This window comes from Paenibacillus sp. EKM10P (genome assembly GCF_011800655.1).
GTDB lineage: Bacteria > Bacillota > Bacilli > Paenibacillales > Paenibacillaceae > Paenibacillus > Paenibacillus polymyxa.
Window position 1 is genome coordinate 1 of the sequence record NZ_JAALET010000018.1, and the last position, 57,671, is coordinate 57,671.

The 57,671-nt window shown below is 44.3% G+C and carries 41 protein-coding genes, 6 pseudogenes and 1 riboswitch (1 of these 48 running past the window's edge); of the genes and pseudogenes, 16 read left to right on the forward strand and 31 right to left on the reverse strand.

Translation table 11 applies throughout. The features are described from left to right. From HFE01_RS24345 to HFE01_RS27795, 9 genes and pseudogenes are all read right to left on the reverse strand, one after another. Positions 1-4,784: non-ribosomal peptide synthetase (locus tag HFE01_RS24345; protein WP_167442874.1), on the reverse strand; the 4,784-nt coding region annotated here is incomplete at its 3' end. A 2,046-nt stretch (positions 4,785-6,830) separates the two neighbouring features. After that, complete coding sequence (locus HFE01_RS24350; protein ID WP_019687275.1) at positions 6,831-7,520, reverse strand: type 1 glutamine amidotransferase; 690 nt, start codon at positions 7,518-7,520, stop codon at positions 6,831-6,833. 186 nt (positions 7,521-7,706) lie between these two features. Beyond that, positions 7,707-8,474 (reverse strand): IclR family transcriptional regulator, encoded by a 768-nt coding sequence (locus HFE01_RS24355; protein ID WP_016818807.1) that lies wholly within the window; start codon positions 8,472-8,474, stop codon positions 7,707-7,709. A gap of 206 nt (positions 8,475-8,680) precedes the next feature. Further along, positions 8,681-10,531 carry an ABC transporter ATP-binding protein gene (locus HFE01_RS24360; RefSeq protein WP_019687274.1) on the reverse strand — a complete coding sequence of 617 codons (1,851 nt, stop codon included), beginning with the start codon at positions 10,529-10,531 and terminating at the stop codon, positions 8,681-8,683. Further along, a complete protein-coding gene (locus HFE01_RS24365; protein WP_090891471.1) occupies positions 10,518-12,287 on the reverse strand; it encodes an ABC transporter ATP-binding protein in 1,770 nt (589 codons plus the stop codon). The genes HFE01_RS24360 and HFE01_RS24365 overlap by 14 nt, the downstream gene beginning before the upstream one ends. Positions 12,288-12,366: 79 nt before the next feature. Then, positions 12,367-12,774, reverse strand: a complete 408-nt coding sequence (locus HFE01_RS24370) for a MarR family winged helix-turn-helix transcriptional regulator (protein ID WP_045245283.1) — start codon at positions 12,772-12,774, stop codon at positions 12,367-12,369. A 157-nt stretch (positions 12,775-12,931) separates the two neighbouring features. Further along, positions 12,932-13,147: pseudogene (locus HFE01_RS24375) on the reverse strand (nitronate monooxygenase); the annotation flags it as partial. Between the two features lie 167 nt (positions 13,148-13,314). Then, positions 13,315-14,985 carry an RICIN domain-containing protein gene (locus HFE01_RS24380; RefSeq protein ID WP_243208250.1) on the reverse strand — a complete coding sequence of 557 codons (1,671 nt, stop codon included), beginning with the start codon at positions 14,983-14,985 and terminating at the stop codon, positions 13,315-13,317. Positions 14,986-15,514: 529 nt separating this feature from the next. Then, a pseudogene (locus HFE01_RS27795) lies at positions 15,515-15,565 on the reverse strand (hypothetical protein); the annotation flags it as partial. Here HFE01_RS27795 and HFE01_RS24385 point away from each other — a divergent pair. After that, complete coding sequence (locus tag HFE01_RS24385; protein ID WP_250264500.1) at positions 15,558-16,280, forward strand: LysR family transcriptional regulator; 723 nt, start codon at positions 15,558-15,560, stop codon at positions 16,278-16,280. The pseudogene HFE01_RS27795 and the gene HFE01_RS24385 overlap by 8 nt on opposite strands. After that, entirely contained in the window at positions 16,237-16,413 is a 177-nt protein-coding gene (locus tag HFE01_RS27800) for a YczF family membrane protein (RefSeq protein ID WP_464621282.1), read from the forward strand. The genes HFE01_RS24385 and HFE01_RS27800 overlap by 44 nt, the downstream gene beginning before the upstream one ends. Positions 16,414-16,433: 20 nt before the next feature. Here the strand turns inward: HFE01_RS27800 and HFE01_RS24390 are convergent, their stop codons facing one another. From HFE01_RS24390 to HFE01_RS24400, 3 genes are read right to left on the reverse strand one after another with little or no spacing between them, the layout of a single operon-like run. Beyond that, positions 16,434-17,531, reverse strand: coding sequence for a GerAB/ArcD/ProY family transporter (locus HFE01_RS24390; RefSeq protein ID WP_016818800.1), 1,098 nt, complete (start codon positions 17,529-17,531; stop codon positions 16,434-16,436). Between the two features lie 20 nt (positions 17,532-17,551). After that, entirely contained in the window at positions 17,552-18,763 is a 1,212-nt protein-coding gene (locus HFE01_RS24395; protein WP_017426908.1) for a Ger(x)C family spore germination protein, read from the reverse strand. Positions 18,764-18,780: 17 nt separating this feature from the next. Beyond that, positions 18,781-20,277 (reverse strand): spore germination protein, encoded by a 1,497-nt coding sequence (locus HFE01_RS24400; protein WP_016818798.1) that lies wholly within the window; start codon positions 20,275-20,277, stop codon positions 18,781-18,783. Between the two features lie 360 nt (positions 20,278-20,637). Here HFE01_RS24400 and HFE01_RS24405 point away from each other — a divergent pair, with 360 nt between their 5' ends. Next, complete coding sequence (locus HFE01_RS24405) at positions 20,638-22,806, forward strand: amidase (RefSeq protein ID WP_167438735.1); 2,169 nt, start codon at positions 20,638-20,640, stop codon at positions 22,804-22,806. 163 nt (positions 22,807-22,969) lie between these two features. On the opposite strand, the pseudogene HFE01_RS27445 reads toward HFE01_RS24405, so the two are convergent. The 3 genes and pseudogenes from HFE01_RS27445 to HFE01_RS24415 form a co-directional block, all read right to left on the reverse strand. Beyond that, a pseudogene (locus tag HFE01_RS27445) lies at positions 22,970-23,098 on the reverse strand (DMT family transporter); the annotation flags it as partial. Positions 23,099-23,178: 80 nt separating this feature from the next. After that, positions 23,179-23,277, reverse strand: a riboswitch (guanidine-I (ykkC/yxkD leader). A gap of 8 nt (positions 23,278-23,285) precedes the next feature. Then, positions 23,286-23,807 carry a spermidine/spermine N(1)-acetyltransferase gene (gene paiA / locus HFE01_RS24410; RefSeq protein WP_107735195.1) on the reverse strand — a complete coding sequence of 174 codons (522 nt, stop codon included), beginning with the start codon at positions 23,805-23,807 and terminating at the stop codon, positions 23,286-23,288. 31 nt (positions 23,808-23,838) lie between these two features. Continuing rightward, positions 23,839-24,291, reverse strand: a complete 453-nt coding sequence (locus HFE01_RS24415; protein WP_017426905.1) for a MarR family winged helix-turn-helix transcriptional regulator — start codon at positions 24,289-24,291, stop codon at positions 23,839-23,841. Between the two features lie 114 nt (positions 24,292-24,405). Here HFE01_RS24415 and HFE01_RS24420 point away from each other — a divergent pair, with 114 nt between their 5' ends. Continuing rightward, entirely contained in the window at positions 24,406-25,050 is a 645-nt protein-coding gene (locus HFE01_RS24420) for a YczE/YyaS/YitT family protein (RefSeq protein WP_107735194.1), read from the forward strand. A gap of 211 nt (positions 25,051-25,261) precedes the next feature. Beyond that, entirely contained in the window at positions 25,262-26,149 is an 888-nt protein-coding gene (locus HFE01_RS24425) for a dihydrodipicolinate synthase family protein (RefSeq protein WP_017426903.1), read from the forward strand. An 89-nt stretch (positions 26,150-26,238) separates the two neighbouring features. On the opposite strand, the gene HFE01_RS24430 is transcribed toward HFE01_RS24425, so the two are convergent. Continuing rightward, complete coding sequence (locus HFE01_RS24430; RefSeq protein ID WP_107735193.1) at positions 26,239-29,886, reverse strand: glycosyl hydrolase 115 family protein; 3,648 nt, start codon at positions 29,884-29,886, stop codon at positions 26,239-26,241. A gap of 139 nt (positions 29,887-30,025) precedes the next feature. Here HFE01_RS24430 and HFE01_RS24435 point away from each other — a divergent pair, with 139 nt between their 5' ends. Further along, entirely contained in the window at positions 30,026-30,838 is an 813-nt protein-coding gene (locus tag HFE01_RS24435; protein ID WP_045245274.1) for an AraC family transcriptional regulator, read from the forward strand. Between the two features lie 98 nt (positions 30,839-30,936). Further along, positions 30,937-31,791 (forward strand): SDR family oxidoreductase, encoded by an 855-nt coding sequence (locus tag HFE01_RS24440; RefSeq protein ID WP_107735192.1) that lies wholly within the window; start codon positions 30,937-30,939, stop codon positions 31,789-31,791. Between the two features lie 304 nt (positions 31,792-32,095). Here HFE01_RS24440 and HFE01_RS24445 read toward each other — a convergent pair whose 3' ends face one another. Next, positions 32,096-32,749, reverse strand: coding sequence for a GntR family transcriptional regulator (locus HFE01_RS24445; RefSeq protein ID WP_103042417.1), 654 nt, complete (start codon positions 32,747-32,749; stop codon positions 32,096-32,098). Between the two features lie 159 nt (positions 32,750-32,908). On the opposite strand from HFE01_RS24445, the gene uxuA reads away from it, so the two are divergent. Together uxuA and HFE01_RS24455 are read left to right on the forward strand one after the other, a co-directional pair. Beyond that, the gene (uxuA, locus tag HFE01_RS24450) at positions 32,909-33,985 is read left to right on the forward strand and encodes a mannonate dehydratase (RefSeq protein WP_038978008.1); all 1,077 of its coding nucleotides are present in this window, start codon (positions 32,909-32,911) and stop codon (positions 33,983-33,985) included. Continuing rightward, on the forward strand, positions 33,986-35,593 hold the full coding sequence (locus HFE01_RS24455; protein ID WP_167438736.1) for a mannitol dehydrogenase family protein: 1,608 nt from the start codon (positions 33,986-33,988) through the stop codon (positions 35,591-35,593). 106 nt (positions 35,594-35,699) lie between these two features. Here HFE01_RS24455 and HFE01_RS24460 read toward each other — a convergent pair whose 3' ends face one another. Beyond that, the gene (locus HFE01_RS24460) at positions 35,700-36,461 is read right to left on the reverse strand and encodes an SDR family oxidoreductase (protein ID WP_016818786.1); all 762 of its coding nucleotides are present in this window, start codon (positions 36,459-36,461) and stop codon (positions 35,700-35,702) included. A gap of 306 nt (positions 36,462-36,767) precedes the next feature. On the opposite strand from HFE01_RS24460, the gene HFE01_RS24465 reads away from it, so the two are divergent. From HFE01_RS24465 to HFE01_RS24480, 4 genes are all read left to right on the forward strand, one after another. Continuing rightward, entirely contained in the window at positions 36,768-37,976 is a 1,209-nt protein-coding gene (locus HFE01_RS24465) for an MFS transporter (RefSeq protein ID WP_017426896.1), read from the forward strand. Between the two features lie 222 nt (positions 37,977-38,198). Next, entirely contained in the window at positions 38,199-39,467 is a 1,269-nt protein-coding gene (locus HFE01_RS24470) for an aspartate aminotransferase family protein (RefSeq protein ID WP_019687254.1), read from the forward strand. Between the two features lie 34 nt (positions 39,468-39,501). Next, entirely contained in the window at positions 39,502-40,551 is a 1,050-nt protein-coding gene (gutB1, locus tag HFE01_RS24475; RefSeq protein ID WP_019687253.1) for a 2-amino-2-deoxy-D-mannitol dehydrogenase GutB1, read from the forward strand. A gap of 30 nt (positions 40,552-40,581) precedes the next feature. Beyond that, entirely contained in the window at positions 40,582-41,310 is a 729-nt protein-coding gene (locus HFE01_RS24480; RefSeq protein WP_107735189.1) for an HAD family hydrolase, read from the forward strand. Between the two features lie 446 nt (positions 41,311-41,756). Here the strand turns inward: HFE01_RS24480 and HFE01_RS24485 are convergent, their stop codons facing one another. The 5 genes and pseudogenes from HFE01_RS24485 to HFE01_RS26990 form a co-directional block, all read right to left on the reverse strand. Next, positions 41,757-42,368: a DUF1349 domain-containing protein gene (locus tag HFE01_RS24485; RefSeq protein WP_016818781.1), complete on the reverse strand. Its 612-nt coding sequence runs from the start codon at positions 42,366-42,368 to the stop codon at positions 41,757-41,759. A gap of 37 nt (positions 42,369-42,405) precedes the next feature. After that, positions 42,406-42,960 carry a GNAT family N-acetyltransferase gene (locus tag HFE01_RS24490; RefSeq protein ID WP_107735188.1) on the reverse strand — a complete coding sequence of 185 codons (555 nt, stop codon included), beginning with the start codon at positions 42,958-42,960 and terminating at the stop codon, positions 42,406-42,408. A 137-nt stretch (positions 42,961-43,097) separates the two neighbouring features. Continuing rightward, positions 43,098-44,027 (reverse strand): D-alanine--D-alanine ligase, encoded by a 930-nt coding sequence (locus HFE01_RS24495; RefSeq protein ID WP_107735187.1) that lies wholly within the window; start codon positions 44,025-44,027, stop codon positions 43,098-43,100. A 36-nt stretch (positions 44,028-44,063) separates the two neighbouring features. Further along, positions 44,064-45,575: an aminotransferase-like domain-containing protein gene (locus tag HFE01_RS24500; RefSeq protein WP_107735186.1), complete on the reverse strand. Its 1,512-nt coding sequence runs from the start codon at positions 45,573-45,575 to the stop codon at positions 44,064-44,066. Positions 45,576-45,716: 141 nt separating this feature from the next. Then, positions 45,717-46,517, reverse strand: a pseudogene (locus HFE01_RS26990) (oxidoreductase); the annotation flags it as partial. Positions 46,518-46,685: 168 nt separating this feature from the next. On the opposite strand from HFE01_RS26990, the pseudogene HFE01_RS24515 reads away from it, so the two are divergent. After that, positions 46,686-47,344, forward strand: a pseudogene (locus HFE01_RS24515) (LysR family transcriptional regulator). A 129-nt stretch (positions 47,345-47,473) separates the two neighbouring features. Beyond that, positions 47,474-48,295: a helix-turn-helix domain-containing protein gene (locus HFE01_RS24520; RefSeq protein WP_167438737.1), complete on the forward strand. Its 822-nt coding sequence runs from the start codon at positions 47,474-47,476 to the stop codon at positions 48,293-48,295. 36 nt (positions 48,296-48,331) lie between these two features. On the opposite strand, the gene HFE01_RS24525 is transcribed toward HFE01_RS24520, so the two are convergent. From HFE01_RS24525 to HFE01_RS24530, 3 genes and pseudogenes are all read right to left on the reverse strand, one after another. After that, positions 48,332-49,336 carry an aldo/keto reductase gene (locus tag HFE01_RS24525; RefSeq protein WP_017426888.1) on the reverse strand — a complete coding sequence of 335 codons (1,005 nt, stop codon included), beginning with the start codon at positions 49,334-49,336 and terminating at the stop codon, positions 48,332-48,334. A 306-nt stretch (positions 49,337-49,642) separates the two neighbouring features. Beyond that, positions 49,643-49,755: pseudogene (locus HFE01_RS27450) on the reverse strand (LCP family protein); the annotation flags it as partial. Positions 49,756-49,770: 15 nt separating this feature from the next. Further along, positions 49,771-50,454 carry a response regulator transcription factor gene (locus HFE01_RS24530; RefSeq protein ID WP_025364861.1) on the reverse strand — a complete coding sequence of 228 codons (684 nt, stop codon included), beginning with the start codon at positions 50,452-50,454 and terminating at the stop codon, positions 49,771-49,773. A 273-nt stretch (positions 50,455-50,727) separates the two neighbouring features. On the opposite strand from HFE01_RS24530, the gene HFE01_RS24535 reads away from it, so the two are divergent. Beyond that, positions 50,728-50,907 carry a helix-turn-helix domain-containing protein gene (locus HFE01_RS24535; RefSeq protein ID WP_260403125.1) on the forward strand — a complete coding sequence of 60 codons (180 nt, stop codon included), beginning with the start codon at positions 50,728-50,730 and terminating at the stop codon, positions 50,905-50,907. A gap of 56 nt (positions 50,908-50,963) precedes the next feature. Here HFE01_RS24535 and HFE01_RS24540 read toward each other — a convergent pair whose 3' ends face one another. From HFE01_RS24540 to HFE01_RS24560, 5 genes are all read right to left on the reverse strand, one after another. After that, a complete protein-coding gene (locus HFE01_RS24540; RefSeq protein WP_167438738.1) occupies positions 50,964-52,445 on the reverse strand; it encodes a glycoside hydrolase family 5 protein in 1,482 nt (493 codons plus the stop codon). Positions 52,446-53,004: 559 nt separating this feature from the next. After that, positions 53,005-54,009: a LacI family DNA-binding transcriptional regulator gene (locus HFE01_RS24545; RefSeq protein ID WP_016818772.1), complete on the reverse strand. Its 1,005-nt coding sequence runs from the start codon at positions 54,007-54,009 to the stop codon at positions 53,005-53,007. A gap of 223 nt (positions 54,010-54,232) precedes the next feature. Continuing rightward, positions 54,233-55,297, reverse strand: coding sequence for a polysaccharide deacetylase family protein (locus HFE01_RS24550; RefSeq protein WP_167438739.1), 1,065 nt, complete (start codon positions 55,295-55,297; stop codon positions 54,233-54,235). A 274-nt stretch (positions 55,298-55,571) separates the two neighbouring features. Beyond that, positions 55,572-56,945: an MFS transporter gene (locus tag HFE01_RS24555; protein WP_167438740.1), complete on the reverse strand. Its 1,374-nt coding sequence runs from the start codon at positions 56,943-56,945 to the stop codon at positions 55,572-55,574. A gap of 340 nt (positions 56,946-57,285) precedes the next feature. Beyond that, a protein-coding gene (locus HFE01_RS24560) for a LysR family transcriptional regulator (RefSeq protein ID WP_016818769.1) crosses the window boundary here: on the reverse strand, positions 57,286-57,671 show its final stretch. 502 nt of this gene lie beyond the right edge of the window; 386 of the gene's 888 nt are visible here — the last part of the coding sequence; its start codon lies off the right edge, out of view — the gene reads right to left on this strand; the stop codon is at positions 57,286-57,288.

Sequence of the window (57,671 nt, forward strand, 5' to 3'; positions counted from 1 at the left end):
TACACTACCTGTAAAGGCTGCTCATTCCAGCCACTATAAAAATTCGTTCTGAATATTTGATGGCGACCCACCAGCTGGTTGAGGCTTTCGGCAAAAGCCTCCACTTGAAAGTGGCCTTGTAGATCAAATGTCGCCTGCTCAAAGTACGCCCCGGATTGCGGCTCCATGAAGCCGTGGAACAGGATGCCTTTTTGCATAGGGGTTAACGAATAAATGTTTTCCAGTTCTCCCGCAGCAGCCGTCTGCTCTACAATATGATCCAGTTCTACAGCCGTCAGTCCTTGGAAGGACAAGTCGCTTGGGGTCAGCTCCGGCAACTCTTTGGCCACACAGTGAGCCAACACCTCACGCAAGCTCTCCTGCAGCAGATCAGCCAGTTTTTTGATCGATTTTTTCATAAACATTTTATTGCTGTAGCTGATCGTCAGTTCCAGGGCACCGTCCGTGATCATGCCGTTGATATCCAGAGCATACCGCTTGGTCAACGTGTCACTCATGGAAGCTCCGACGGAATAAGGAGACATACGGAATGCATTCTGCTTCAAATCCTGATCGAATTGGCCGAGATAGTTAAAGCTGATTTCCGGCTCGGCCACAAAAGTGGCTTCTTCTGCCCTGTCAGCAAAATATCTCAAAATTCCGTATCCAATCCCTTTATGCGGCAAACGGCGTAGCCCTTCCTTGACGTTCTTGACACGCTGTCCCACATTCCGATCCTCGCCCATATCCAGGACCACTGGGAATTGGCTGGTAAACCAACCGACGGTGCGCGTAATATCCATATCCAGCAAAATGGCTTCCCGTCCATGACCCTCCAGATTCACAAGCACCTGACCGATGCCTGCCCACTCCTGAACGGCCGTACCCAAAGCTGTCAGCAGCAGGTCGTTTGCTTCTGTACTGTAGGCCCGATGGGCTTGTTTCAAAAATTGTTCCGTTTCTTCGACCGTCCACGCTACGGTCAGTGTCCGATCATCGCGAAGCTGTGGTTTGGCCTGAGACTTACGAGTGTAATCCTTAGGCAATGCCTGTTGAACAGCACCAGCTCGCTCCACCTGCTCCCAATATGGCCGTTCCTTCTCCAACGCAGTACTGTTCGCATAAGCTGAAAGCTGATCCGCCCAAAGGCGGAAGGAATCCGTTTTATTCGGTAAGCGGACAGACTCGCCCCGTAAAGCCTGCTCATAGCCGGATGCCAAATCCTCCAGCAAAATACGCCAAGACACGCCGTCGACCACCAAATGGTGGATCGCTACCAACAAATGGTCTCCATCGGTGCAACGGAACAGACCCAGCTTCACTAGCGGTCCTTCAGACAAGTTTATGTTGTGTTGAATTTCAGTTGCTTTCGTTTCAATCTTCGTGCTCAGGATGACTTCATCCGTCAAATCCCTAAAGTCCAGCACGTCCAGATGATACAGCTCGCCTTCCTGTATTCCGCGATTCCACGCTTGGTAGCCTTGCTCGGTCTTCCTGAACACCATCCGCAGTGCATCGTGGTGCTCCGTCAACTGGATTAGCGCTTGATGCAAAGCAGCTTCGTCAAAGCCCTGCTCCCGGTGCAGCATAACCGCCTGATTAAAATGATGCGCGTCCACTTGCTCCTGTTCAAAGAACCAATGATGGATCGGAAGCAATGCCGTTTCCCCGCTCACTTCTCCCTGATCTGCCATACGACTTGTCATAAGTGGTGCCAATGCTGCGATGGTTGGACACCGAAGCAGATCCTTCATATCCAGCTTGTAGCCTGCCTGGAACGCACGGGATACGATTTGAATCGCCTTGATCGAATCGCCGCCCAGGTCAAAGAAATTGTCCAAAATACCGACGGTTGGCACGCCCAAGATGGACTGCCAGATTGCAACGAGTGCCCGTTCTGGCGCGGTATGCGGCGCTTCATAATCCGCTCCGCTTTGCTGGCTGCCTTCCGGTGCTGGTAGGGACTTGCGGTCGATCTTACCGTTCGGTGTCAGCGGCATCTGCTCCAACTGAATGAAATACGACGGCACCATATAGCTCGGTAGCTCCTGCCCCAGCTCACTTCTCAGTTCACTAGCTTCCATGGCTTGATTGGCCACATAGTACGCTACCATTTGTTTTTGGCCCGTTGTTTCGTCCGTACGGGCCACGACGGTCGCTTCTCGTACCGACTCCACCTGCAAAAGCTGTGATTCGATCTCGCCCAGTTCGATCCGGTAGCCCCGGATTTTAACCTGGTGATCCATTCGTCCCAAATATTCAATATTGCCGTCCAGTGTCCATCTGGCCAAATCACCTGTACGATACATCCGTTCATAGCCCGCTTTGCCTCCAGCAAACGGATTTTCCACAAATTTCTCGGCCGTCAGATCTTCGCGATTCCAATACCCACGGGCCAACCCTTCCCCTGCTATACATAATTCTCCCGGTATACCGACTGGCTGCAATTCCCCGCTCGTATTTAGGATATATATTTGGGTGTTCGCGATGGGACGTCCTATATTAATTTCTTGAGCATGAGTTAGTTCCTGTACAGTCGACCAAACTGTCGTTTCTGTAGGTCCGTACATGTTATAAATACGGAGACCATTTATTACTTGCAGCGCTCCCAAAAGCTTGGAAGGAAGGGCTTCACCTCCCACCATGATTTCCTTCACACCCTGTAGCGCGTGGGAACCTGCTTCATGATCCAGCAGCATCTGCAGCCGGGATGGTGTCATTTGCAACATCTCAATATGATGATGGGTAATCAACTCACCCAGTGCCTGAGGGTCCACTTGATGCTGGTGGTCGCCAAGCACAACCGTCATTCCAGTCAGCAGCGGCAAGATGGTTTCCAAAACGAAAATATCGAATGAAATGGTTGTCAGTGACAAAATGGTTTTGCCAGCTTCAAAGTCAATTATTTCACGCATCCCGGTAATAAAGTTGAGTACCGAGCGATGCTGGAGCATAACTCCTTTTGGATTTCCGGTTGATCCAGAGGTATAGATGACGTAGGCCAAATGCTCTGGGCGAGCAATCGCCTGCAGGTTGCTGCTTTCTCCCTGATACAATGCTGCATCCTCAAGAAATATAGCATTGGCATGGCAAGGGTGCTCTTCTGCCAGATCACGACTGGTCAGAAGCACTGCCGCTTTGCTGTCTTCCATCATGTATTCAATACGAGATGACGGAAATTCGGGATCAATCGGCACATAAGCTCCGCCTGCTTTTAGAACGGCCAGCAGACCTACAATCATTTCCACTGAGCGTTGTACCATCAGGCCAACCAGCTTGTCAGGTCCTACTCCCTGTACTTGAAGGATTCGTGCCAATGAATTCGATCGTTCATTCAGTTCCCGATAAGTTAGACTCTGATTTCCAAATACAACCGCTGTCTGATCCGGCGAACGTTCTGCCTGTTCCTCGAATAGCTCATGAATACCCGCATCGTGTGGAAAGGGGACAGCTGTCGCATTAAATACATCCATAATTTGAGTCCGCTCTTCGTCACTCATCAGTGACAACTCCTGAATCCGCTTCTGTGGCCCTTTCACCATATGCTCTACCACACTCACGAATTGGCGAATAATTCGGGCGATCTCCTGCTCGCTGAACAGCTCGGTCCGATAATCCAGTTGCAATACAAGTTTATCGTCATCCAGCATGTCTATCATGGCAATATCGAAGTCGCTCACCGTATCTCCGCAGAAATCAGTATGTACCTGCTGAATGGCTTCATCAAAACGAGAGAAGCTCAGCGTACGGTACTGAATGGTAACGCCAAACAAGCGGCCAATATCCGTGCCGCTTTGCTGTTGACGCAAATCCTGCATGATTTTGTTATACGGATAACGCTGATGCCGCAAAATGGATGCCTGCTCCTTGCCAACACCGTGTAGAAAAGTGAGCAACTCGGATTCCGGCTCAACTTGCAGACGTGTAGCCACAGTGCTGACGAACATGCCCATTGTATTTTTTTCCTTCTTTAACGTGCGGTTAGCATACAATGTACCAACGGTTAAATCTTGTTCACCTGTCGTTTTATGTAAAAAAATATACAATGCGGCCAGGAAAAATGTAAAAATACTGATGTTATGCGCCTCGCAAAAAGCCGTGACACCACGATATAATTCGTGCTCCAGTGTATAAACCTCTCGGCGTGCAGCCGTGCTTATCGTGAGCGGATTATAAGACTTTAAACCTGTAACCTCCGGCAAGTCGGCAAATTTCTCCGTCCAGTACACCTTGTCCTTTTGGTAGCGTTCTGATTGCTCATAGCTTTGCTCCGTCTGAATAAAATCGAGATATGAGTTCGCTGGGACCGGCGTATCTGAACCTGTACCATGTACAATACTCATATAGTTCCCCGTAATTTCATTAATGGCCTGCTCCATGGTAACGCCGTCAGAAATAATATGATGCATCTTGAAACTAAACCAGGTGTCTTCTGCCCCCAGCTGCAAAATAACAAATCGATACAACTGCGAATCCAGTAAGGGGAACGGCTGGGCATTATGATGACTCACCCATAGCTCAGCTTCCTCTGGAGTAACCTGAAGGGTTTCTATGCTTTGAGCAGCAAACGGCTCAACATATTGATAGGGAATGCCGTCCCGAACCGTGATTTTGATACGAAAAGAATCGTTTTGTGCAACCACCCGGTTCATTGCCTCCTGCAATGCATCTATGCGAACCGTTCCCTTGATTTTAACAGTGGTAATAATCGTAGATGTGTTGCGATTGGGATACACAAGCTCCGTGTACCAAATACGTTGCTGTGGCTGGCTTAATGTAAACAATTGAACATTGTGCTGAGTCATACGTATCTCTCCTCGCAAAATAGATATGGGTAAAAGTAACTCTGCTTAAATGACCTCCCTTGGCAAGGAACGGTCATGCGAGCCTTTTCTCCGGTATTAAATTGCCAATAGAAGTCAGTAAAAAGCGACCACTCCTGATATACCATTAAGATCTGAGTGCGCATATTTGTTGTAGCAGTTTGATAATTATGCTTTTGCCGCCACGGCACGCGACGACAATCGTTACCGTTTCTCCTTCTCCTATCAGGAAGCTGGTACCCTTCAGCCCCCGGAGCTTCGAGAAGCTGGTTTTGATCAAAACAAGTACATCTTCTTTTCTTCGCTCACACTTTCGCAGTGCAAGCTTTTTTAGTTGGGCAGACATGGTGAAAAAACTCTGACTCTGGATGTATGAATATGTGCATGGAATGGGGACATTTTTGAATTATGCTGTGAGTGCATCTTGGTGGTGGGTTGTAGAACGGTTGCCGCAATGTTAACAACGTAGTGTGTCGTGATGTGTGCTGTCTGAATCTTAGCTTGAGGGTATTGATGCTATGAGACGCATGAGCTACTGCACCGTGGTTAGGAGCGTAATTCTAGGTTGAAGGGGGCAAAAACTCACGATTGCGCTTATGACTTCCTGATTTTGTACATGGATAAAAAAGCGACGGTCATCGAAAGAGCTAGCGAAGTTTCCACGCTGCTAGGAAACGTTTCGCACTCCTCAAAATCTGTGCACAAACGGGCATAATCATTTGAACTAACCGTGCATTTTACAGTACTTCTTCAGGTGTTTTCTGCATCAAATGAAGCTCTTCGGTGAAAGGTTAATCTGAATAAATAGGATTTGTCTTTGGAATACAGAAGATATGGGACAGATTTACCGGAATGATGCTATGGACAGATAATCTTGCAGTCTTGTTTATACAACTGCCATGATTTTTGGATACAGTCAGTGCTCCCTACAGTGTCTACAAAAGAAAACAGCTTATGTACTTATGAAGCCATTTTAGGCAATGCTCTCATGTCCGGTGAAACAAAATAGCTGGGTCTTCTCAGTCAGATTGGAACACGATTTTCAAAAGCCAAGACACGACCGAGTCGCCATAAAAATTTCTAACATCCTCTTGCTGTCCATAATATAGAAATAAATCCTTATATATCTTCTTTACTCCCAATACTTTCTAGCTATTTTAAATATACAAACTTTAAAACCAATTAACATGGGACATAAGTTCCAAATTGATAGATTTCATAAAATTATTAAACAGCCCATATTATTCTATTATATTTATATCTTTAAATGCAAGAATTGCACTTTTTTATTAAATTGAATACTAAGCATGACAAGTTAATGTGATTTAGAACAAAATTTTTGATTTTATAACCGATAAAATAAAAATGATGTATGCTTGCATGAAACTCCAAACCCCTTGCACCAAAACAAATTTTACATTACATATCATTAACACAAATGTAACAAACCGTTCCCGACACCATCCGACAATTTTCAACTTTTTCAGCGATTATCTTTAACTACCTAAATCATGGTATTTATTTACTCAAGCTGAATTAATTCAAAATTAATAACTCTTCACTTTTTAAATAGATAGTGATTTTTTTAGCTCTTTTGAACTATTTTCCAAGCGGAATTTTCTTTAAATTTTCTCTTGAAATTTCTATTTAAATTAAATATTCTCTCATTTCAGCTATAAATTTTATTTTTTTATTAATAGAAACGTTTTGATTTTTCATTAAAAGTTTAGATTTTTAGAGAATTTATAACTTTTGGACCATTACTTTTGTAAAATGTATTGACCCGAAAACACAAAATAGCAAGTCTCCATGTGGCAGGAAGACTTGCTATTTTTTTAAGTTTTGGCGACTTGACCTTAAATAATGGAGTGAATATTGACACAGTGGAAGTACCGAACATATTTGTCGTGTGATGGATACTTTGTACAAATCGAATCGTTTTTGTGCCAAGCTTGTAATGAAACTACCCCCAAGGCAATTTGTATTCGTGCAGCTCCCGATCCCATTCCCATGTTGATTTATCGCTTCCTAAGCGGCTAACGCAATTTGGTCCAGAATTCCCCACAATAACATTTTTGATTGCTCACAATGATCTATACCTTCTCTGATCAAGGAAGTGGTTTGAATAAACGGTGCATCCCAAAGCTCATGCGACCAATTTGCAAGCATTTGCTGGATACAATCAGTGGTAGATTCCAAATGAAACTGCAAACCTAGAACATGTTCTCCATACGCAAAGGCTTGATTCTCACAAGCTTCGGAGTAAATGAGATGCTGGGCCCCATCAGGCAACGTGAACGTATCTCCATGCCAAGCGAATGAAGTGAATTTTTCGGGAATTTTAGCTAACCATGCATGGTATTCTTGCGTCCTATGGAAGCCATGCCAGCCAATTTCCTTTTCGCGGTTTGGAAATACGGATCCTCCTAAAACCTCCGATATCATCTGAGCCCCTAAACAAATTCCTAGTACTTTTTTCTTCATTTCGATTGCAATTTTTACAAACGCCTTCTCCTCAATAAGCCATGGATGTTCTTTTTCTTGGTAAACACTCATGGGTCCGCCCAAAATCACAAGGAGATCTAATGTTTTAAGCCACTTCTTATCAATACCTTGGGCAGGATCCTGCACGATTAGTTCGTGACCTGCATGTTTGGACCACGAAGCGATTACGGATGGATCGTCAAATGAAAAGTGACGAAATACAACAATCTTCATATACACTCACCCCTCTTGTTGAATAATCATATATTATCTCACTTTTCAGTATTAACAATATGATTATCCCGAATAATGGGATGATAACAAAAAATATAACTATTCCCCATCACTTCCCTGAATAACGAAACAGGAATTGATAAGGCAGATGATGTGCAATGAATAGGTGTTTCTAAGCAAGCCAAACTACCTAACACGTCCTCGATAGCCAAGCTCGTTGGATATGAGGTTAGCATACTTTTTCACCATGTTTGAATACTTTTCGATGTTAACTTCCCCAAATCTTATCGAAGGTCCAGCAACATTCAAGGAACCGATTACGGTGTTCTCGTATGAGAAGATAGGAGCGCCGATTCCTGTGGTTCCCTCCGTTGCCTCGCTTATTGAAATAGCATATCCATTCTGTTTAATCGTCAAAAGTTCTTGTTCGACATCTTTTCGTAAAAATGCTTTTAAAGAAGTAGCCTCACTCCATTCGAAGGAATCCATGATTGTTTTTTGCAGCATTGGGTTCAGGAAAGCCAGAATAACTCGATTAGAGGCTCCTATAAACAATGGCAAACGCAGCCCAATGGGTTCTGATATTTTCAAGACTTGTGGTGAGTCGACAGAATCAATGTAAATTCCTTCTGCATTTTCTCGAACCGATAAATATACAGTCTCCTTTGTTTGTTTCGATATCTCCTCCATAAAAGGTCTTGCGATGGTACGCAACATTAAACTGTCCCACATTAAAAAACCGTACTTCATAATGGACAGACCAAGCTTGTAACGTTTCGTCTTTGTATTTTGGGCCACAAAGCCATGTTCCGCTAATGAGGTAAGCAAGCGATGCACGCTCTGCACCGGCATATTTAACGCTTTGCTTATTTCCGTCACACTCATATCTTTCTCAGTGCCTTGCGGAAGCAGCAAATCCAAAATTTGAACAGCCTTAGAAATTACACCAGACAATCTGTTTTCACTCCTCAACTCCAATTTGGACTCATTATACCAAAAAGGTTAGAGAGGATAACATTACAATTGCGATATCTTACAACTGAGTAGTTTATAAAAAAACGTGTCTGGGTCGCCCTTTGAAGGGGTCATCCAAACACGTTTCATTTTTACCCTGATATGATATTGATGATTCCTATCGTGTTTCCCTAAAATTGTACTTTTCAGGATACATGTTCAAACTGGCTGTTGTATAAATCGGCATAGAATCCGTTTTTACCTAGCAATTCCTCATGATTACCCGTTTCAATAATGTTACCGTCCTTCATAACCAGAATCAGATCGGCGTTCTTAATCGTTGAGAGACGGTGGGCAATCACAAAGGAGGTTTTCCCAACAGTAAGTCGGTCCATCGCTTGTTGAATCAGTAACTCCGTACGCGTATCGACCGAACTTGTGGCCTCGTCCAGAATGAGCATGGGCGCATCTTCAATCATGGCTCTTGCAATGGTAATCAATTGCTTTTGACCGGCAGAGAGATTAGCTTTGTCGTCTAGCACTGTATCATAACCCTGCGGTAAAGTTTTAAGGAAGCTATGCAGACCCACTGCTCTACATGCGGCTTCTACCTGTTCATCGGTAACATGCTCTTTGGAAAAGACGATATTCTCACGAATCGTTCCTTCAAACAGCCATGTATCCTGCAGTACCATGCAGAATAATTTATGAACATTCTCACGTGTTAATTGGCTGATCGGAGTTCCATCAATATAAATTTCCCCTCCGTTCAGCTCATAGAACCGCATGAGCAAATTCACGAGCGTCGTCTTACCGGCACCTGTAGGGCCAACAATGGCAATTTTCTGACCAGCTTCAGCTTTCATAGAGAAATCTTTGATAATCATATGGTCTTCATTATAACCGAAACGGACATGCTTAAATTCGACATCCCCTTTGGCGTTATCCAGCTTCATGGTCTTGTCGCTCTCATCCACCAATTCTTCTTCACCCAGAAATTCGAATACACGTTCACTAGCAGCTGCCGCCGATTGCAAATTGGTTGCAGCCTGCGCCAACTGTGACAAAGGCTGTGTAAACAGACGAATATACACCATAAAGGCCACGATAGTTCCGATCGTTATAACATGTTGGTTCACCAGCAAAGCGCCCACGATACAGACCGCAACATAACCGAAATTCCCGATGAACATCATAACCGGCATCATCAGGCCAGACATGAACTGGGATTTCCATGCATTTGTATACAAGCGGCCATTAATGCCATGAAACACTTCTTTGGCTGCTTTTTCTCCGTTATATACCTTGACTACGTTATGCCCAGCATAGGTTTCTTCGATATGACCGTTGATCTGGCCAAGCTCTGCTTGCTGTGCTACAAAATATTTCTGTGAATGCTTCATAATTACGGTCATCAGTGAAAAACCGATCAGCGTAGCTACAATCCCAGTAATGGTCATGATCCAGTTCGTATATAGCATCATAATCAATGCACCCACAAAGGTTGCCAGTGCGCTGACAAGCGTGCCGAGACTGTTGTTTAACGTTTGTCCAATCGTATCGACATCATTGGTCACACGGCTAAGCACATTACCATAGCTCGTAGCATCAAAATACTTCAAAGGCATATGATTGATTTTTCGGGACAGCTCTGTCCGCATCTTCTTTGTAAGACGCTGTGACACGGTTACCGTAATGAATCCTTGGAAATAATTAAAGATAAGGCCGAGACCATACAAAACTACCAATACAAGAACAATCTTCTGAACAGCATTCACATCAATCCCTGTTACGATTCCTTCCTGGATCAGGTTGGCAATATCGCTGAGCTTATCTGGACCAATCACGTTGAAGACGGAACCGGCCAGCGCCAGCACCATTGAGAGTATGATCATAGGCATATAGGCCTTGATGTAGGATAAGAGCTGGCGAATGTTCTTTTTAAAATCATTCGCTTTTTTACCAGTTCCCATCCCTTCCGTAGGACCTCTACCTATGGGACCTCGCTGTTTCATTTCGATGTGCTTACTGCCGACGGTGTGTTCATTCTTGTCCATGTACGAGTTCCTCCTTCGAAAGCTGCGAATAAGCGATCTCCTGATAGGTGCTGCAATTCGCCATCAGCTCTTTGTGTGTGCCGTTCCCTACAATCTCGCCCTGGTCCAGAACGATAATCCGGTCAGCGTCCTTAATGGTGCCTATGCGCTGAGCAACAATGAGTGTCGTAGCATGGCCGGTTTCTTGTTTAAGCGCCGAGCGCAGAATCCGGTCTGTTCTGTAGTCCAATGCCGAGAAGGAATCATCGAAGATATAAATCTCCGGCTGACGGTAGATGGCACGCGCAATGGACAGACGCTGCTTTTGACCACCGGACACGTTCGCTCCACCTTGTGAAATCCGTCCTTGATACTGACCGTCCATTTTTTCAACAAATTCCGTGCCTTGGGCAATCCCCACGGCTGTTTTGACGAGTTTCTCCGAAGCTTCTGCTCTTCCGTTATCGCCATACGAAACATTGGATGCCACTGTACCGCTGAAAAGTACGGCTCTCTGTGGGACATACCCGATTTTGTTATGGAGTGTCTGCTGCTTATAGTTTCTGACATTCACACCATCCACGAGTACCTCTCCCTCAGTCACATCGTAGAAACGAGAAATCAGATTGATTACGCTGGTTTTACCGCTGCCTGTTGCGCCAATAAAGGCAACCGTCTCGCCTTGTTTTGCCGTAAAGCTAATGTTGCGAAGCACAGGCTCCTCCGCATCCGGATATTTAAAGCTGACATTACGGAATTCCACCTGACCCATAACGCCCTCTTCTCCAGCTGTCTCATGCCCGTCAATGATGCGGGATTCGGTATTCAATACCTCCATAATCCGTTTGGCAGAAATCGAAGCTCGAGGCATCAGGAAGAATATCATACTTACCATCATAAAGGCCATGACCACCTGCACCGCATAAGATGAGAATACGACCATATTAGAGAATAGCGAAATGCGGTCCGGCACGGCCGTTCCGTTAATCAGGTAAGCGCCAATCCAATAGATCGAGACACTCAGACCCGACATAATAAAGGTCATGCCCGGACCAACCATTGTCATTAACCGGTTCGCAAACAGGTTTGTATTCATCAATTCGGTATTGGCCTGCCCAAACTTCTCCTCCTGATACTGATCTGCATTATAAGCACGCACTACGCGAAGCCCCGTCAGATGCTCACGTGTTACCCTGTTCAGATTATCAGTGAGACGTTGGATTTTTTGGAAACTGGGGAGAGCAAAAATAACAATGACACTCAGCATCAGGATCAGGACAGCCACAGCCACTCCTGTAGAGGCGGTCCACTGCCAGTTTTTATCTGCGATCTTTGCAATGGCCCACACGGCCAGAATCGGCGCCTTGATGATCACCTGCAACCCCAGCGCAACCACCGTTTGAATTTGGGTAACATCGTTCGTGGAACGGGTGATAAGGCTGGCTGTTGAAAAGCTGTTCATCTCTTCCATCGAAAAAGATAAGGCCTTGTCAAAGACCATCGCACGCAGGCGCATGGCCAGCCCTGCCGCGACCTTTGCCGCAAAATAGCCGACAATAATAGATGCAATCATACTCCCGACAGCACATAACAGCATATAAATACCAGGAATCAGCAGTTCCGACATCGGCGTTCCTGCAGTTTGCAGCTTGGTTGTAATTTCGGCCATATAATCAGGCAACTTCAAATCCAGCCACACCTGCACAACGATGAAGGCCAAGCTGCAAAGCACGAACATCCATTCATTTTTCTTGAGATATTTGAATATCTTCAGCATTCTGTTGTTCTCCTTTATCTGAAAATCTTAGGTGTTTGGTGCAATTAACGTATCCTGCATACGTCCTCTACATAGGAATTTAGCTTTTAGAGACAATAAGCTTGATGAGTCGGATAAACTCTTTGGCATCCTGTTCGTCCAGCTTTCGAAGGATTTTCTCGCTCCATGCGACTCCTTCGTTATACCTGTCAATCATAAATTGCTTGCCTGAATCCGTAATGAATACAATCACCTTACGTTTGTCGTTGGCATCCGTACGGCGTACAACCAACCCTTTCTTCTCCAAACTTTTCAGCGCCGTTGCTATCCGTCCCGTACTGACGGACAAGTATTCGCTCAAATGGCCCGAAGTAACCCCGTCCTGATGACTCAAAGCAATGAGAATTCCCATTTCACCACGAGAGAAATGCACTCGTTCCTCTAATGCCGGTTTGCGCGATTTGACGATACACTCGAATAGTTCGGTTGCCGATGCTTTATAGTCCATTGCCGTACCACCTTCTGTATTTATCTTATACTGTAAGATAATAATGACATCTGGATATAAAGTCAATTCGGGAAAATATGGAATGGTTGGAGAAGGATAAATTATTCACAATTGCTACAAATAAAAAAAGCTGCGATTTTCGCAGCAATAATTTCTCCTATTTATTATCGACTACTCCAGTGATAGAAAATCTTTGGACAAGAATACCGGCTTGATCAATGGTTTGTTTTACAATTGAAGCAGCAGGTTGGTCGTTGGCTAACCGAAGACGCTGTCCCGCCCAAAGTGACATATACTCGGGGCTGTTCGCTTTTGCAGCCGCCTGACGAATGTCCCGGGTCATCGCGTTTTGAATAGGGTAAGCAGGAATTGTTCTCTTTCAATTATAGAAAAACTGGCGCCGAACGGAATATCGACACCAGTTTTTGACCGTACATCTTTTCCCAATATTGTGGCTTGACTAAGAAAATGCTGAATGAGATTCAACCGATTGATTAAACGATGTTAGAATGATGCTTTTAGGCAAATTATTGATCAGTGCTATTCAACAGATTCAAGCCTCCATTGTTGATTATAATTCGATGTATACCGCCATTGCTGGATAGGAACTCCCTCTGCAGTGGATAGGCCTGTGACATCAGCTGGCTTATTGGAAATGACAGGAGTGATGCGATAGTAACCATCTCCTGTAGAGATAAAAGCAAATTTTTGTTGATCTTGGTCAGTACTAGCAGCCAGTTGGAATTTAGCGCCATGATCAAGAGAGCCATTTGTTACCTCGAGTGAACGTCCACTTTCCACATTCTTGATACTGTATTGACCGCCACCTAGATGCGTAACACTCCATTGCTGATTTGCTTCACCTGTATAGGTTGATTTAATTACACTTGCACCTTCTATCGTATTATCGGTTTCCATGGCCTTGCCATCCAAACGCACAATGAAACGATAAGTACCATCAGAAACATTTCCATCAGGAATGCTTGCCGGATCTCCGCTGCCGGCCGGCCGGGTATAGAGAAGAGTTCCGAAACCAAGTTGGTCAAACGTTGATGGATACTTCAAATTCGGACCACCTTCGGTACCTTCCAAAACCATTCGGGCAGCAATATTGGGTGCAGACAGACCTTTCCGATTGACATAATGGTTGTAGATCATCGCCCAGATGGGACGCATTTCGCTACGTTTGTCAGGCGATATTCCAGATTGAATATTTACCGCACCGTTTCTTCCTGATCCCCATTCATAAGTTGCAAAGGGTACATCCTCGCCATTGTTGTATTTGGCAACATATTCAGCAGCACGCAGGAAACGATTGTCCGCCCATCCATAAAGATCATCTCCCTGATTCCATGCCATTTCAGCAATTGTTGCCATTAAACCAACGCCTAATTGAGTATGCGCTTGGTCCCTTCCAGACTCTTGCCATTGGGCAAGACCATCCGGATGAAGGAATGGGATCGCATTATAAATGGACCCATTTCCTGCACCATTTTTAAAATATTCAACACCGATATCATAAATATCCTGGCGGTCACAGAATATTCCGATGGCAATGGTGGCAGCCATATTACTTAGATCCCAGTTCGCCCAGTAATTCTGTATATATGAATCATTATGACTATTGCCGTATTCATTGCCAATAAGGAATCTCTCGTTCAATGGTTTGTAAAATACAGTAAGAAGCATGTTCTGCATTTGTTCCACATTAAACCCCGGATAATCTCTCATAAGTTCTGCTGCATTAGCCAACTCATACCCATAAATTCCCGCTGCTAAGTAGCGATCAGCATTGCCGGAGATCGTTTTAAGATTAGAAGACCAGGCATTCAAAATATCACGAGCTGTATCTCCATTTGCGGTGTCCCCTGTAATTTTCCAACAAAGTGCATTCTGGTAAGCACGAGCTATATCATTATACAACAGAGCTACATTTTGCTCATTTCCTCCCCGGATAATGATAGAAGTAGCGCGTGGTTTCCATCCAGCCTGTGAAAGTGGGCTGGACTGCAATTGATTCCAACCATCCAAATAGGGTTGTCTGCCTTCATGAATCATCTGCTTCATTCGGTCAAAATCTGCTTTCGTATGTAATAGACCAGGATGAGCAAATCCAGTGGACGCTGCAGCTTTCGACAATGTTTTCTCAGTGAATCCAAATGCACTTATTACTAGGCAAAAAATAATTGATACTAATAGTGTTCTTTTCAACAATTTACATTCTCCTTATATTAGTGTATTTAAAATAAATCCTCTGCTATTTTTTCTCGATCCCTCCTTTATGTAATTCTCCTTTGAGTTGGTATATATACCTGTTTTTTCTGCGCTATTATGTTTATCGGTACTTCGATGTTTGATAATAGTAATATCTTAAAAAATAGTTCTTTTGAACTGTTAGCTGAAGGATTTGAAAGACAAAAGGTTGTTAACACAAAAAAGCCGCCAATTAGGCGACTTCTTAAATGGTACATGCTCATCAATTTTCTTCATTTTTATTTCCAGTTTCATTGTGGTTATTTCGAAGACTAGGGTTGAGGGCAACTTTGTGCAGACGGTAACCAATTGTACTGGTTGTTCATAACCCTCACAAGGATAGAGACTATCAGATGCTTAATGAATGAAAAAAACGATTTAGATGCTCGGCAAACAATTTAGGATAAGGTATTAGTTCTAACATCTCTACGAATGATCCTGGCCACCTATGAGTCAGCAACAGTGGTCGCTCGGATGTCCCTTCACCTCAAACGTGCACAAAGTGTATGTCGAAGCCGTCCACCTGTTCAATAAACTTTGGGAAACGGTTTAGCCATGCTTCCTGTTCACGCCAAGAGATTGGCGGGGAGCTTTTCACTTACGAGAGAAGGCATCTGAAGCTCAGCCCATTAGGGAGAGAATTAATACCTCTAGCAGAAGATCTACTGGCTACTCATGACCAGATTAGAAATATACGAAGCAACCAGGAGGTTAAAGGCGTTGTAAGGGTGGCTGCACCAGAGTCTTTAACGATTTCTAGATTAAGTCCGATTATTAGGGAGTTCTCTTTAAAATATCCTCATGTCAAATTCATCCTTACCAACGGTACATGTGAACAAAACCAGGTTGACTTAATTAGTGGACGTGTAGATGTGGCTTTGATGGTCTACCCGGAAATACATCCGGAAAAATGCATTCATTATTCTTTGGTCAAGGAGAACATTGTCCTGGTGTGCAACAATGACGGTCCAGACCATTTTGATGAATACAAGCGAGAGAACACCAACCATTGTTTTATTACGAATGAAGAAGGCATTTTAGATAAAGACCAAGAACGCTCAATACCTGACTACGGGTATGTATTGGTGGAGATAATAGCATTAGCTTCCCTATTTCAGAACTGTAGTAATTTCAGTTCCACACCAAGGAGACTTAAGAACCATGAAAATTGTAATTTTATATTTCATCTTGGCTTTGTTAGCATTGTCGATGACCATCTTAATCGATTTACTGTCAGGAATGAGCCTATTTGAAGCATTTCACTCTATCCGGGCGGCCTTCGCCAACACAGCCATACCAGAGGTAATTGTCATGGTGTTTTTTCTATTTCTTCCTTTTGTTAATGTCATTACAGCAGCTGTACGGAAAAGGAGTCTGCGGAAATAACTAAGCTCAACGCTTATCGCTTATCGCAATAGCCCTAATCTTTTACGTACCCGGTGGACAACGAACAACAGAATGGGAATGGCCGTGAATAGAACAGACAGGATATAGCGCAAAAAGAATGCTCCCTCTTCCAAATGCCTTGGATAATTCTCCGCACTGATCAGCGAACCAAACAGAACAACAACACCAACAGGAATGGCCAGTCTTCGGGTATCTTGTACTTTGAATAAGTCCGCAGTCACAGCTATGACGGCGTAACAATAAAGGGTCATTTTAAAGAATACTCCTATAATTAAAGTTAAAATAACAAGAGCATCCAACCGTTGGATAAAATTTGCCAGGTTAACCAGTGTTATCGTTGTGTACATGGGAAAGGTACTTCTCTCATATATATTTTTTCCAAGTACTGAAATTTCGATAGCATGTGTAGAACAAAGCAGGATGCCACTTAAAACGATAGCCGCAATCCCTGTTTTTCGGGACTGACAAGATTTTTGCAGATGAGGGAAAATTGTAGTCATGCAGATCAGCTCGCCAAAAGGGAAAGTTAAAATATTGGGAAAAGCCGACCTAAGAGCCTGCTTCCAATCCACAGCATGCAGCGGAAACAGATTTTTAAAATCAACCAGCCCCGCAGCAATCACGACAAAAAAACATATGAAACCCATGAAAAAAATAACTAACAGATAAATTTCTGACGTTCTAAAAAACACTTCAACCCCCTTATTCAGAATATATGTGACAGCAGTGACCATAATGGCATTGATTATGAATACCGGCGTTTGGTCATAGGAAGCAGCGATCAGCAGGTCACCGGATTCGCGCAAGATTCTGGACCCATTAAACACTAAAACAGGAATGTACAGAAAACTCAATGGCCACCCAATAGTTTTACCCAGGATTTTTTGGGTATATCCGCTGATGATCAGATTAGGATATTGACAGTACAAATCATGAAATATCAGATACAAGAGCACTCCCCCAGGCAAAGCTAGAAGGATCGATAACCATATAGTATGTCCAGTTTCAAGTCCAATGGGAATCACAATGGCTGTTCCTAATTCAAATAAAATAATCATGGCAAACAATTGATTTGTACCAATAACTTCTTTTTTCATCACTTCTGCTCCGCTTCCTTTTAGTTAAATTGGTCCTTATTCATGTACGGCTTTAACCTCATTCCTGTCCCTCGGATATAAGCCTCTACACGAATGTCCAGCTTGCCTTGGGCAAACAAGGAGTCCCACTGCTCTTTTACTGCTTCCCACTCCTTCGGACGGAGACGTTTCAGTTCATTGCCAAAACCAAAAATGTCACTTTTTAACCGCTGAGCTGCTTGTATGGACTGGATTACTTCTTCTTTCGTATGCTTGGCCAATTGCTCTTCCAACTTCATGATCTCATCCGCACTACTGAAGTCTACAAATCCCCGTGTTTCGTTCACTTTTCCTTCCTCTTGAATGTGAACATGAAAAACGGGTATCCCCTCCTGAAGCTCCACGTTTATATCCGTTTTGGAATAATTTATATGGACTGCGACCGATGCTTCCATATTTTCTGTATCAATGTTGACTATGGTTTGATCTATCTTGTTCTGAACCCATAATGTACCCTTGGCCTCGGAGCCTTCCAGCCACGCTGTTAGTTTCCCTTTTTTGAACACTCCAAGCCCATTTATTGAGAGAATAGCCTTCACTTCCGTCTGTTCCAAACTTGCTTTCTTCTTGCCTTCTTCCCTGTCTCCGATAATTCGGATGCCACTAATAGCCACTTCTCCTTCCCCAGTGATTTCATTAATTAATTCAAAAATATTGATATTCTTGTTTTCTCCCCATATTTTCGCCGTGTTTTTAGCTTTCTTGACCATGCCTATCGCAGGCAGACTCTCTATAGGTAGCAGGATTTTCAGAACAGCATTAGCATCAACACCTCTTGAAACCAGAACAGTAGAGTTCAACCTAAGCTCGTGAGACCTTTCAAACACATCAAAAATCTCATTTATTCCACTTCTAGCGAACGCTTCCCCGATAACAACAAGCTGCGTGTGAGCAAAAAACAACTGTCTTGCTGTCTTTTTTGATGTTTTGCGAAATGCGCCAAATAAAGTCCTGTCCGTCGTAGAATAGACCGTAGTGGTAGATTGTCCTGTATTTGCGCCCGTACTTGTGGCCGTCGACGAAGGATTCACAATTTGAAAAGTGACCTCATATTCCTCTTTATCTGGGGCTTTATCGATTCCAATGCCGGTTACGATCGCCAGTTCATTTAGTTCCCGTCTGTTCCAGCAACTTGTCAGCAGCATAATTATAAGGATACAAAGTATGATTCGCAGCAGCCCTTTATCCTTCATTCGGCTTGCCCCCCTCTTTACCTAATACGTTTATTGTGCTTTTTCTGACTGATTAAGCGCGGTCGGGTCTTCATGAATTGGAAGGGTAATCGGAAGAAGGCATCATGCTGATTCTGGGCTATAAACGGACCCATAGGAGACATATATGGAACCCCCAAGGAGCTTAGACTACACATATGCGCAATCATTATAAAGCTAAATACACACACGCCGTAGAGCCCCATAAATGCCGCTATGAACATAATGACGAATCGAAGAATTCGCACCGAAAGAGCCATGTTGAACGCCGGGGTGGCAAGACTGGAAATACCTGTGAGAGAGACAGCGATGACTATGGCTGGAGTAACAATGCCTGCCTGCACCGCTGCCTGCCCAATTACCAACCCTCCGATAATCGATACTGTCTGTCCAATTGGGCTAGGCATTCGAACGCCAGCTTCACGGATAATCTCAAACGTCACTTCAAGCAGGAGTATCTCAATAAAAGTAGGGAAGGGTACATTTTCTCTCTGGGAGGCCAGATTAATCAACAGCGGGGTCGGGATCATTTCCTGATGAAAGTTCAGAGCTGCCACAAACAGACCGGGGCCTAACAAAGAAATCGCCAGACACATAAATCTCAATAACCGGATCAAGGATGAGATGTCATATCGCTGGTAGTAATCTTCAACTGCATGAAAAAACATAAAAAAGGTAGTAGGCGCAATCAGCACGAAGGGCGTTCCATCAACAAAAATGGCAATTCGCCCCTCCAGCAGATTACCTGCTACACTGTCCGGACGCTCGGTATTATAGAGTGTTGGAAAAGGTGAATATTTGTTTTCTTCAATTAGCTGCTCTATGTACCCTGATTCCAAAATGGAATCGATATGGATACCCTGTAACTTTTGCTTTAGGTTCTGTATCGTCGATTCTTTTGCGATGCCGTTTATGTACATGATAGCCACATCGGTTTGGGTAACAGCACCGATTTTCATCGTTTCAATCCATAGATTGACGTTTTTTATTCTCCGGCGGACCAGGGAGAGATTTGTCCCAATGGATTCCGTAAAACTTTCTTTGGAACCGCGGATGGCTACCTGGGTAGAAGCCTCTGTGACCGCTCTGACCTCGCCCCCGCTGGTGTTCCCGCTAATTGCTTTGGCCAGTCCATCCACTAGAATTATCGTATTTCCAGATAAAAGGGCTTCAAAAAGCTCCTTCCAGTCATTAAGTACTTTTTCTTCACCGATACTCAAGGCTTTGTCTTTCATAAATTGATAAATTCCGCTTACCGATTTGACTTCCGGACCTCCCCAGTTGGGAGTGTCAAAGGCCATAATGTGCGTAATAAACTCATCGACGATGTTTTTATCATTTAAACCGTTAAAATATACAGCTGCCACCTCTATATGTGAAGTTACCAGCTCAAATTTACGAATAATAATATCAGGGCTGTTTCCAAGCCGGGACCTGATTTCCTTCAAGTTGTTTGCTAAATTCATGGAGATCAAGGGGTCTTCATTACTGGGCATCATCTACACCTCCTGCCCATACTATTTGCTGTCCAAACCTGTTTTATGCAGTATATGGGAATTTTATTATCGGTAATCAGGCCGCTGCTAGATTTTTACTCCTGTATGCCAAAAAGATTACAGTATGTTCACCTTTAATACTCTGAAATATGCTGAAAGAAAAAGAGAGTAGCTGAGAACAAAAATCAAAACTTGTATCGTTACCGTACTTCCTCACCCTCAACATTACAAAAATTGACATTTCGGATGAAAATAAGTAGTATAATTAGAAAGATTTATATAAAAAAAGGAACCCTTTCCTCATTCCCCTCTATTCAAATTCCTATTTCTATCTATCCTATTTTAAGGAGTGAAAATGCTATGCGCGCACGAATGGTAAAAGCGAATACAAGGAATGTAATCGGTAGCTATTGCAAATGGATCGCGGCTGGGATGATTGTAACTCTCACGGGATGCTCGCTTGCATCCGCCGCTCCTTCACCCTCACTCTCATCCCCAAGTAAAACTAGTGAATCTGCCTCCTCCCTGGTTACATTTCAATTGCAAGAGGCTACGATTGCTCAGATGCAGGACGCGATGAAGTCAGGAGCACTGTCGAGTGTCGAGCTCACAGCCATGTACCTCAACCGGGTATACGCCTATGATTCTAGTGGCATTCGGCTGAATTCAATCCCTGTTCTAAATCCCGATGTGCTAAAAGAAGCTGCTCAGGTTGATCAGCTAAGGGCACAGGGTATTAATACCGGGCCTCTGCAAGGCATCCCCTACACAGTTAAAGACAGTTACAAGGTTAAAGGACTCACTGTTGCTTCTGGATCTCCGGCTTTTAAAAACCTGATGGCAAAAGATGATGCCTTTACTGTAGAGAAGATACGCAAATCCGGTGGAGTGCTAATTGGTAAAACCAACATGCCGCCAATGGCAGCAGGAGGAATGCAAAGAGGCGTTTATGGCCGTGCTGAAAGTCCGTACAATCCAAATTATTTGGCTGCAGCCTGGTACTCTGGCTCCTCTAACGGATCTGGCGTGTCAACAGCCGCCAACCTTGCTGCCTTTGGTATGGGGGAAGAAACAGTATCTTCTGGAAGATCACCAGCATCTAACAATGGTTTAATTGCCTACACGCCATCACGGGGCTTAATCTCCATTCGGGGGAATTGGCCGCTTTTTCCTATACGGGATGTCGTGGTCCCACATACGAGGACTGTCGAGGACATGCTCCGCTTGCTTGACGTGATTGTTGTAGAGGATAAAATCACAAAAGGTGATTTCTGGCGAGAACAGAAAGCCGTTCGCCTCCCTTCTGTCAACAGTGTTCGTCCCAATTCCTATCTAGAGCTGCGGGATACTCAAGCTTTGAAAGGCAAACGAATCGGTGTTCCGAAAATCTATATCGGTAAGGACCATGAAACCACAACTCCGATTAAATTCAGACCTTCAATACAAGCATTATGGGAAAAAGCTGTAAAGGATTTAACAGCTCTTGGAGCTGAAGTTGTGGAAGTTGACTTCCCTTTGCAAGTGAACAGCGAGAAGGACCGACCAACAGCGAAAACACCTGAAGAACGTGGTTTGATGCCGGCAAAATGGAGTGAAAAGGAATTCGGGCTGCTTAATCCTTATGCAGCTGAGGAATTCCTTAAAAGTGTGGGCGATCCGAATTTCCCGTCATGGGCTAATATTGACCCTGCAACTGTCTTCCCGAATCCGCCCGGTTCGGTAGATGCCAAACGTGGCAGAGACCTTGGTCACTATGACGTATTCATTGAAACCATAAAGAAAGGCGTCACCCCTTTCGAACAAATTCCTCAGTTTCATGAAGGGTTGCGGGGGCTGGAAAATGTACGAAAGATAGATTTTGAAAATTGGATGAAGCAAAACAACCTTGATTTTATTGCTTTCCCGGCCAATTCGAATATTGGCAAGGCTGATTCTGATGTGAATGAAACGTCTTATGAGGAGGCTTGGGAGAATGGCAACTATTTCTCCAATACGAATTTCCTTCTACGCGAGTACGGGATCCCAAGTGTGTCTGTGAGTATGGGCGCAATGAAGGATACGGGTATGCCCGTCAATCTGACGATGGCAGGTGCCGCATATAGCGATAATGACCTGCTTCGATACGCTTATTCCTATGAGCAGGCAACCAAAAACCGTCCTATTGCAACACGCACACCAGCGCTTGAGGATGAAACCTTTTCCTATAACCCGCAAACTGCTCTTCCACCCTCTAAACGCAAGGAAACAGGAGCCCCTGCACTTAAGTTGAATGCTTCGGTCAAAGACGATGTTCTCGCTTTGGAAGGTTCAGTCACAGATCAAAGCGAAATCGCGCAGCTCAAAGTTTATGTCAATGGCATGCGTGTCGCTATTACAGAAGATAAAGCTAATTGGTCAGCAGCGCTCCCAACTACTAAATTCAAGCAGGGAGGCGCCTCCCAAGCTGATACACTGCATATTCTCGTGCTGGCGAAGGATATTTACGGAAATACCGCAGCTCAAATCAAGTCTGTCACTTTACCCCAATGACGAAGGACATCATGGTCTTAGCAACGGGATCATTGAGCTGGGCAGGCTGGAGGTTGGTCAGATGAAGCTGTAACTTCCAGCTCTTTGAATTAAATATTTAAATTAGCAAACTCCCTCGCTGCTTTCGCAGTATAGGGAGTTTTTCTTCAAATCCCATCATTATTCAGCTTGCCTGCTTCAGTCCAACCGCTGAACTTAGTACTATCGCAATGAATAAAATTCTCGTGGTATTACGTGATTCACCATAAAGGATCATATCCAGTATGGCCCCGACCAAAGCTCCAATACCAGTTTTTGATAACGCTGTAAATGTAGTGCGGAACTAAAGCAGCAATGAAAAAAAGCCTGAGATCATACTGCATACAGCAGTTTTTCTCCCAGGCTCTTATCCCTCCGTGACACAGTACAACGACTGTGAGTTTTCTCTTGGACCAGCCGATATGACATCGCGGAACCCTAGAAAATCTTTTTAAATTCAATTATAGTATAAATGTTTTGGTCATTATGAAATCAATCTGTTCTTCATCCCCCATATAAAAAGAGTGTGCACCCGTTTGAACAAACCCCATTTTCTCATAAAAAGCAATGGCATTTTCATTTTTTTCCCATACACCGAGCCAAACCTTCTTTTTATGATGTCCCAGTGCAATTTCGATAGCTTTATTTAACAGATGCTTACCCAGCCCATGTTTTTGAAATTTGTTTTTAATATAAATCCTCTCCACTTCGAGTGACTCATCACCCATTTTTTCGGATTGGGCATCATTTATATTGATCTTCAAATATCCGGCAAGCTCTTCATTGAAATAGATGAAAAAGATTTCTGAAGAGACATTAGCCAATTCCTTATCCAGCTGTTTCAAGTTAAATGCTCTTTCCAGATAGGCTTGCATATTTTCAGGTGAATTTTGATCTTTAAAAGTATCGTTGAATGTTTCAATGCTTATTTCTTGGAGTATTTGTACATCTTCACAGCTGCATTTGATCATTTTCACATTCATTATAACTATATCGCTCCTTCATATAAATCAATTAATAATTTCTTTTGTTCCCTTTTTTCACGAATTCCCATTCATCACTTATATTTTTTCTTACTCTTTGAAGAAGAGTAAAAATAGTGTTTACTTCACTTTCCGAAAATCCCGCTAATGCAACTTGATCCGAATAATCATGTTCTCTTTTTATGAAAGGATAAACACTGTTTCCTTTTTCTGTTGGAAAGAGTTTATTAATTTTTTTGTTATGCTGATCCTCTTTCTTTTCAATAAAACCATTAATTACAAGTTTTTGGATAGCGCGAGATGCTGTTGTTCGATCTACTTTTATCATCTCAGCTAACTTTTCTTGAATAATTCCTGGGTTTTCACATATTCGTACAAGGTATAAATACTGTCCTTTTGTAAGGTCATATTCTTTGAATTCAATATTACTGATAGAATCTAATGCCCTTGCTATCATTCCAATTTCACGAAGTACTTCCTTCATAATGAACTCCTTTGCCCCTATTTTGTTGCAAATGCAATAAACATAGTATATATTTAATCTACCCTAATTTTGTTGCATTTGCAACTTGAAATTATAATAAAGAGGTCGAGTAAAGTGAAATATGTTTTTTTTGTAATAGGAATTTTTATATTATCCCTTGGTATTTCTTTCACTATACAATCAGACCTTGGGACATCACCTTTTGATGCACTATTGGTAGGACTATCCACAAATGTGGGGCTTACTGTAGGAAGTTGGGAAATCATAATGGCTTTAATCTTGATCTGTTGTAATTCACTTTTAAAAAGACAAAGACCAGAAGTTTTGGGATTGTTAACAGCATTTACAACGGGGATTGGTATTGATATGTGGCTTTTTTTATTGCAGGATTTAATAACACCTGAACTATGGTACAGCAAAGTTGTTTGTTTTGGAATTGGTTTAGTTGTTGTGGGATTAGGAACTGCAACCTATTTACAGACAAACTTTGCACCCATTCCAGTTGACCGATTAACCATAATCATACAAGAATTAACTGGAAAAAATCTATTTTTTTCGAGAACATTCATTTACCTCATCTTCTTGATCATAGCATTCATTTTAAATGGACCCATTGGCATTGGAACTTTGTTAACTGTTTGTTTAGGGGGGGTAATACTCAATTATTTCATGCCCCTCACTGGAAAAGTATTAGACCGCATATTAACACACTCTGGTACATCACCAAATCATGATAAAGATAAAAAGCATTCAATGTAGAATGCTTTTTATCTTTCTTATTCAACTGACCTGATCTGAAGGCATAATATCATTATATTAATTTCAATACAGAATCTTTGTTTTCAGTTTTAAGTTTCTCTAGAAGAATTGGTACAGTTATTTGTCTCTTAATTGGTACTTTAATTGTGTCTAATTCATTTTTATAATGTGTTTGTATTTTGAAGGTCAATTCATAAAGGAGTGTAACTTTATGTTCCACGGATTATCTGCTTTTCCACTCACCCCGGTGAATGAGACAGGCATTGACGAAAAAGCATTTGTAGCACTGATTCAACGATTAGTTGCAGCTGGTGTAGACTCAATTGGGGCATTGGGTTCAACTGGAAATTATGCATATCTTAATCGAGAAGAACGTTTCCGGGTTCTTCAACTTGCTGTCCACTCAGCAGACGGGATTCCCGTGATGACAAGTATAAGTGCGATTCGTACCTTAGAAGTACTTCGATTAGCGGAAGATGCACAAAGAGCAGGAGCAAGTGCAGTGCTGCTAGCCCCTATCTCCTATCAAGCACTAACGAATGAAGAAGTATTTTCACTCTATGAACAGGTAACCCGTTCACTCTCCATTCCACTTTGTGTCTATGATAATCCAGGTACCTCCCATTTTCATTTCAGTGACGAATTGCACGGCCGAATTGCTGGGTTACCTCATGTTGGTTCTATTAAGATTCCCGGAGTACCTACTGATCCCGAAGCAGCCAAGACACGCATCAAAAAACTACGAGAGTCGATTCCTCCCCATGTAACTATAGGAGTAAGTGGAGATTCATTTGCAGTCACCGGCTTGAATGCAGGTTGTGAAGCATGGTACTCCGTTCTCGCCGGTTTGTTTCCAAAGGCGTGTCTAAAAATAACCCGATTGGCCCAGGACGGTTTTGCTGACGAAGCAGAACGACTCTCGACACTACTTGAACCTATTTGGACGTTATTTCATCAGTATGGTAGCCTTCGTGTTGTTTCAGCAGCAGCAGAAATAAGTGGCTTAATCTCAAGTTCCAGTCTTCCTTTGCCCTTACAACCATTGAATCAATCAGCTAGAGAACACTTGAAACTTATACTAAAGAATCTTCAGGAATGAATTGTTTCTTTTACTATTTATCAAAAAAAGAGCGGAATCTCAACATGTATCTAGATTCCGCTCTTTCAGCATGGAGACGCTGCTTTAGCTTAGGACTGTTTTCTTATCGAATCCGTCCAGAGAGCATCCACAGGCGGTAATTCGCTCCCTTGTGTCATATATATCCGGTCGACTCTGAGTTGTGACTTTCGAGCTAAGATCGAAAACAGGTGAACACCACTGGGCAATTCCAAATCCGACAGTAAACACCAATAGTACACTTGAGCGGTGTTATACGTATGCAGTGTGCCCATGCCCAGTTGTTCGGATAACGGTCTTACTACGCCGTCCAGCGATAAGTAGCATGAATCGGATTGGTCGTTATGATGTCGAACCAAAATCCAAATATGGTAAAGACCTGAATTCGTGATATTTATTTTGTAATGCATGGCTGGAGCAATCTCCGGGTTCTCCCACTGTCTTCCAGGCTCAGAAACATGCATGGCGAAACCTGTCCTTCCATTGGTTTCTGCCTGTAAGTGGCTCCAATGAATAGCAGTACCGTCTTTACTGGACGTGAGATATGCATTTTCAGAGTTTTCCAACGCATATTCGGCTTCGATCGCAACGATGCCGTTCGATTCGATAAACATACCCGCACCAAATTCTTTTATAACATCCTTTGTACCATCAGCATCACAAATGTTTGCATAGCGTTTATCCCCTAACGTGGTCTGCGGAACATCAAAACATTTCAAGAAGATTTCATCGATGGTGGCGTAAAAATCTCTTGTGGCATAAAGGACGACGGGAAGAGGTACTTCATGCTCTCCCGTTTCGTAAAATTGATTACATAATTGTTCGACTTCATTCCAATTCACAGTAGAACTTTCCAGTCCATGATCGGTAACCAGCCTATGATGATGCTCACTGGAAATCGGTCCTAAATTGCTCGTTTTTTGCTCTTCCGTATATATCACGAACTTGTTGATAGTGACATAAGGATCTACCATATAAATTTTTAAGACATGTATACCGGAAGCCAGGTAGGGCAGCTCCACTCTCATTTTCTCACCGTTATTAAAGACGGATTCCTGCCAGGTGCCCAGCCACTCGTCACGAGTCTCTGATTCTACCAGAATGGGGGCTGTATCATCGACTCCGATGCCGAAACGAATGTTGCCTGTCGAATTTAAAGTAAGAAAACGATGAATCTCTAAGGTAAACTGTCCAGCCTCTTTCAAAAAAATATCGTATCCTAAATATGGATGATTCTTAAGCTCTCTTGCAAGCGGTCGTAGTTCACCGCTCCAGGCCATCATCGCGGCTCCCTCATACCTTGCCATCCCCGGTATGGCCACCCAACCGGACTTATCGGTCGAATCTACACCGGGAACATTATGGTCGTAGGAGGCTGCTGGGATAGACACATACCCGTCTGCCTCTATATGTCCGTAAAACGTTTCAGGAACATTTACACCTTTCTCAACTTGCACCTTTATTGGAACAGATGTCATATCTTTATGGTTTCGGACGGTCAGTTGCGCAGTCTTTCCCGCATGCTTATACGGATCGATGACCGAGACAAGAATTCTTTTCTCCGTTTGGATCGATCCTTCACTTTCGGAAAGAATGATCCAATCTGCGTCTTCCATTACCTCAATCGTGAATGGAATGGTTCCGTTCCCCTGGTTTCCAATCTCGAACCATTTTTGTTTCTGACCATGGATGGAAAAGCGCAGCGTTGGTTCTTCATTCCAAAGGTTGATTCTCATGCCACCTTGAGCAATTTTCAATGCGGGCTTTCGCGCAGGATACAAGGCGGTAGGCGGTGGTGGAAAACTTTCCGGTGTCAGGATTCCGTTCCACTTGCCTTCACTCATTTTTGCGTTATAGAAATGAAGCATTCTTCGCTTGTAGTCCGCCATTTTTACCGAAAGCTCCACATATAGGTCAGCAGCCTGCATGTTTCCGCGCTCATAAGAAAGCGTGCTTCTGTCGGCTAAATAAAACTCATGGTTGGTATAATACGATGCGTGAATTTTCATGAGAAACATCTGGAAAAATGCAACCCGCTCCTGCACCGGAAGGCTGTACATTATGGCATTGCCTCGACGAAAAACATCCTCCAACCGCATTAATCTACGCCCTGCTTCATCACCTAATACAGTTTGTGAAAATACATTGGATTGCATATGTTCGATCTTTCGTACGTTAGTGACCTGTGCAAATGTTTCGTATATTTCCGCAGCTTCAGATCCGTGGTTGCCGGAAAAATTGGCGTTTATCCAAGATTCGACGAATTGAGATGCATTCTTGGTCATTCCTTCTTCTTTGCCGGCTTCCCAGCCAGATCGCAAAAAGAATTCCATATCCTGTTCAAGGGGCTTCAACCCGCCAACATTCAGAATCCACAATTTCCGGATTCCCGATTCATACGATTTTTTCAATTCATTCCCTGTATGGGCCAATGGAATTGAATTGATAAAAAGATAACTCATCGCCGTTCCTGGAGCTGCCCAGTAAGAATTGTGATAATACAAACCGTTGCCTCCACTGCGTTGACGCTCCTTCTCATTCGGATATCGGCGCATATGCCCAAAATTGTCGTTTGCCCAAATGAGGGTCACACCTTCAGGTAGATCAAGACCTCGGTCATATAGCTCTAATACTTCTTTGTACGGGATAAATGTCTGTAATGAAGCATTTTCTTTTGACTCGCCGATCACGTCCTTGAGAATTCGCTTTTGATCCTGTATAACCTTTCCTAAGAGAGAACTCTTGGCTTTTGCCCGTTCTTCCTTAGACATGGAATTATCCTCATCAATGGACTGCGTATGAAATCCGGAATCATGGATTCCACGCATACCAACTGTATAACACACCTCGTAATTTTTATTCTTCTCGACACTTTCCCGCCAATATTCCTGTAGAATTTCGCGATTTCGACCTTCGATGGAATAATCGTATGAGACGTCGTCATAACCCTTGGCTGCGAGCCATGGCCCCCATTCATTCTGGTTGCTGCGAAGCAACATATCGCAATGCGACGTGCCTACTACAATCCCCATTCTTTCCGCGAGTGCTCCATTTTCGGGATTCTCATTAAAATAATTCACATGCATGGCAGGCCAAATGAAATTGGCTTTCAGACGAAGTAAAAGTTCAAAAATAGATTGATACGCGTCAGGTCCGATTGTGCCATCTTGAGTATGAATCTTGGTCCAGTCATCAAGCTCTTCCTCATCATTCAGGAAAATTCCCCGGTACTGAACCGCTGGCCAATCTGCTTTGGAGAGGTCCAAAGGCAAACAAAATACATCGCAGGTTTTCACCGGTACGTCCGCCCAGTAATACCACGGAGACACACCCATCGCCTCGCACAGGTCATAGATTCCGAAGATGGTACCGCGCCTGTCGGTTCCTATGATATATAACACACCGTCAATGACTTCCTGAAGAAACGCTTCCCACCGATACGAGCCATCCTCCAGCATCAGTTTTTTCAGCGATACCCCTTTATCTTGCAGATAAGCGAGTAACGGCTCATTGTCTGTGATCGTGCCGATCACGATGCTGCTTTGGTCCATTTCTTTTGCTCGCACTAGCTTACAACCGCAAACCCAATCAATATCTCGCATAAGATTGCAAAAAGCAAGATGCACCGCGCTGTTTTCCGTTTCGGAAACAAAAACAGGCACCTCGTGATTTCTTTTCAACAGTTCAAATTCATTCTGGGTTCCTTGGTGTGATTTCAAGTGTCTAACCTCCTCATGTGCTCCATTCGGAAGAAAATCTGGTAGCTAAACTATACCTGAATACCAAGCAATAATCTTTTAATATGTTGCCGAATTATCGATTTATTATATTATATTGCTATAGGATGGAGGTTGAGCAATGGTTGCTGATGTAAGTCATACGCACCCCCTATTTTCAATCGAGTATGTCGTCCATGATGCAGACCACAACATGACCAATTTTCATTATCACGATGCATATGAACTTTATTTTCTAGAAAAAGGGTATCATCAGATTTTGATCCAGGACTCCATCTATGACATTAAGCTGCATGATGTTGCACTGTTTAAACCAAATCTGTTCCATAAAAGCTACCAAAATCAAGGTTGTGCCAGAACATGTGTCTATTTTACGGAGCGTTTCTTGCGATTATATTTTACGGAACGGGCAATAAAATCTTTATTAGGCTGCTTTGATACAGAAATTATCTCTTTGAAAGAAGAAGTATTTGCGAAAGTGAAAAGACTATTAAAGTCCCTGGAGAAAGAAAACGTCTCGGGTGAGAGTGACCGTATTTTTATACTTTTAGCTGAACTGTTATCTCTATTAAATAATAATAAGGATTCCCAAACAGTGGAGCAGCAGTCTTCCAAGTACGCTAACTTTGGACCTATTCTGTCGTACATCAACCAAAACTATAACAAAATCACCAAAATCGAAGATATTGCAAAGTCGTTTTACATGTCCAAATATTATTTGTGTCATCGTTTTAAAGAAGCCACGGGACTTACGGTTATTCAATATTTAAATAACATTAAGATTCAACATGCTTGCAACTTGCTGATCAATACAAACTTAACGATACTCGAGATTGGTAACGAATGTGGCTTCAACTCGTCCATGTATTTTTGTAAGATCTTTAAACAAACGGTATTTATGACACCTAGGGAATTTAGAAAGAAAGCTAGATAAGATCATCTGTTATAGTTTTAGGCTAAAATTCATGACAGCTTGTGGAACGCGTATAAGCGTAATGCGGGCTTATCTTCCAACGAAAAGAGGAATGTAAATTGACTAGTCTTCCCCTGCATCCGGCTTTGTCTGGAAAAACAGTTGTGGTAACCGGCGGCTCCGGCGTGTTGTGCAGCTCCATGGCCAAGGAACTTGCCCGCCAGGGTACCAAGGTCGCTATTTTGAACCGTACTGCTGATAAGGGCGAATTGATAGCCAAGGAAATTTGTGAGAGTGGTGGAGAATCCATCGCTGTTGCCTGCGATGTGACCGATGTTGAAAGCGTGAAGCAGGCTGAGGAGACGGTCCGTCGTCTGCTCGGTCCGTGCGATATTCTGATCAATGGAGCAGGCGGCAACCACCCCAGTGCGAATACGAGTTTGGAGACATTTCATCCTGAAGATCTGAACCAGTCTGGAATCACTACCTTTTTTGATCTCAGTGTACCTGGCTTCCGCAATGTGCTTGATTTAAATTTTATCGGGACTTTAATCCCAACACAGGTTTTTTCCAAAGGCATGATCAGACGACCTGGCGCTGTGGTCCTTAACATATCCTCCATGAGCGCTCCCAGCCCAATGACCAAGGTTCCCGCTTACAGCGCTGCCAAAGCCGCCATCAACAACTTCACCCAGTGGCTGGCCGTACATCTAGCCGAATCTGGCATTCGGGTGAATGCCATTGCCCCCGGATTTTTCCTGACAGAGCAGAACCGACAATTGCTCACCAACGAGGACGGCTCGCTTACCGAGCGTTCGGCCAAGATTATTGCCCACACCCCTATGCGCCGTTTCGGTGAGCCTGAAGACCTCCTCGGAACGCTGCTTTGGCTGGCAGATGAAACCGCTTCCGGTTTTGTGACCGGTGCAGTCATTCCTATAGATGGTGGTTTTATGGCCTATTCGGGGGTATAGAATCTTCACTTTCCATCCCTTGCCCTTCTATTTACAATTACGAAGTGGCAAGGGGCTTAGTGTGTCAACAACGCTCTACTATAGTTTCAACTGAATCCGTTTACATAAATAATAAGTCGAAGGAAGCATTGCTCAATTGGTCATGCTTTAATTTATCACATTCTCCTATGCGTATATTCAAGCAGGATTACACTTGTCTTGTATACAAGATATCGAACCTCTATGAAAATCCTTCAATTCCATCCACCGCTTGACGGCAAACAACTAGACTCACGAGCAAAAAAATGAATAACACAGACCAGCATTATTTCTTGATATAGTCAGCGAACTGCCGGAGGAATTCGAGAGAATGTATATCCTTTCGGAGATGATGGTGAACCAGATCATCCATTTTGCTTGTATCCTGATTCAACATATATTCAAGCATAGTTTGGTGTTCATGCCAGATTTCCATCAGCTTCCCTGCTTCCAGCATATGGAGCTTGCGATATCTGATATAGTGAACATTTGATTGCTGAATCAGCTGCCAAAGAAATTCTCGGCCCACCAATTGGAACATAGTATGGTGGAACTGATCGTCCAAAATGAGAAATTGATCCGTAGCATGATCGTCATCAATGACAGCCCTCTGCCTGTCCAAAATTTCGCTCAGCTTCTGTATATCGCTTAATGCAAATTGCGTAGAAAGCTCCTTCATAATCTCTTTTTCCACTGCGCTTCTCAAGTAGCTCATCTGTTCTACGGACTCCAGATCAATATAAGAGACAATGTTCCCCTTCTTGGGATAAATATCAATATAAGACTCCAGCGCAAGCTGTTTCAACACATCGCGCAGCGGAGTTCTGGACAACTGGAAGCGTTCTGACAAGGTCGTCTCGCTGAGCAGAGTCCCAGGCTTTAAGGTCAACGACAAAATATCATTTTTCAAAAGCTGCTTGATTTCTTCCTTTGTAAACATAACATTCCTGCCTTCACTTTATAAATCTAGTCTTATTATAAAGCATTTTGATGTGATAGACTCCTCAAAAATTGTCATTGACAAGGATAAACTTTGCATTTTATGATCAAGTCAATCTTGTATACAAGATTAAAAAAATCAATCAGGGAGGGTATCGTTATGAACATGACCTGGAGATGGTATGGGGAAGGCAATGACAATATTACACTGGATCATATCCGGCAAATTCCAGGAGTTATGGGCATTGTTTGGTCTTTACATGAAAAGATAGCCGGTGAAATATGGGAAATGGAGCGAATTCAGGAGGTAGCTGATCAGATTACAAGCAAGGGCTTTAGTACGGCAGTCGTAGAGAGTGTAAATGTCCACGATGATATCAAAATCGGCCTGCCATCCCGCGATCAATATATTGACATTTATATTGATACCATTCGCAAATTGGCCAAAGTGGGAGTCAAGGTGATTTGTTATAACTTTATGCCTATTTTTGACTGGACCAGAACGGAGCTTTATAAGGAACTGCCAGACGGGTCCAACGCCCTCTTTTATGAAAAGGCTGCCATTACCGATAACCCCCGTCAAATGGTGGATCGGATTCTCAAAGGAGCCGGGAAGTTCACGATGCCAGGCTGGGAACCGGAGCGGTTGGCGAGACTGGATGAACTGTTTGCTGCTTACGCAGATGTCACCGAAGACAAGCTGTTTGACAACCTAAAGTATTTTCTTGAGCGCATCATCCCGGTTTGCGAGGAGGTTGACATCAAGATGGCCATTCATCCTGATGATCCGGCATGGCCCATCTTCGGGCTGCCGAGAATTGTCCGAAGTCGTGAGACCATCCGGCGCATCCTGGATGCAGTGAACAGTCCATATAATGGTCTAACCTTCTGCACAGGCTCACTGGGGACTAACCCTGAGAATGATTTGCCAGCTATGATTCGGGAGTTCCATGATCGTATTCATTTTGCGCATATTCGTAATGTCAAGGTGTTTGAGAATGGCGACTTTATTGAAGTGTCACATCGCGGGAAAGACGGAAGCGTCGATATACCAGAAGTAGTTAGAGCTTATCACGAAAAAGGCTATCAGGGATATGTGCGCCCAGATCACGGTAGACATCTATGGGGAGAAGAAAAGAATTGTCGGCCAGGATACGGTTTGTATGACCGTGCACTGGGAGTTATGTACTTGCTTGGTGTCTGGGATAGTCTTGCTCAAAGCAAGGGAGTGAAATAGATGCTCCAGCTTGACCGGAAAAGCCTTTCAGATAAGGCGGCCTGGGAAGCAGCAGGCATTGAACTACCGAAGTATGATCTGGAGCTTGTAGCCCATAACACCCGAGTTAGACCGCAATGGGTGCATTTCGGCGCAGGCAATATTTTTCGGGGGTTCGTAGCCAATGCACAGCAACAACTGCTGAATAGTTTGAAAGCGGATACAGGTATAATTGCGGCCGAAACCTTTGATTTTGAAATGATTGACAAAGCCTACAAGCCTTACGACAATCTAACCTTACTGGTGTTAATGAGTGCAGACGGTAAATTTCACAAAAGTGTGGTCGCAAGCATCGTTGAGAGCCTTGCAACGGAGCAGAATCGTCCGGACGACTATCTCCGTCTGCTTGAAGTATTTGAAAATCCGACTCTGCAAATGGCCAGCTTCACTGTCACGGAAAAAGGATACGGCCTCACCGGGCCCGACGGTAAGTATCTGGCTGTTGTGGAGAGGGATTTAGTGAATGGTCCTGAACAGCCGGTGCATGTGATGAGCATAGCTACTTCGCTTGCCTATCGGCGTTATTTAAAGGGACAGCATCCAATGACCTTGGTAAGCATGGATAATTGCTCCCATAACGGCGATCTGTTAAAGGATAGTATGATTGCTATCGCCAAGGAGTGGACGCGCAGAGGCCTGGTAGAGAAAGGATTTGCAGACTATCTGCAGAATGAGGAAAAAATAACCTTCCCGCTGACTATGATTGATAAAATCACCCCCCGCCCTTCCTTACAGGTACAATCTGCTCTTCGAGAGCTGGGGTTAGCCGACATGGAGATTGTCGTTACCTCCAGGCATACGTATACGGCTCCCTTTGTCAATGCTGAGGTTAGCGAGTATTTGGTCATTGAAGACAAGTTTACAAACGGGAGACCTGCACTGGAGGAAGCTGGCATCATCTTCACGAATCGGGATACGGTAGACAAAGTGGAGAAGATGAAAGTCACGACCTGTCTCAATCCGCTACATACAGCGCTGGCCCTCTCCGGGTGTCTGCTCGGCTATCAGCTCATTGCAGATGAAATGAAGGATTACACCTTGCATCATCTGGTGGAAACCATCGGCTACAAGGAAGGCTTGCCTGTTGTGGTTGATCCCGGAATTATCCAACCCCAAGCGTTCATTAACGAGGTATTGCAGGAACGCTTCGCCAATCCCTATATTCCAGATACGCCACAGCGGATTGCAACAGATACTTCCCAAAAGATGAGCATCCGTTTTGGCGAAACCATAAAGTCGTATGTTAGCACAGCAGGGCTTGATCCCACCGACCTGACTGCTATTCCCTTGACCATTGCGATCTGGTGTCGTTATTTGCTGGGGGTGGATGATCAAGGAGCACCCTTCACACTCAGTCCGGACCCGTTACTGGATACATTGCAGGGGTATTTGCAGGATACGAAGCTGGGCGATCAGACCTCTGGGGTTCGCAACCTCCTTGAGGATGAAAAACTGTTCGGCGTCCGATTATATGAGATTGGTCTGGGCGACAAGATTGAAGCCATGTTTCATGAAATGCTATCAGGTTCCGGAGCAGTCCGAAGCACCATAGAGAAGTATGTGAACTAGAACTTACATTAAACAATCCCCCTGCCACGAAACTTTGGTCAGGGGGATTTGTAATTCTCATGTTTGTTAGCTTGTTGTCAACAGTAGAACCGGGCCACAACTTTGATTAGAATCCTGCCGTCCAACCCGCATCAGCAGCAATAACTGCCCCATTCACAAAGCTCGACTCGTCTGAAGCCAAGAAAAGGGCTATTTTCGCGATTTCTTCAGCCTGCCCTACACGAGGAATTACGCCTTGCGTGACCTTCGTTCGAGATGCGCCAAACTCATTCAAGTTATGAATCGTTGAAGTAATGTTGGTAGCTGTTGCACCTGGCGCAATGGCATTGCATCGAATGCCTTTTTGAGCATACATAAATCCCGTGTTTTTCGTAATACCGACTACCGCATGCTTTGAGGCGGTATAGGCAGCGCCTGCATGCGCACCACTGAAGCCACCCGTAGATGCCGTATTTATAATTACTCCATTTCCTTTATCCAGGAAGATCGGGATGACTTTGCGAATCGCACGCATAACGCTTTTTGTATTAATATCGAATATCAAATCCCATGTCTCGTCGTCCACATCCCCTACTGGCGCCATGTTATCCATAACGCCCGCATTGTTAACCAAAATGTCGAGAGTTCCGAATTCATTAACAGCTGTATCGATCAAAGCATGTATATCATTCAAATCAGCAACATTGGTTTTTATTGCGATGGCGTTTCCTCCAGCTGATTTAATTCCTGCTGCAACCGCTTCTGCTCCTTCAATGTTCAGGTCTGAAAGAACAACACTTGCCCCTTCTTTTGCAAATAATTCTGCAATCGCTTTCCCCATTCCTGATGCTGAGCCTGTAACGACCGCAACTTTTCCTCCCAAACGCATGAAAGATCCCTCCAATGTTTTTTAATCAACCGTTCATTTGAAGTATGGATCAACTTCTAAATCAAAGTCAATTGTACGAAAGTACAGGCGAATAATCTATCTTTCATACCATAACCCTGATAGTCCCCTTGTAAGATAAAACTGTGTGTATCACGTTGATAAGGAGCAGGATGCATATTATTAAGAGTTTATCGATTTATTTTTACAATTTCTGTGGAATTATATATATACTTTTCCAGAGTAATGGTATATTCTAGTAAAAACAATGCTCATATAAAAAAATATGACCTTATGGAGGGACAGGCCTTGAAGAGACTTTTCGCTTTAAGTTGTGCTTTCTATCTATTAATCGGCGTCACCAGCGTGGTGCTTGGGGCATTACTGCCGACTTTTCTGCCTCACTATGGACGGGGGTACAGCGATGGTGGATTACTGCTGTTCTTGCAGTTTTTCGGCTTTCTTGTCGGTGTTCTGCTCACTCCCTTCATGGCTCTACATATGGGCCGCAAGTCCATGCTTGCTATTGCCTTGGGGAGTATTGTCGTCTCATGTACTATCTTGGGCCTACTTCCCTCTTGGAATTGGGTCATTGTAATGGCCATATGGATTGGCTTCGGCTCAGGCATTATTGAATCATCCATCGGAGCGTTCACCATTGAGTTTACGGAGGAGCAAAAAGCCGTAGCGATGTCCAAGCTGGATGTCTATTTTGCACTTGGTGCACTGCTTATGCCTGCGATCGTTAGCCTGTATATCTGGTTTGGAATTTGGAATCTAACCTTTTACACCATCTCCTTTCTCACTTTTATCCTATTGCTATTTTGGCTTACCATGCCTGTTTCCGCCTCCACTCACCTCACTCAAGCAGACATCCGCACTACTGAGCGTTCAGTTGAACAAGCCCGTTACTCAGGACAGCACCGTGTATTGCTAGGAATCTTCATTATTTTCTTCTTTGTTTATATGGGTCTTGAACTTGGACTCATGAACTTCCTACCTTCTATTCTGACCGAAACGCTACAACTTCAGGGATCTGTTGCCTCGCTAGGTGTCAGCGTGCTTTGGATTGCAATGATCATTGGTCGTATGTTCTCAGGAAGGATTGCAGAATCAGCAGGATATATTCCTTATCTGCTATGGAGTGCAATTGGAACTTTCTGTTTCTTAGTCGCTATGGTGTTTATATCCAGCCAATGGGCTACATACCTTCTAATTTTTGGTGCAGGGATATTCATGTCTGGACTCTTCTGTATCGCACTTGTCTACGCCAACGTACTGATTCCGGGAATGACGGAGCGGACGACCAGTATTCTGATTGCGTCAGGCGGAATTGGCGGCTCAGTGCTTCAATACGTAATAGGCTGGAGCATGAGCGAATGGCCAGTGACAGCTAGCCTCTGGATCTTAGGAGGATTTACTTTGATTTTGCTGCTGGCACTTATTCTCACACATCTGTGGAATAATCGGGGCAGCCGAGTAATTGACTCCCTTGTCCATCAGGGCAAGGAAGGATGATATTGTTTTAGTCCTTAGGGGAGGTGAGGCCTATCGCGTTTTTGCTTTTCGGGCAGATTCTGTTGCTGCGGTTATCTCTCATATCTGTGAAATCGCAGGAACAGTCAAATTGTGGCTTCTTTGTCCATTAGGACAAGGAAGGTGATTTTCTTATTTTGGGGAGGTGAGTTCAGCCTCGTTATGCTGATTGGGCGTTACTCTTTTTAAGGATGACTTAATGAAATGTATATTCTGATATGGAGGGGAAATATCGTGCATACCTTGACCAAAGAACGTTTCAGATACGGAAAAGGCATTACTTTGATTGACGATTCAGGTAAGGAGTATTTGGATGGCGTATCTGGCACCTTCAATCTGTCGCTCGGTTATAATCACCCTCATGTCGTCTCCAAAGTACAGGAGCAAGTCGCCAATCTTGCCCACATGTCTTCATCCTTTACCGAGCCTTACGTTGAAGAAGTCCTAGACCATCTAATCCAATATGCCCCGAACGGCATCGATGCCGGGTGGATGAGAGATATTACCGGCTCCACGGCGAATGAATGTGCTGTGAAACTGGCCCAGAAATATACCGGAGCAACTGATATCATCAGCCTGCATCTGTCACATCATGGACAGACCCAGTTCGCAACAGGCATTTCCGGTAATGCCTTTCGCCGCAAGAATTTTCCCAATTCAACTGCGGCATATTCTCTGCATGTGCCTGCCCCCTACTGCTATCGTTGTCCCTTTAATTCTTCACCAGACAAGTGTGGTCATCACTGTATTGAAGCCATATCGGACGCCATTGAATATGCAAGCTCAGGCTCTGTGGCCTGCATGATTATTGAACCCATTCTGGGCAACGGAGGTAACATCATCCCGCCTGCAGGATATTTCAAGCGCCTCCGTCAGTTATGCGACGAGCATGGGATGATTCTGATTGCTGACGAAGTGCAGACTGGGATTGGGCGGACAGGCTACATGTTCGCAAGTGAGCTGTTTGACATCCAACCGGATATTATTACTCTTGCCAAGGGTCTGGGCGGCATTGGTGTCCCGGTTGCGGCGGTCTTGATGCAGTCTCGTCTCGATGTCCTGGAGAAGCACGAGCATTCCTTTACCTCGGGCAGCAATCTGATCTCGGTCACGGCAGCCAAATCCACGCTGGAGGTTGTAAGCGAGCCCGGTTTTCTGGAAGCCGTCCGGTCCAAAGGAAACCTGCTCGGATCCCTGCTGACCGAGATAGCTGACAAGCATGATTGCATTGGTGAGGCTCGTGGCGTCGGACTGATGTGGGGACTGGAAATTGTAGACGAGGACGATGGCCCGGATGCAGTGAAAAGCAATGGAATTATCGATCGTGCATTTGAGGAACAGCAATTAATCCTCAGAGGTTCCCGTTACGGTTATGGCAACGTGGTCAAAGTGAGACCTTCCCTCACGGCTACAGAAGATGAGATTGTCGAAATTGTTAAACGGCTTGACACCGTTCTTGCTACCCTTCACTAACGATCTGCCCAATAGGCCAAAGGAGGAATTATTCATGCTTGCACTGGTATACAAATCAGCTTGGGATGTCGCACTTGAGGAAAGACCTATCCCGGAGATTAAAAAAGATAACGATGTACTCGTCCGGATTCGGGCGACAGGCGTATGCGGTACGGATCTAGGCATCATTAGTGGCAAATATCATGCCGTGCCGTCCACGATCTTGGGCCACGAATCAGCGGGGGATGTGATCGCTGTAGGATCAGCCGTCAGTTCACTACAGCCTGGAGACCGGGTGGTAATTGATCCAACATACTACTGCGGGCAATGCGAAATGTGCCGGACAGGAAGACAGAATCATTGCACACACAAATCCGTAACAGAGACCGGAGTCAGCGCCGACGGTACGTTCACCGATTATTATGTGACTGAGGACCGTTTTTTGTACAAGCTGAAGGACCATATCAGCTACGAAGAAGCGACGCTGACCGAACCGCTGAGCTGTATGCTGACCGGAATCAACCAGATTAACCTGCTGCCTAACTTCACAACCGTTATTATAGGTGCGGGTCCGATCGGGATTCTGTACAGCTATGCTCTTGCTTCGAAAGGCGTAACTGGTTGCCTTGTTGACATCTCGGAGGAACGGCTCGCCATAGCGGATTCTATTGCCCCCGAACGGTGGTCCGCGCACGCCACACTGGAATCGGCCATTCATAAGCTGGCTCCGTTAAAAAATCAGGTGGACATGATTGTGGACACCACAGGAGTGGTCGGCACTGAGGTACTAAGCCAGCTTGCGAGCGGCGGGTATTTGATGCTGGTGGGGCTAAGAGATGGGATAAGCTCGTTTAATCCGAAAGAGGTAGTTGACCGTAGCCTTAAAATCATCGGCTCCATTGATTCTCTGGGCACGTTCTCCACGGCACATTACCTGATTGAGCAGCAAATCATTCCCGCCAAAAAAATCATTACCCACTCGTATCCGCTGGACGACTACCATGAAGCCTTCAAGACGCTTGGATGCAATATCAGCGAGCGGACACTTCAGCCTTCGTCGCAGGCGATCAAGATTGTGCTGCAATCGAATGGCTCCGGCAACTAAATTTAGCTACTAACAAGGGGGAGAATGGACATGACGAGCATCCATCATGTTACACCGACGAATAATGAATACACAGGAGACCTATCAGCGTCCGTTCCGGTCAAAGCGGTCATCTTCGACATGGACGGGGTGTTGGTAGACAGCGAACCGATTTATTTTGAAGTTGAACGCAGCTCCTTTGCCCATTTCGGTGCACCCATGACGGAAGAAGAGCACCATACCTATGTCGGAGTGACACTCGAATCCATGTGGCGTCAAGTGCTGGACAGGCATCAACTCACTCATACATTGGAAGAGGCGCTTGCCTATCACCGAAAAAATGTGATGCAGACCATAACAGCACACGAGGGCCTGGTGGCGATCAACGGACTGGAACGGTGGCTGGACTGGCTACAGGAAAAAGGAATTCCGGTTGCAGTAGCCTCTTCCTCTCCACGGTCGTTGATTGATCTCATTATGGAAAAAACGGGACTGGGCCGTTACTTTGATATTCGAATCACCGGAGAAGAAGTATCCCAGGGTAAACCGGCACCGGACATCTTCCTATATGCCGCCGAACTGCTCGGCATAGCCCCCGCACATTGCATTGTTATTGAAGATTCGCGGAACGGTGTTCATGCAGCCAAGAGTGCGGGCATGCGCTGCATCGGTTTGCACAACCCAGGCTCGGGCCAGCAGGATTTGTCCAAGGCAGATCACAATATTTTCAGCTATGATGACCTGTGGGCGCTTAAAGAGAACTTGCCCTTCGGAGAATAGTTTCCTGCCAAGAGAAGGACCGTAAGGTGCTGGAAAGCATATCTCCCCTATAAATATATTAAACCGCATAACCTTTAAAATGGATGAGGACATATATAAATATGCCCCATAGAGTACACAGTTGAGTATGTTAACCTACCCTGTGTGTACTCTATGGGGTATGCTTTACATCAAATATTTTTTGACCCCATTTTGTTACGGAAAAAACTGAACTTAGGAATGCCATAATCGGAATTTTTATAGTATGTATTTTATGTGTCAAGTAGCAGTTTTCCGCTTTGGCCATCCTCATCAGTCCCGGCTTTCACACCCAAATACACCTCTTCCCTTTTGGGTCCATTAAAAACCATTTTATTATAAGACGCTTGCTCTTAATCATTGCTTTATGTGCATATAAGCTAATTTATAGTATCTCATATTGCTGTGCTCAGTTGTGCAGTCGTTTTTCAATGATGTTCTACTGGAGGATCACTGTGAAGGTCTTGATCCCGCTCTGTAAAGTTCCAGCGAGTAAAGGTAACCTCAAAACCCTCTCGGGTTGGCGAACAGGTGTAAGGACCGGCCTGATTTCCGGTGGTGTAGGGAAAACGCGCCACACGAATCGTTCGCCATCCGTGCTGCTCCGTCCTTGCGCGAATAATTACAGCATCCTTAATGATGGAAGCGCGGAGGGTGACTTCTTCACCGACCCACTCTGGCACAGCCGCAAGCGACCAGTCAGAATATCCAGCGGTTACGACTGTGGAAAGCTGAGGAATGCCGTCATTGATTTCTATCCCCGCTTTAATCCATTGCTCCGGGCCATGGTATAACAAAATACCTGCCTGATCGTAAAGCTCCGTAAATGATGCGAGTTGAAACGACACTTCCACCGCCGTGTTATGATTCCAATCCGATAATAGAGCGGACCCATCCTCAAATTCAAAACCATATAAAGTCTTTTTCCAGAAGTCTCTTCCCTTTTCAGGCGCAACCTTAAGAAAATCTCCTTCTTTCCGGGCATATAGAGGTGAATTGATCCAATTCCCTTCCTCCCATTCCATTCTCTTTTTAGTCATCTTTTTGTCCTCCTTTGTTCAATAAAGGTGTGTCGTTCTAAGCAAACATTAGATACCAATAGACCGCCAACTCGTCACTTTCTCTATTTAGGCCTTTGTAGATGTAGGAGTCGAATCCACCGATCATAAAACCGCAGCTTTCATAGAATTTACATGCGCGAACATTATTGCTTTGTGTCTCCAGCATGATCCCTGGCATTCCGCCATCTTTCGCCCAGCGTTTAGCCTGTTCGATTAGTTTCTTACCGATACCGAGGCTTCTAAATTGCTTGTCGACTTTGATATCTTCCACATATGCATATTTGTTCCAATTTCTTTTCAGAACAATTTGACCTACAACTTGATTATTTACGAGCGCTAAATATATGATTTGATCGGGATTGCTGATATAGTTCGAATAATCCTCAACTGTATCTTCCTCAAGCTGATCATCATCGTAGCTTTTTTTGCTAATAGGCCTCTCCTTCACCGTATATTCGATTTGCTGTCCCGTTAATTGTAAGACAAGGGTAGAATCCACGATAAAGCTACCATCAATGTTAGTACCACACTCACCGTCCTCAGCCTTCAGTTCTCTGATAAAAATATCCATTTTCACCTCCCCCATCTTGAAGCAAAATCAAATTGCATTAATGCTGCACATTCTTCAAATCCACATCAGTTTAACGCTGTTCCGTTCTAACCATTATAACAAAGTTTCGCCATTTTCTGTATAATCCATCAAACATATTAAACCTTCTCCCATTCCCGATTCCGCTCATAAAGTGAGCTAGTAATAATATGGTCCAGCAGCTGCGTAAAGGTTATGCCTGCTGCAGCTGCACTCTTCGGAAGCAGGCTGTTAGCAGTCATTCCGGGTAAGGTGTTTACCTCCAGTACATAAGGTATATCCTGACACAAAATCATATCGACCCTTGCATACACCTTGCACTGCAGCAGCCGATAGCTGACAAGTGCCGTCTCGCGCACACGCTGCTCAATAACGGGAGGAAGCTGGATTACCTTCTCCTCAGCGCCGCCGATCTCATATTTCGCTTTATAGTCAAACCATTCGGAATGAGCGGAGCGAATTCCGATGATTGGTAATACCTCGCCATCCACAATTGAGCAGGTAAGCTCCGTCCCTTGAATAAAAGGCTCAACTAAAAGCGTCTGATCCAAACCGCAAGCCTCCTGAATAGCCGAGTGAAGCTCCATCTCATTATGCACAAGCTGGATGCCGATGCTGGATCCTCCCATATTCGGCTTCACAATAACGGGGTAGCCCAACTGCTCTACCGCTTGCTGATCATAATCGCCCCTTCCCTGCCAGCAGAGGCCTGCAGGCGTATGCACCCCTGCCGACTTCAGCAGCATCTTGGACAGCTGCTTATTCATGCACAGGCTGCTTGCCAGAACACCGCTCCCTGTATAGGGAATGCCTAGTGTCTCCAGCGCTCCCTGCACCGTGCCGTCCTCGCCATATTGGCCATGCAGCGCCAACAGTGCAAAATCGATGCCTGCGTGCTGAACCTGTGCGATTAAATCCGCTGGCTGATCAATCGCAATTGGAACCACTTCATAGCGGCTGCGGTCCAAATGATTCAGCATCTCTTGACCTGTCTGCAGCGAAACCTCACGCTCAGTGGAAGTCCCTCCCATAATAACGCCTATCTTCATCATGACCCCCCATTTTCTTGAAAAATCATAGTGCAATTACAGGTTGTTCTTATAACCACATGCCTTATGAAAGTTACGCACCTGTTGGCCTATAATCTGAATCCCCCGCTCGATCTGTTCATCGGTTACTCGGGAAAAACCTAGCCGCAAAGTATTCGTCCCTTCACCTTCTTGTATAAAAAACTTGTCTCCAGGTGTATATATAACCCCTTGATTTATGCATACTTCAAGCAACTGGCGCGTATTTACGCCTGACGGAAAGGTAAGAAACACATGTAAGCCCCCAGCGCCAGATAGTTGCGCCTCAGAGAGATGGGTTTCACAGCATGCCTTTGTAAGCTCGTATTTGCGCTTATACTCCATACGTGCTCTTTTTACATATTTCTCAAAATTTCCATTGAGCAGATATTGATATAATATCGATTGGTCGATCGTTGAGGTATGAATGGTGCGCGCCCGCTTAATGCTTTCCAGAGTGTCAATCAGCGCTCGATCTCCAAGCACCCAGCCTACTCGCAAGCCAGGGAACAGCACCTTGGAGAAGCTGCCTATATAGATTACTCCGTTCCCTCGCCCTGCTGTTGCTATTAATGGCGCAATATGCGCTCCTGAATAGCGCAGCTCCTCATTAAAACCATCCTCAATCACCGGAATCTGATAGCGCATCATTAAATTCATTACAGCGCTTCGCTTTGCTGGCGACATGACAATGCCTGTAGGATTGTGATAGGAAGGAGTCAAATAAGCGAGATCGAAGCTATTTGTCTGCTTCTGCAATACCACTTCAAGCTGATCTACATTAATACCATCCCGCTCCATTGGAATACCGGTAATCTCAAAACCTTGTAGCTTTAAATTTTTGATCGCTGTGTGATGGGTCGGATTTTCACAAATTACCGTACCGCGGCGCGCTGAAGGGCGGAGTGCCGACAACACAATGTCAAAGCCTTCTGTAAACCCGCTTGTAATCAGTATATCCTTGCCGCTTATATCGACGCCCTTATTCTCCATATATCCCATCAGGTAATCGATCAGTGGTTTGTAACCCTTGGCATAGCCGTAGTTGAGCAGCACCTGCCCTTCGATTGCCATCCGATCCATAAAGGCTCGCCTTACATCTCCCAGATCAAACAGCTGCTCATCCGGTGCGATGCTTGTAAACGAAATGGTTCCTTTTGCGGTGCGAATGCCCTGCTTCATCATATCAAGCTCTGCAGCCGATACAGCGTACTTGCTCATTCTTGTCTTCCAATCAATCTGCCAGGCGAAGGAGGCGTCAGACCCTCCGTTATCCACAGCCAAACGGCCCACCATAGCGGCCACATAGCTGCCTCTACTCGGTATCGTATACGTAAATCCATCGTCCTCCAGACCTTCATAGGCTGCAATAACTGTATTGCGACTCACCTTGAGCACACTGCTCATTTCTCGTGTGGAGGGTAGCTTCTGATCCTTATGAAACGTCCCTTTTATAATTAAACGTTTAATATATTCTTTTACTTGTATCGCGACCGGACGGTCACCAACAAGCTTAAAATCTTGGAACATGGTTCATCACCCTCCATCTACAATGATGGCACAGGTAACAAAAGAAAAAAAGAACCACCGCCCCGGACTTTTCATCCTTCGATGGTTCCTTCGATTTTATTCCAGCACATCCGCATCATAACCGTGCCCCCAGATGGTTGTTTACCCAAAGATTATCTTTTGACTAATCTCGAAATCCTTAATGGTTGCATCCGGTCTTAAAACTTTATTTTGATCCAGCTCAGATAACGGACCACCATTTCTAACCTTCTTTATCCAATCATGATTTGCAAGTGCCCCTTTCCCTATAGTCTAACCCTGCTTGCCCTAGTTGCATGAAAATAACTTCGGCCTTATCCTCTTTTCCTGACCATTTATGCTGATAATCATTAACCTTAGCCTGGGAAATTCGAATGCCTACTGTAAAATCGGGACCAACGGCTTGGCGAATTGCAGTAGTCACTTCAACCAAGAGTCGTATCCGGTTTTCAATGGATCCACCGTATTCATCTGTTCGACGATTCGTATAGTCCGTAAGGAACTAATCAAGCAAATAACCATTTGCTCCATGGATCTCCACGCCATCAAATCCTACGCTCTTCGCACGAACGGCTGAAGCAACAAATCCACGGATGACTTCCTCAATATCTTCTTTCGTTGCAGCGATCGGAGTAGAAAACGATTCAGCACCACCATAAAAAGCTAGAGGTTCACCCTTTGGAAGCACTTCTGACGGAGCTAGATTTTGGGACTTGAATCGATTTCCTTGTGATAAGGCTCCTGCATGCTCAAGCTGCACAACAATAGAAGAGCTTGCTGCATGAACAGCATACACCACTTTTTCCAAGATATGGTTTGCTCCTCATTCACTAAGCCAGGCTGATTAAAATAACACTGGCTATACAATTCGTCTGTATATGTTCCTTCTGTTATGATTAGACCAAAGCCCCCTCTTAACCAATTTATTTAGTTGTCCCAATTCACATCCACCTCTAACATTAGATTCATTCGTAACACATTCAATACTTGATTTATGATCATCGAACAAGTACATTATAAACCGGTAAAATTGATGTTATCGAACGATTAATTCAACAAAATTGAACTGTTATTAACGAAAGACGTGGACGTATGGAACTTCGTTATTTGATCACATTAAAAACCATTGTCGAAACAGGAGGCTTTAAAAAAGCAGCTGAACACTTGGGTTACGCTCAGTCTTCTGTCACGACACATATTAAGGAATTGGAATCTGAGGTCGGCAAGCCCATCTTTGATCGCTTAGGTAAGAAGGTGGTTCTAACCCATCACGGTCATCAGTTTCTCCCTTATGCACTTAAGATCATTGAGCTCTACACTCAGGCACTAACGACCAATGATGAACCTACCGGCAACTTGACATTAGGAATCTCAGAGTCGTTAATGATCTGCCGTATTCCATCATTGCTTGTTGAATATAGACAAATGTATCCCAAAGTCAATCTTTCTCTGAAATCTTTGGATTATCAAGATGTCTCTTATGCTGTTCAGACCGGTGAGATTGATTTCCTTGTCGCCTTGGAGAAAGAAGGCTGGGGAGCTAATGTGCTAAGAGCGGTTTAGGCATCTCCATGGTTCCTTTTTTCTCCGTTAAAGAGGAACTAGAACATAACAAGCTTCAGGGTGAAGAGGTTGGACCAGACTGTCCTGCAATATCAACATATTTGGCATATCACAAAGATAAATGGCTCTCACCTGCTATGAAGGAAATGATCAAGCTCATTAAAAGACATGCGGAGAAATGGGTCTAGTTTCCTGTGAGGGTGATATCATATGTATTTTGTAGTTATAAATTGTTCTTCTCTGTATATTGACATATCGCAAGTGACTTTCAGGATCTTATATATCATGATGTACTATTTTAGGAGGAACGCAACCAGATGGATATTTGTTACTGTTATCACGGCAAACAAGTTTGTGAACCCAGCTATTCATGGGGACCCGGCATCAAAGGACAATACAAAATCATGTTTATCCATGCGGGTAGAGGCGTTTACCAGATTGACGGTAAGACCTTTCATCTTCAGCAAGGCGAAGGATTTATCGTATACGATAACATTCTTTGTTACATGGAGGCAGACCAAACCGATCCTTGGATTTATTCTTGGATAGCCTTTTCGGGTAACGGGGTTATACCTCTATTCGAGCAGGCACACATTTCACCCTTTCATCCCGTATTCAGGTACTCCCCGTTGTTTTGGTTTGATTCTTATTTGGGGGAATTTTCTGCCTGCGACGTGAACCACAGCACCAGTGAACTGCGAAGACAGAGCATTTTGTTCAGGTTACTTGCCGATTGGATCGAAATGTTGGTTGCTACGAGTCAACTACTGCCCGAGGTACGGCCCAAAGACGCCTACATCCGTAAAGCGGTCGAGTTTATTCGAATGAACTATAACCAAAGAGTTTCCATTTCCGAGGTCGCACACATAGTTGGCATTGATCGTGTCTATCTGTCCGTTCTTTTCAAGGAAATTCTTAATGTTTCCCCTCGGCAATACTTGTTGAACCTCCGGATGGACAAAGCAAGCGATCTGCTGGACAATTCGCAGCTGTCCATCACGGAAGTCTCCTATTCTGTTGGCTATAGCGACCCGCTGCTGTTCTCCAAAATGTTTAAAAAAGTGAAGGGACTTTCTCCATCACACTTTCGCGCAAGGCTTAAAAGAGACAGCTTAATGGGTCTTTCAAGCCTTGACTGATTTGTTCGTTTAATGAATCGTATTGTTGCTCTGACATTACCAGGGGACATCCCCGATATTATGCATAACCTGGTCGATCTCTTGAAGATCCGCTGCTGATAGCGGATCCGCATGTACTGCTAGCACGTTTTCCTCAATTTGACCTACACGGCTTGCACCGATTAGCACCGAATCGACGCCGCCTTCGCGTAGCGCCCATGTCAACGCCATTTGCGGTAGCGTCTGACCGCGGCGCTTCGCGATCGTCTCTAGCGCACGGAATTTGTTGATCCGCTCCTGAGATACGGCCTCCGGTTTCAGTGTGCGCTGGCCTGTTTTAAACTCAGTTTCCAGCTTATCGATGTATTTTCCCGTCAACTGTCCGCGACCAAGCGGGCAGAAAGCCACTGTGCCGGCTCCCACTTCAGTCAGTACGTCCTGCAATCCGTTCTCAATCCACCGGTTCAGCATGGAATACATAGGCTGGTGGACGAGCAGCGGTGTACCAAGGTTCTTAAGGATCATAGCTGCTTGCTTCGTTTCCTCCGGTCCGTAATTGGATAAACCGACATACAGTGCTTTGCCTGATTTTACAGCATGAGCAAGCGCTCCCATCGATTCCTCTAATGGGGTATCACCATCGGGACGATGATGGTAAAAGACATCGACATAGTCGAGTCCCATTCGCTGAAGGCTGCGGTCCAGGCTTGCAAGCAGGTTTTTTCTCGAACCCCACTCACCGTACGGGCCAGGCCACATATAGTAGCCAGCTTTAGTTGAAATAAACAGCTCATCCCGATAAGGTGCAAGGTCTTTTTTTAAAACGTGTCCAAAGGTCTCTTCGGCCGATCCGGGAGGCGGTCCGTAATTGTTTGCCAAATCAAAGTGCGAGACACCAAGATCGAAGGCGCGTAATATCATTGCACGACTATTCTCAAACGGTTTGTCCCCTCCAAAATTTTGCCACAAGCCGAGCGAAATGGCCGGCAGCCTGACGCCGCTCCGTCCAATCCGCCGATATTTCATTTGTTCGTATCGATTTTCTTGTGCGATATAAGTCACCTGATTTCATCCTTTCTCATTCCTAGCGAAATGCTGACCTCCCACGTACCCGCTTCTTTATTTTTCATCTCATGCCTTCCTCAAGACATGTCATAAGGTTGAGGACCTAACCTTAGGCAGCTCAAGTATATCTAACAATTCTTATGTATTGGAATGTCACTGTGATAAAAGTACATGTCATAATGTTATAAGTTAACAGGACAACTCCTAAAAAAGAAGCCAAGAGCGAGTAATGTGCTCTTGGCTTGCTTGAAAAGGCGCTGCATTCGACTTTGGATTTATTCTGCCAGCATAAATACCCTTGAATAGTTTCACTAGAGGAATTTGCTCGCTTTCCCGATGGTGCTCTGATATCCGACCGAAGCCAGTCTCCACATGTCGTTTACCAATAAGTTCGTGTCAATGTAAGGGCTAATTCTTGGTTTGCTTTTCACCTATTTTTCGAATTTGTATCCAATACCAAACACGGTAGTGATCAGATCGCTTGCATCCAACTTCTTGCGAAGCCTTTGTATGTGTGTATCAACAGTCCGAGTATCGCCGACAAAATCATATCCCCATACAATATCCAGCAGTTCCGAGCGTGTGAACGTTTTGCCTCGGTGATTTATCAGAGTCATAAGTAAATCAAACTCTTTCGGAGTCAAGTCAATTGGAATACCATTTTGTTTGACAAGATGTTCCTCGACAATAATTTCGATTTGTTTAAACCGAATTACTTTACTCTCCGTATTTTTTCCATTGTTTGCTTGATCTACCCTCCGGAGGATTGTCCGAATCCGAGCAATAACCTCCCTTAAATCAAAAGGCTTTGTAATATAGTCATCCGCGCCGAATTCAAGACCAAGGATTTTATCAGTGATATCCGATTTCGCGGTAATCATTAAGATCGGTATGTTATAACTTGCAGTTACTTGTTTGCAAATATCTAATCCGCTTTGATCCGGCAGCATCCAGTCAAGTAGCAAAAGATTAGGTTGAAATTGTTGAAGTTCAACCATCCCTGCTGCTCCATTTGCCGTAGTTCGCGTTTCAAACCCCTCCATTGAAAGTCCGTATGATAATAAATCTGCTATTGGTGTATCATCTTCAATAATGAGAATTTTTGCTTTATTCATCATAACCCCCGTCTTCTCTCGTTAATCCGCGATATCATAATGTTAATGATTAGTTAGGGAATAATCAACTCGGAACATAATACAGTAATCTTTGCACCTTGAACTGCAGTTCATGAAAACTTCAGCCGTTTCTGGCGTTTTGTGTGACACAACGAAGGATGCCTATTTTATAACAAAGAAAAACAACCTTGCTCCAGTCCGAGGACTAAGATAAGGTTGCACTTAAAAGGAGGTTTATTGATTCTATTTATAAGCCACAAATTAACGGCATTTTTGCACAACGGACAACATACCGCCAAAACATCCAGTGAATTGAATATTCACAAAAATACGCTACTTTACCGCGTAAATAAGATCAAAAAATTACTCAATTCCTCGCTTGATGAGGGTGACGAACTCTTCTCTTACCAGTTGTCTTTCAAAATTTTAGATTATATGTCCTCGCAGCTGTAGCCTTATTTTTCCCAACTACAAAACACGGTACTTCATGAAGATCTGTTAGGAATGTGTTATTGCAGCGTCACGTTGTCAACGTAAACGGCTGACTTACCGTTGCTGTTCTCCGAGGCAAGAAATTGTACGCCGATTTCCCTAACATCGTCAAGATTAGGTATAGATGTAAGGTTGAACGACAGCGTCGTATCTCCAGAAGAATTAATCTTGACGGCTTTGCCAGCATACCAAGCCCAACCTGATCCTGTCTTGGCATAAATCTTGGCATGGAGTCCGTCACCTGCGGAATCCCAAGATGCATGTTTGACGGTCGCGCTTAGCGTGGTCTTACCACTTAGGTTGCGGCTTTGTGAGAGAAGCAGGTAGTGCTGAGAATTGGCAGACATGATGATATCCGCTTTAAGAGAATTACTGCCCTTGGATGACCACTCGTTTACGCTCCATGGACCATCGGATATATTCGAACCGGTCCAACCCTGCGTACTACCCTCGAAGTCATATAATGTGTTTGCGCTAATGCCACTGCAAGCCGCATTCTGCCTCCACTCGGCATATGGAGCGTGCCCAGCTAAAATGCTTTTCAGATAGTTACCTCCTGCTGTGAGACTCCCGTTCGTATTGAAAATACTGGCGCCTTCTGTCTTGTCATTAATCGCCCAGTTGGCCCATGACAGGTTATTCTGGTTCATCCAGTCAAGCCATTGGTTCGTGGAATCGTAATTAATGCCACCGTCGCCATCCGCGTTAACAAAGCCCATCTCGGTAACAAACAGCGGGATACCCTTGCTCATTGCGTAGTTGGCTTTGTCCCGGAGCGACTGAAAATGAGATCCAGCGTAAAAGTGCAATGTATAGGCGATATTACCAGAGGATGTAATGGGGTCGTTCGCTGCCTGATCTACACTCTGAGACCAGAACGGCGTTCCAACGACAATCAGATTGTCGGAATGTTGACGAATGGCCGGGATAACTTGCTCAGCGTAACTTTTGATTGTCCCCCACGAGACTTGGGTAGGTTCGTTATAGATCTCAAAAATGACGTTATCATAGCTTCCGTATTCCTGCGCCATCCGGCTGAAGAAACTTTTGGCAGCGTTGACGTTGTTGTGCGCGTCATGTGAGTGCCAATCGATAATGACATAGATCCCCTTTGCGATTGCCGCATTGACCACGTCACGAACTTTGGACTCATCGGCCGTGTTATATGGATTTCCGCTGGGGTCCACACCATATGCCGCTCTTACGATCTCTACTTGAAATTCATCCACCATCCGATTCACCGTGGTGGTATTCCAAAATGGACCGGACCAGTTGCTCCAGAAGAAACTCGCCCCTTTGACCATCATCGGCCGATTCGTTTTGGAGCCGTTAATCTTGTTTCCACTTGCTTTCATTTCACCGAAATAGCTTACAGGGTTTGCGCAGGCAGCTGCAGAAGCAGGCGTTGCAGGTATGACCGCTTGAAAAAGCAGCGTTAATAAGCTGAACAGTAGGATCATGGTTAACGACTTAGTGAATGAATTGAACGACATTTTCATAATTCTCTTCTCCCTTTAATATGGCATGGTTACGCGAAAAATTTCGGCAAGTAGCCCCGATATTCATCAGCATATCGGCTGGGTTCAAGAACAGTGACAGTATACATACTTGTTATCGAAAACGTTTTAGAATTCAATACCAATTTTCTAGTTTTATATCTTTCACAAAAAGTATAAATTTATTGATTTCAAAGAAGAATATAAAATTTGATCAGTCGGCAACAAATTCTTAGCATTTAATTACCGAAAACGTTTTCGGTATTAAGCTAAAAATGTTAGTAAAACCTCCTGCTCCCATAGATTCAACCATTAACATCTTCAGGCTTGCATTGGGTTTACAACATATCGCCCTACGTCTTCCGGGTCATCACCTTCTTTCAAAATCATATCTATTCTAGTTTCCTCCCCTCTGACGCAATATGAGGCTTTCCCTTTTGTCCATAACTCGGGAATGAAACAAGAACGAGCAGAAGAATGTTTGATTCAAGGAAACTTATTTTAAGCGCTTACATCATAATTAAAATACAATTTGTTTTTGTGTTTGTCAATTCTTAAAAAACTATTCCTTATACTGTCCTGTCGAGTCTCGCACAACCAGATCTGCCGGGACAATCTCCGTCGGCGGTGAATAATCGGGATTCTCAATCATTCGGATGAGATGCTCTCCTGCTTTCATTCCCATTAGAGTAATGTTCTGATTGATCGTCGTAAGCTTAGGCATGGTCAGCTCCGCATAGAACGTGTTGTCAAACCCAACGACGGAAATGTGCTCAGGTACTCGCTTTCCGATTTCGCGAATTGCTTCGATCGCACCGGTCGCCATATAGTCTGAAGAGCAGATCACGCCGGACGGTGCTTCCGGAAGCTGTAGCAGGCGCTTCATCGCCTTATATCCACCTTCAATGCTGTATTTCTCTACCTCAACATATTTGGCATAGTAAGGAAGATCGCTCGAGCGCAGCCCTTCCTGATACCCGGAAAATCTCGTTTGACCAACCAGACATCCCAAATCCCCGGAAATAAAGGCGATGCGTTTATGTCCAAGTTCCACCAAATGCTGAACACCTAAGTAAGCACCTCTGCGATTGTCGGCTGTTACATAGCCGGTTCTAGGTCCCAGCAGATCGGTATCAATCATCATCGTCGGCATCTCAGCCTGAAGCAGATCCAAAAAATTTTGATTAGTTCGATCGACACCAAACATGACAACTCCATCTACATTGCGGCTGATGCAATGCTTAGTGAAGGTATAATCGGGATTGCTAAGATTCGGTGATAGAAAGAGCAGGTCATAACCGCTATCTTCAAGAGACTTTCTTAACCCATCAAGAAGCTCCGAAATAAAAGGATTCGTGAAGAAATCCAGCAGGAACATCCCGACCGTCCAGGAACGCTTTTTCACGAGGCTTCGGGCAACCACATTCGGCTGGTAGTTTAGCAATTCAATCGCCTTGTTTACCTTATTCCTCGTTTTGCTGCTGACATCAGAATAATTATTAATCACTTTGGATACCGTTGCCACTGATACCCCTGCTTGTTTGGCCACCTCATGGATAGATGCCACTACACTCACCCCAAACCAAAATAAACGAATTCACACACAGTACATAACCATTTACTATATATTATACGCGATGCTCAGCCTCATAGGAAACGTTCAGTAATATCGAATAAACAAAAAAAGTCGCCAATATGGCGACTTCCAAGCGTATATGTTTTTGTCCATTGATAACAGTGACAACAAGTTTACCCTTTTCTTCTTTGTGCATTTTTAACTTCCTTTGCTTCTAGTTGATCTCCAAATAGTCAATGTATGCATCCCATGTTCCGTTTTCAGCTGTTAGAACGAGCTCAATCTCTTGATTTCCGGCTCCATGGCTGACATTGGTTAGAGTATAGACCGCGGGATTGCTCCCGCCGAAGTAGAAGGTCCCCTTTGCCTGTCCACCGATTTTTAGGTCGACTCTGGCCATGTTGGAATTACTTGAAGCACCACGGAGTGAAAAATGATGGGTGTCGCTCGCAAAATATTGCGTGTACTTCACCAAATCATTGTTAGAATATAAAGCAACTCCGTTGAACGGCAAACTGATATTCCCGGTGTACTGACCGCCTTTGGTCATACTCTCGACTTCCACTTTTGTACCTGCGCTTGGAGGAGATGTAGAGCTGTCAGGCGCCACCGCGCGACCGGTGGTCGGCGAGATCATGCCAGAGCATAGGCTACGGCTCTTGAGATTTTGTGCAATCTGCGGGATCGCTTGGAGCGTCGTCTGGTACTGGTCATGCATAAGGAGCACATCGCCGTTTTGCAACCTGTTCGCAGACGCTACGATTTGGGCCGTAGTGGCACCGTTCCAATCCTGGGAATCAACGCTCCACAGCACTTCAGTAAGAGCATTTTGGCTCTCGATGGATTTCAAGGGCGAGTTGGTCGCACCGTATGGCGGACGGAACAGCTTTGGTGCAGTTCCAGTAATCGACTGGATCGCCTGCTGCGTCCGTGTGATTTCTGACGACATTTGCGAGCTACTCAACGTAGTCATATCCGGATGCGTATAGGAGTGGTTACCGACCCACATGCCTGCGTCCGCTTGGTCCCGTACCAGAGACGGACTATTCTGCGCGTTCTGCCCGATGTTGAACATCGTTGCGCGCAAACCGGCCTGCTTCAGAGCCGCAAGCAGTTTTGTCGTGTTACTGGTATTTGGGCCATCGTCGAACGTCAAACCTACGTAACCGTTCGCGCAACTCGCATCGGCAGCACTGGCGACAGACACCATCAGTGCGGAGAACAATGTACCGATAAGCATCAGAGCCATTGTGCCTTTTACTAGCTTTGCTTTAAGCATAAAAGTATCTCCTATTCATATAGTATTTGTTTTCACCAAGATTTGGACTGAAAGATTTTCCGTTTGCATTCCCCTGCTCTGCTACGGGTTTAATTGCCAAAAACAGCCACGTATCTATTAATTGTAAACGTTTACAGATAGTATTTTATCATCGAATTCTTCATATTTAACCTGCAAAGAATTAACCTTATACTATAAAATGTTTAGTTTTTTGTATAAAAAAGCTGACATCATGATGTATCAATGTCAGCTCTATAAAAATTATTATTTCCTATTAATGATCCAAGGAAGCCTTTTCTCCCTTGAACACGATCATAAAAATGGCACCGCCTGTAATTACTACAGCTAGAAGAAGTAACGTTAAATTGCTGTATAAGTATGCTGCAACGTCAGTAACGATTGGGAAAATAGAAAAGTTGAACCTCAGCTGTGTAAGCAGTCCGCCTACAACTGCGATACCGATCCCTTCCGCCAAAAAGCAGGAAAAATTCAAAAAACCCATACCTGAACCTGATTCGTCAGCACTTAGCGAGCCTGCCACAATGGTTGAGATGACCGTTTTGACAAAGGATAGTCCACCAAAAATCAAAACCAATGCTCCTGAGATGATCCAGGGGCTACGATCGGCAAAAAGTGAAACGATTAAAAGACCCGACCCCAGAAGCATCAACCCTGCAACCATGACAAAACGAGCTCCCTGCCTATCGACCAAAGAACCGCCAACGATCCCGAAAAGAATCACGCTAATCGTTCCTGGAAACAGAACACCGCCTCCAATAAGGCTTGTCGACATCTGGTGCACTTCTCTCATCATATAAGGGACCATAGACATAAATCCTGCAACGGTTCCTAGAAGTATTCCACCTACAAATACGCCGACAATAAATCTTCTCCTCTTGAATAAAGCTGGTTCTATGAAAGGTTCCTTAGCTCTTCGAATTCTCAGCACAAATCCTATGAAAAGAATGACACTGATGTTCAAATACCACCACTCGTAATGTGTCGTAAATAAAGTGAACGAAATCGTTCCAAGAACAAAGAGCAGGCCTCCCGGAACATCAAGCCCACCTTTTTTCACAGGTTCGTCAGAGAGCGTCCGTAAGAAAAACGGTAGTGTGACTAGCGTCATCATGGGCAGGAAAAACAGATAGGACCAATGTACATAGTCCGCGATCCAGCCTCCAAGTATAGGACCAAAACCTTCTCCCAAGGCAACGGTCGATCCAATCATACCAAAAGCTTTTCCTTGATGCTGCATTTCGATACTTTTGGTAACGATGACCATAATCAGCCCAGGGACGGCAGAAGCACCCGCTCCTTGGATAAATCGTGCAACAAGCAAAATCGGAAACCAGGCATGAAAAAGCAAGCCAATTAGCGATCCCCCGCCGTATATCATCATACTGATGAAAATGAGTTTTTTTACGCCGTAAATGTCCGATATTTTTCCGTAAACGGCCGTTCCTACGGCAAAAGAAAGAATGAAGCTGGTATTAACATAATTTGCAGCGGATGGCTTAATTCCAAATTGAGCGGCAATGTCGGGCAACGATACGTTGAACACCGTCTCATTCAATACGCTGAAAAATGCAAGCACGCACAGCCAAATCAAAGAATTAGGAATAAGTTTCTCAATCGATTTTTCCATTATGCAAACCCCTTAAAAATGCCAGGGATTACGCAGTTTATAGGGCCAGTGATGCGTTATCCCCTTTAATTTGTGCCCTTCTTTTCACTATGTACTTCATTCTAACGCCTCCACAAAATAAAAGTAAAAATCTGTTTAATTGCAATTACCTAACCATATTATCACTAAAATAATAAAAATATCACCTGTTATTTTTGACGATAATCATTCATGACGAAGTAAAGCAAAAACGGTTAGTTCCTACTCGTTGGATAACAATGTTTAGCCTCTGCGCTATCTTATTAACGCAATCTCCTACTTATTTATTTTCAATGGTAGATCATCAAAAACATATATGGAACTAAGTTGTTTGTTTGGAAATCGTCGCAAAATATTTTACAACTATCTCGCGGAATTCCTGAGCAGCCTGCGAAATATACCGATTCCTGTTCCATAATAAAGCAATTTCCCGTATCAATTCGTGATTCTCTACCTGGAGGTATTTGAGATGTTCCTGCGAATTTCGTGCCGTGCTCGGTATGAAAGCTATGCCAATTTCGGCTTCCACAAGAGTACTAAGCCTTGCAGGTTCATCCCCCTCATACACATATTTAGGCACAAATCCTTCCGACATGCATACAGAGTCCACTAAATCACGAGTACCATAGCCTCTCTTTACGCCGACAAACCATTCTTCCCTTAGCTCTGTCAAGGATACGCTATTTCGATCCGCAAGCCGATGCCCCT

What these genes read in the sequence shown, in the direction of transcription:
- HFE01_RS24395 (WP_017426908.1), bottom strand. Translation starts at nt 18,763, where the DNA reads ATGAAGGATAAAGGGCTGCTGCGAATCATACTTTGTATCCTTATAATT.
- HFE01_RS24550 (WP_167438739.1), bottom strand. Translation starts at nt 55,297, where the DNA reads ATGCTTAAAGCAAAGCTAGTAAAAGGCACAATGGCTCTGATGCTTATC.
- HFE01_RS24370 (WP_045245283.1), bottom strand. Translation starts at nt 12,774, where the DNA reads ATGGACTATAAAGCATCGGCAACCGAACTATTCGAGTGTATCGTCAAA.
- HFE01_RS24460 (WP_016818786.1), bottom strand. Translation starts at nt 36,461, where the DNA reads ATGCGTTTGGGAGGAAAAGTTGCGGTCGTTACAGGCTCAGCATCAGGA.
- HFE01_RS24490 (WP_107735188.1), bottom strand. Translation starts at nt 42,960, where the DNA reads ATGGATATTTTTATCAGAGAACTGAAGGCTGAGGACGGTGAGTGTGGT.
- HFE01_RS24350 (WP_019687275.1), bottom strand. Translation starts at nt 7,520, where the DNA reads ATGAAGATTGTTGTATTTCGTCACTTTTCATTTGACGATCCATCCGTA.
- HFE01_RS24405 (WP_167438735.1), top strand. Translation starts at nt 20,638, where the DNA reads ATGCGCGCACGAATGGTAAAAGCGAATACAAGGAATGTAATCGGTAGC.
- HFE01_RS24540 (WP_167438738.1), bottom strand. Translation starts at nt 52,445, where the DNA reads ATGAAAATGTCGTTCAATTCATTCACTAAGTCGTTAACCATGATCCTA.
- gutB1 (WP_019687253.1), top strand. Translation starts at nt 39,502, where the DNA reads ATGCTTGCACTGGTATACAAATCAGCTTGGGATGTCGCACTTGAGGAA.
- HFE01_RS24520 (WP_167438737.1), top strand. Translation starts at nt 47,474, where the DNA reads ATGGATATTTGTTACTGTTATCACGGCAAACAAGTTTGTGAACCCAGC.
- HFE01_RS24360 (WP_019687274.1), bottom strand. Translation starts at nt 10,531, where the DNA reads ATGGACAAGAATGAACACACCGTCGGCAGTAAGCACATCGAAATGAAA.
- HFE01_RS24425 (WP_017426903.1), top strand. Translation starts at nt 25,262, where the DNA reads ATGTTCCACGGATTATCTGCTTTTCCACTCACCCCGGTGAATGAGACA.
- HFE01_RS24485 (WP_016818781.1), bottom strand. Translation starts at nt 42,368, where the DNA reads ATGACTAAAAAGAGAATGGAATGGGAGGAAGGGAATTGGATCAATTCA.
- HFE01_RS27800 (WP_464621282.1), top strand. Translation starts at nt 16,237, where the DNA reads ATGACCATCTTAATCGATTTACTGTCAGGAATGAGCCTATTTGAAGCA.
- HFE01_RS24500 (WP_107735186.1), bottom strand. Translation starts at nt 45,575, where the DNA reads ATGTTCCAAGATTTTAAGCTTGTTGGTGACCGTCCGGTCGCGATACAA.
- HFE01_RS24495 (WP_107735187.1), bottom strand. Translation starts at nt 44,027, where the DNA reads ATGAAGATAGGCGTTATTATGGGAGGGACTTCCACTGAGCGTGAGGTT.
- HFE01_RS24390 (WP_016818800.1), bottom strand. Translation starts at nt 17,531, where the DNA reads ATGAAAAAAGAAGTTATTGGTACAAATCAATTGTTTGCCATGATTATT.
- HFE01_RS24455 (WP_167438736.1), top strand. Translation starts at nt 33,986, where the DNA reads ATGCTCCAGCTTGACCGGAAAAGCCTTTCAGATAAGGCGGCCTGGGAA.
- HFE01_RS24365 (WP_090891471.1), bottom strand. Translation starts at nt 12,287, where the DNA reads ATGCTGAAGATATTCAAATATCTCAAGAAAAATGAATGGATGTTCGTG.
- HFE01_RS24415 (WP_017426905.1), bottom strand. Translation starts at nt 24,291, where the DNA reads ATGAAGGAAGTACTTCGTGAAATTGGAATGATAGCAAGGGCATTAGAT.
- HFE01_RS24470 (WP_019687254.1), top strand. Translation starts at nt 38,199, where the DNA reads ATGTATATTCTGATATGGAGGGGAAATATCGTGCATACCTTGACCAAA.
- HFE01_RS24445 (WP_103042417.1), bottom strand. Translation starts at nt 32,749, where the DNA reads ATGTTTACAAAGGAAGAAATCAAGCAGCTTTTGAAAAATGATATTTTG.
- HFE01_RS24555 (WP_167438740.1), bottom strand. Translation starts at nt 56,945, where the DNA reads ATGGAAAAATCGATTGAGAAACTTATTCCTAATTCTTTGATTTGGCTG.
- HFE01_RS24435 (WP_045245274.1), top strand. Translation starts at nt 30,026, where the DNA reads ATGGTTGCTGATGTAAGTCATACGCACCCCCTATTTTCAATCGAGTAT.
- paiA (WP_107735195.1), bottom strand. Translation starts at nt 23,807, where the DNA reads ATGAATGTGAAAATGATCAAATGCAGCTGTGAAGATGTACAAATACTC.
- HFE01_RS24400 (WP_016818798.1), bottom strand. Translation starts at nt 20,277, where the DNA reads ATGCCCAGTAATGAAGACCCCTTGATCTCCATGAATTTAGCAAACAAC.
- uxuA (WP_038978008.1), top strand. Translation starts at nt 32,909, where the DNA reads ATGAACATGACCTGGAGATGGTATGGGGAAGGCAATGACAATATTACA.
- HFE01_RS24530 (WP_025364861.1), bottom strand. Translation starts at nt 50,454, where the DNA reads ATGAATAAAGCAAAAATTCTCATTATTGAAGATGATACACCAATAGCA.
- HFE01_RS24480 (WP_107735189.1), top strand. Translation starts at nt 40,582, where the DNA reads ATGACGAGCATCCATCATGTTACACCGACGAATAATGAATACACAGGA.